This is a genomic window from Agarivorans sp. (assembly GCF_050295395.1).
Taxonomy (GTDB): domain Bacteria; phylum Pseudomonadota; class Gammaproteobacteria; order Enterobacterales; family Celerinatantimonadaceae; genus Agarivorans.
The window spans coordinates 1-47,745 of record NZ_JBNKPP010000080.1; the positions used below are offsets into that span (position 1 = coordinate 1).

A 47,745-nucleotide genomic window follows, 5' to 3' on the forward strand; every position below is an offset into this window, starting at 1 on the left:
TGCAGGTCTACTTGCACCGGTTAATTCACCAGTACTGAATGAGGTTGTTCCTTCTCACCTGCGTCATCCGGATAACCTTTGGTTTGCTTTAACCACTCGCGCACGGGTTATTTATGCAGATAAAGATTGCGTTAAAGAAGGCGAACTTAAGTCGCTAAACGATTTGGCCGACCCTAAATGGAAAGGGCGCATTTGTACTCGTTCAGGTAAACATGTGTATAACATTGGTCTGATCGCCTCGGTAATCGCTGAAGACGGTGAAGCTGCGGCCGAGACTTGGCTACGTGGGGTTAAGGCTAACCTAGCGCGTAAACCTCAAGGTAACGATCGCGCTCAAGCTAAAGCTATTTTTGAAGGGCAGTGTGATATTGCCATTGCTAACCGTTACTACATGGGCAAGATGTTTTACAATACTAAGAGCCCAGAGCAGCAGCAATGGGCGGAACAGATCCGAGTGGTTTATTTAGATCAGCAAGTGGGTGGTCGAGGTCAGCACATCAACATTTCTGGTGCGGGTTTATTAAATACTGCCAAGAATAAAGATAACGCCATCAAACTATTAGAATTTTTAGTCGGTGAAACAGCCCAAGGCTTGTACGCTACTGCGAACTTTGAAGAGCCGGTTAGACAAGGCATCGAAACTGACGAATTCATCGAAAGTTTAGGTAGTTTTAAAGCTGACCGTATTTCCTTGCAAGAAGTGGCTGAGCAACGTGCCGCCGCAGCGCGCTTAGTCGACCGAGTTGGCTTTGATTTATAAAGGTTGTTAAACTCAATTTTCACTGCAAGCTGAACTACAAGGGCTGGCCTAGGGGTCAGCTCTTTTCGTTAGTAAAGACCCTTTATTTGGAAACTATGAGCATCACTGCCAAACAAACTACCAATCGTTTTTCTCTCGTGCCGCGAGGATTAGATATCTGGGTATGGCTCGCCTTAGCCATTGCACTATTCGCGTTTATCCCGGTGTTTACGGTGTTCAAGCTTTCTTGGTCGAATAATGCGGAAATTTGGCAACATCTTCTCAGCACCGTATTCTGGGTATATGTAAAGAATACCTTAGTGCTTTGTATTGGCGTTGCGTTATTCACTACCTTGATAGGTACCGGCGCTGCTTGGCTGGTGACACGCTTTAACTTCCCACTAAAGTCCTTGTTAGTGTGGGCCTTACTGCTGCCCTTAGCCGTTCCCAGCTATATTCTAGCCTTTGTGATTACCGACCAACTGGAATATGCCGGCTTTGTGCAAAAAAGCTTGCGGGCCATCTTTGGTTGGCAAACGGCAAGAGATTACTGGTTTCCCGAAATTCGTTCCATTCAGGGGGCCATTGCTGTTCTCAGTTTAGTGCTCTATCCCTATGTTTATTTGCTGGCTAGAGCCGCCTTTGTTGAGCAGGCCGCTCAGCTGTTTGAAATGAGCCGCTGTTTGGGAAAAAGCCAAACTCAAAGTTTTTTTAAAGTAGCCTTGCCATTGGCGAGGCCTGCGATAGTGGTAGGGGTGACGTTGGCGTTAATGGAGACCATTAACGAATATGGCACGGTGGAGTTTTTTGCGGTACCCACTTTAACCGCAGGGATCTTTGATGTATGGCTAAACATGAGCAGCTTATCGGCGGCAGCGCAGATAGCATTGATGTTAGTCAGCTTTTCCATTTTGTTGTTAGGCTTAGAGCGTTATAGCCGCCACGCTGGTAAGTTTTACAAGTTAACTGGCCAATCCCCTGCTATGTTTGCCGAACCGCTCACTGGCGCGAAAGCTTATGCCGCTTGTTTATTGTGCCTATTGCCGATTTGTCTTGGTTTTTTATTGCCTGTCGGGGTATTAAGCCATTACGCCATTCGTAGTCTCGATGCGGGCCTAGAGCAATACCTAGCTAGTGCTTGGAATAGTTTTTCTTTAGCGGTGATGGCGGCGCTGTTAACCAGCTGTTTAGGTCTGCTCTTGGCTTACGGTGTACGTTTGTCTAAAAGTAGCCAAATGCGTAGCATCGCGGAAGCGGCTACCTTAGGCTATGCCTTACCGGGGGCGGTATTAGCGGTGGGTATTTTGTATCCCTTAGGCTTGTTTGATAACTGGGTTGACCGACTCATGCAGGCTTGGTTTGACTATCCCACCGGCTTGCTGTTAACCGGCACCGGAGGCGCCTTGGTGCTAGCTTACTCCTTGCGTTTTATCGCTTTAAGTTACCGCACCCTAGATGCTAGCTTGAGTAAAATTACTCCAGAAATGGATGACGCTTCAAGAATATTGGGTAGCCGTTCAGGTAAAACACTTTGGCGGATCCATCTGCCGTTAATTCGGCCCAGTTTATTAACCGCAATACTATTGGTCTTCGTCGATACCATGAAAGAGTTGCCGATTACCTTAATATTGCGCCCATTTAATTTTAATACGCTGTCTACTCAAGTCTGGGACTTGGCTTCATTGGAGCAATTGGAACAGAGTTCGCTAGCGGCACTAACCATATTGTTAGCGGGGATTATTCCGGTAATTATCATGAGCCGAAATATTAGTTCTTCGCAGAGCCGCACTTAAGGATGTAACAACATAATGAGTATTGTTTTACGACAAGTTAATCACTTTTACGGAAAGCAACAGGCCTTAAGGGATATTAATTTTGAGGTGGAAAGCAATCAAATCGTAGCCTTATTGGGGCCTTCTGGTTGCGGTAAAACCACGCTGTTACGTTTAATTGCGGGTTTAGAGCGCCTACAAAGTGGTGAGTTATATTTGCAGCAACAGCTAGTTGCCGCGCCAGAGCAAGCTATCCATATGGCACCAGAGCAGCGAAGTATTGGCATGATGTTTCAAGACTATGCTTTGTTTCCGCACATGAGCGTGCGTAAGAATATAGAGTACGGCTTACGGAAGCAGCAAAATATCCAACAACGTAAGCAGTGGATTGAAGACAGTTTGGCTTCTATGGGCATGCAAGGTTTGCTAGAGCGTTTTCCTCATACCTTGTCTGGTGGCCAGCAGCAACGAGTTGCTTTAATTCGGGCTTTGGCTCCAGAGCCGAACACGCTATTACTCGATGAACCTTTTTCTGCCTTGGATGAGCATTTACGTCAACAGGTACGCGAAGAAACCCTCGATGTATTGAAGAAAAGCAATACGCCAGCTGTGATGGTTACTCATGATCCCTTGGAGGCAATGTTTATTGCTGATCGCATTGTGGTGATGGAGCAGGGCCGAATTGTGCAAAATGATAGCCCTCAAGAGATTTACCAACGACCTAAAAATGCTTTTGTGGCAGCTTTGTTTGGGCCGAGCAACCGTTTTGAAAGTTGTGTGAAGCAAGGCAGAGTTGATACGCCTTTGGGTTGTTTTTTGACCGAACAGATAGCCGAAACCCAGCCAGTAGAAGTGATTGTACGGGCAAAAGATATCGTGGTGCACCAGCTAGAAAACAGTCAGTACGTTGAAGCGAGGGTGATTTCGGTTCATGCCATGGGTGATGAAACGCACTTTAGATTACAGTTACCTAGTATGCCTGAGCGAGTAATACATGCGCGTATGCGTGATCATTGGCAGGCGAGTGCCGGAACCAAGGTGTGGTTGTCGGTAGCGGCAGAGGCGGCATATATCTTCGCTAAAGCCTAGCTTTAGCGAAGATAGGTAGTTAATCATAATTTGGATTAGGTTAATGCCGTCCTTAAAGCCATCCTCGGCGTTAAGTTTGCGTACAATAGCCTACTATTACTGCGCAAATTTGCCCTGTTCAGGACATTTAAACAGCGTTGAGAGCTAAGCAAATTAAAAATCCTATGACAACGCTCATTAACCCGAGTTGAGGTGAGTTATCCAGCTTCAAATAGTTCTTTTACTGACTGGTAAACGTCGGCAATAGCCACATCACGGGTTGGCGTGATAAAGATGGTGTCGTCACCGGCGATGGTGCCTAAAATGCCTTCGGCTTTACCCAGTGAATCAAGTAGTCGAGCGATCAATTGTGCCGCGCCGGGGCTAGTATGGATAACTATTAACGCATCGTTATAGTCCATTTCTAATACTAATATTTTTAATTGGCTAGAAACAGTTGGCACCCCCAGTTCTGCTGGTAGGCAATAAACCATTTCCATTTTCGCATTGCGAGTTCGCACCGCGCCAAATTTACTTAGCATGCGGGACACTTTGGATTGGTTAATGTTTTCGAAGCCTTGCTCTTGTAAGGCGGTAACAATTTCAGCTTGTGAGCCAAACCGTTCTTCTTTCAACAGTGACTTAAAGGCTTTAATTAATTGTTCTTGTTTATCGCTATATTTCATCGGTGATCCGAGCTTATAAATCCGTGCTTATTGTCGCCAAGTTTATGGCTTATATCAACTTTATTCGACATTTATGCATATAAATGCACGCTTGGGCACAGATTTGAACAATGGCGAACTTTTAATTAGTTGGGAGGCTTTGCTAAGCTAGATTAGTATAAGCAGTTCATCCCAAACGAGTAGCTAACGATGTGGCTTAAGTTTTTGTTTTTTATTACCCTTCTATTTAGCAATTGGCTAGTCGCCGAAGAGGTGCCATTGCGAGTGGTGACCGAAGCTTCTTATCCCCCTTTCGAGAGCTTTAATGAACATAAACAGATTGTGGGTTTTGATATAGCCCTGACCAAGGCGCTATGCCAGCAAATTAAGCGCCGCTGTGAGTTTTACCATCAGCCGTTTGATAGTTTATTGGATAGCGTGGCCGCGGGTAATTATGACTTAGCCATATCGGCCTTAGATATTACCGATGCTCGCTTAGAGCAAGTGAGTTTTAGCCAGCCTTATTTCGAAAATACGGCGGTATACATTAGTCATGCTGGGTTTGAGTTGGCTGACTTTTCGGTTATTGCGGTACAAAGTGGCTCTAGTTTTCAGCATTTTCTGCGCAGTCAACGCCCCGAATTATTGTCAATTTCCTATCCGAGTTATCAGCTAGCACTGGCTAATTTAAGCCAGGGTAAAATTGATGCAGTCTTTTTAGATGCGGCAGCTGCGCAGTATTGGCTTGCTAGTCATACAGGTTTTGTTACCCAAGTTGAGCCCAAATACCCGGTAGGGGGCTTGGGCATTGCTGTATCTAAACAAAATCCAAGTTTGTTACAACAAATCAATCATGCCCTTACTGTGTTAAAAAACAATGGTCGCTACCAAAGCCTATACAAGCACTATTTTAAACAGTAAAGTCTGTTAGACCAAGGTCTTATATAGTGTTGTTAAAGTGTGATAGAGGCAAGGTTTTACTGTTTTTAACTTGCTTTAAAAATGTTACCAAATTGTATTTTTAGGTGTATTCCGTTATCTTGTCAGAGTCTTTATAGACGTCCCCTCTACTACTACAAAAAAAGCATGGAGAAGTTGGATGAAAGTTGCCGTATTAGGAGCTGCAGGCGGAATTGGCCAAGCCCTTTCATTACTATTAAAAACCCAGTTACCCGCTGGTTCTGAACTTTCGCTATACGATATTGCTCCAGTAACCCCAGGGGTTGCTGTTGACTTAAGCCACATTCCTACGCAAGTGGCGATTAAAGGATTCGCAGGTGAAGACCCCAGCCCTGCCTTAGAAGGAGCCGATATCGTATTAATTTCAGCTGGTGTGGCGCGCAAGCCGGGAATGGATCGTTCAGATCTATTCAACATTAATGCTGGTATTGTTAAAAACCTTATCGAAAAAGTGGCCGCAACCTGCCCTAAAGCTTGCATCGGTATTATTACCAATCCGGTGAATACCACTGTGCCTATCGCCGCAGAGGTACTGAAAAAAGCCGGTGTTTATGATCCCGCTAAGTTATTTGGCGTGACTACTTTAGATGTGATTCGTTCTGAGACTTTTATCGCTGAAGCCAAAGGTTTAAATCCAGCCGACATTAAACTGAATGTGATCGGTGGTCATAGTGGTGTAACTATTTTGCCATTGTTGTCGCAACTAGACGGTATTTCTTTTACCAACGAAGAAATTGCGGCGATGACGACTCGCATCCAAAATGCTGGCACCGAAGTGGTTGAAGCTAAAGCCGGTGGCGGAAGTGCTACGCTTTCTATGGGCCAAGCAGCAGCGCGTTTTTGTTTGTCTTTGGTTAAAGCTGCTCAAGGCGAAGACGTTATTGAGTGTGCTTATGTTGATGGCGGCAGTGAACATGCTCAGTTTTTTGCTCAGCCAGTGCGTCTTGGTGCGCAAGGTGTAGTTGAAATCTTACCTTACGGTGAAGTGAGTGAGTTTGAAAAACAGGCCATTGAAGGCATGTTAGATACCTTACATGGCGATATCGAAAAAGGTATTGAATTTGTGTAAGGCCTCGCGAAGCTAAATGAAAGGAGTGCTTAGCGCTCCTTTTTTTATGCTAAAGCTACTATAGCTTTTTCTATGCCTGCCGATAGCTTAATTGTTAAGAGGATTGGATATGAATAAGCACGTTATTTCATTAGTTTTGTGGGCCGTGTTAGGCCTTGCCCATGCTGAATCGATTGATGCTTTGTCGGTCGACGATGAAGCGGAGCCAGCTAGTTCCGAAATGGTGAATACTGATCCTACAGAATATACTAGCCCTCCTGCTATTGAAGCGGTGCAGTTATACCAACAAGATGAATTGATTGCATGGATCAATAAAAACCAACATCTTGCTCGGGTGAAGGCAGATGATTGCCAGTTGGTCGAAGATATTGAAGCTCGTGCAGAAATTGTTGCTATTCCTAGTTATCAGTTTCTGTGGGGAGATATGTTGGCCTGGGGAGTGTGCGTAGATGCCGATCCAGAGTTGGGCGTGATGTACATGTGGCGAGCAGCTAACCAAGGTTTAGCCGCTGCAATGGAACAATTAGGCCGTTATTACGCTACCGGAACCTTGGTACAACAAGACTACGCAAAGGCGATTCCATTATTAAGAGAAGCCGCGGGGCGTGGCTTTTTGGCCGCACAGCTGCGTTTGGTGCAGCTGTATGTTGACGGTAACGGTAGCCCCTACGATTATGAAGATGCCTACCGCTGGTTGCATCATTCGATTATTGCCGACAAGCAAACCCATAGGCAGGCAAGCCAACTATTGGCTAAATTAGCCCAAAAAATGCCTGAATATGTGGTAGTTAAGGCTAAAGCGAGCAACCAACCCTACTAAAGCTAGGCACAAAGCATTAACATAGAGCTATTCTATTAAGGAGTCCCTTAATGGTTCTAGCTTATAGGTGAGTTAATGCAAAATCAGGCTGTATCAGCCACTCTCAAATCCCACATTCTTGCTGCTGTTAGCGAGGAAATGGCGCCAGTTTCTAAGGACTGGCTGCAAGCGCTGTGTAATGCCGAGCAGCAGGCCCAGTTTGCGGCTACTCTGGCTGAAATGTTTGAAGAAGGCTTATTAGTGACCACGCGCATTGGCGCTTATACCTTGCCGGAACGTTTAGGTTTAGTGACGGGAACTATTATTGGTCACCGAGATGGCTTTGGCTTTTTAAAAACCACCCAAGAAGGTAGTGATTTATTTCTTCCAGCGAAGGAAATGCGCAAGGTCTTTCATAATGATTTTGTGCTGGCAGCACCTTCAAGTATGGATAAGCGAGGGCGTCGTGAAGGCCAAGTGATACGGGTGCTTAAAGCGCGCAAAGTCGAATTGGTGGGGCGCTTTTTTGTTGAAGGTAATCACCGCTATGTGGTGCCTGATGATACTCGAATTAATCAAGACATTATCATTGGTAAAAACGATACCGCGGGTGCCCGCCAAGGGCAAGTGGTGGTGGTTGAGGTGGTTAGTCGTCCCTCAGCACCCAAGTTGGCCGTTGGTAAAGTGATTGATATTCTTGGCGAAAAAATGGCACCGGGTATGGAAGTGCAAGTCGCCTTACGCAATCACGATATCCCTCACGAATGGCCCAAGGCGGTAAGCAAAGCGGTAGAGAAACTCGCCGAAGAGGTGGATGACGAGGCTAAAGTCAATCGTGTTGATTTACGCGATTTACCTCTGGTTACCATTGATGGTGAAGATGCCCGCGACTTCGATGATGCGGTTTACTGTGAGGCTAAAAAATCAGGTGGCTGGCGTTTATGGGTGGCGATTGCTGATGTGTCCTATTATGTGCGTCCCGACTCGGCCTTAGATAAAGAAGCTTTAAATCGCGGCAACTCGGTGTACTTCCCTGACCAAGTTATTCCCATGTTACCGGAACAACTGTCTAATGGTTTGTGTTCGCTAAATCCCAACGTTGACCGTTTGTGTATGGTGGCCGAAATGACGATTTCGGCAGCTGGGCGCTTATCGGGTTATAAATTCTACGAAGCAGTGATGCATTCTCATGCTCGCTTTACTTACAATAAAGTGGCTGCGATTTTGGAGGGTGATGAAGCCTTAAGTCAGCGTTATGCTGAACAAGTTCCTCATTTACAAGAGTTACATCGTTTGTACTTAGCTTTAAAACAAGCCCGCTCCGAACGAGGGGGGATTGAGCTAGAAACCCAGGAAACTCGCTTCATCTTTAATGCCCAGCGAAAAATTGAACAAATTATTCCGCTCACCCGTAATGATGCGCACAAGATGATTGAAGAGTGCATGATTCAAGCAAACGTGGCTGCGGCCAAGTTTGTAGAGAAGCATCGCCAGCCGATTTTATTCCGAGTGCACGATCGCCCAGGAAAAGAGCGTCTCACTAATTTTAGGGGGTTTTTAAATGAATTGGGCTTACCGTTAGGTGGCGGTGAAGAGCCGCAGCCGAGTGACTATTTCAACTTAGTTGAGGCTATCCAGCAGCGCCCTGATATTGAGCTGATTCAAACCATGTTGTTACGTTCAATGATGCAGGCGGTGTATCAGCCAGACAATATTGGTCACTTCGGCCTGGCGTTAAAATCCTATGCCCATTTCACCTCGCCAATTCGTCGCTACCCCGATTTATTATTGCATCGGGTGATTAAGTACTTGGTGAGTAAACTTGAGGCCGACGCAGCGGGTAAAAGCTTAAAGCATAAGTGGACCGCCACCGGTGGTTTTGCCTACCAAGATGAGGAGATGGACAAGTTTGGCGAGCAGTGCTCGATGACTGAACGTCGTGCCGATGATGCCACTAGAGAAGTCGCGGACAGTCTTAAGTGTGAGTACATGCAGGATCATGTTGGTGAAGTCTTACCCGCCACCATTGCTGCGGTAACCGGTTTTGGCTTTTTTGCTCGTTTGGATGAGTTTCATATCGATGGTTTAGTGCACATCAACTCTTTACGCGGTGATTATTATCATTATGATGCCGCTCGTCAGCTGCTGGTGGGGGAAAATACCGGTAAGCGCTTTAGGATTGGCGATGCCTTACGGGTTAAGGTGGCTGCGGTGAACATGGCCGACCGTAAGATGGAATTTGTGGTGGTCAATAAAGACGGTCAAGCCGATGAGTTTGAGCGTCCAGCTCGCAGCGGTAAAGACGGTGGGCGGGGGCAACGGTTTATTAAACCTGAGCCAACCGAAGAAGGACGTAACAAAGGGCGCAATAAACAGCGCCACCGTGATAGTAAAAATAAGGGTAAGCGTCGCGCAGCTAAGTCAGAGAGTAGCTCGGCGGGAGAAAATAAAGGTGGCTTTAGCCCGTGGCAGCAACGTGATCCTGCAGCTAAAAAAGCCAAATCCAACAGTGATAGCCAGCCGAAGCAGCGTAAGAAACCCAGTAAAAAACGCAAGCAACGGCCGGGTAAAAAAGAGCGCAGCGTCGCTAAACAACAGAAGAATTAAATATGAGCCAACAAGTTATTTATGGTCTGCATGCGGTGCAGGCCTTACTCGAACGTAGCCCCGAGCGAATTATAGAAGTCTTCGCCCTTAAAGGCCGTCAAGATGAGCGCTTATTACCCTTGTTGAATGAGTTACGTCGTTTAGGCGCATCGGTTCAGTTTATGCCGCGTAAGGCGCTAGACGATAAAGCAGAGAGTACCCAACATCAGGGGATCGTTGCTCGGGTTAAGGCGGGGCGTGGCTATAATGAACACGATTTAAAGCAGTTAGTTGAAGCTACTACTGCACCGCTGTTTTTAGTCTTGGACGGCGTGACCGATCCGCATAATTTAGGTGCGTGTTTACGTAATGCCGACGCCGCTGGAGTGGCGGGAGTGATTGTGCCTAAAGATAAATCGGTGCAATTGAATGCTACGGTACGAAAGGTGGCCTGTGGTGCCGCCGAAACAGTGCCTTTAGTGGTGGTGACAAACCTTGCGAGAACCTTACGTGATTTACAACAGTTAGGGGTGTGGGTTGTCGGCACGGCTGGTGAGGCCGAACAGTTCATTTACGACAGTAAATTACAGGGACCGATGGCCATCGTGATGGGCGCAGAGGGAACCGGGATGCGGCGCTTAACGCGTGAGACCTGTGACGAGTTAGTCAAATTACCGATGTTAGGCGCTGTTTCCAGCTTAAATGTGTCGGTAGCAGCAGGGATTTGTTTGTTTGAGGCGGTGCGTCAACGCCGTTAAATGTGAGCTCTGTTTACGTCTAAAAGGAGGCCGTATTTACGCCTCCTTTTTTATTTGTACAGGGGCGTTAATTTAACTTGATTAAAATCTCACCTTCACATAGAATTTGCGCCCCTAAAACAGTCATTTTATTTTTAGTTCCTTGCCTCTTCGGTTTGACTGTACCATGAACGAGGCTATAACCCGTAGGGAGCAATCATGCGTCATTACGAAATCGTATTCATGGTCCACCCAGACCAGAGCGAACAAGTTCCAGGTATGATCGAGCGTTACTCAGCAGTTATCAATGATAACGGCGGTAGCATCCATCGCTTGGAAGACTGGGGCCGCCGTCAATTGGCTTACCCAATCGAAAAATTGCACAAAGCCCACTATGTTCTTATGAACATCGAAGCTAGCGCAGAAGTTGTTGATGAGTTGGAAACTGCTTTCCGTTTCAACGATGCTGTTATCCGTAACATGATCATGCGCACTAAGTCTGCTATCACAGAAGCATCTGCAATTGCTAAAGCTAAAGATGAGCGTCCAGCTCGTCGTGACGATGAGCGTTCAGCTCGTCGTGAAGACCAAGCAACTGACGAAGCTCCTCAAGTAGAAGCTGAAGAAGAGTCAACTAGCGAAGAATAAGACGAATGTCTGAAAATAGATTGGTTTTGCAAGGGCGGGTTTTACGCGCACCAAAACGCACAATCAGTCCGGCGGGGGTTGCTCATTGCCAGTTTTGGGTAGAGCATCGTTCGCAGCAGCAAGAAGCTGGATTTTCTCGCCAAGCCTATTGCCAAATGGCAGTGGTCGCAAGTGGCGATATTTTAAAGCAAGATTCATCGCATATAAGTATGGGGTGTGAAGTCAGGGTAAGTGGTTTTATACATAGCCACAAAGCCGCCAACGGTAATTATCGATTGGTTCTTCATGCTTCGGAAATTGATTTGTTATCATGAGGATAATGTTATGGCACGTTTTTTCCGTCGTCGTAAATTCTGCCGCTTCTCAGCGGAAGGTGTTGTAGAGATCGATTATAAAGATACTGCAACATTGAAAAACTACATCACTGAAAGTGGTAAAATTGTACCTAGCCGTATTACTGGTACAAGCGCTAAATACCAACGTCAACTTGCACGCGCTATTAAACGTGCTCGTTACCTGGCTCTATTGCCATACACTGATTTACATAAGTAAATCGGCGTTGCAATTGGCCTAACTCAACTTACATTTTCGAGGAAAGGTAATGGAAATTATTCTATTAGACAAAATCGCTAACTTAGGCGGTTTAGGTGATCAGGTTAATGTGAAAGCAGGTTACGCACGTAACTTCTTGATCCCACAAGGTAAAGCAGTACCAGCAACTAAATCTAACGTTGAAGTTTTTGAAGCTCGCCGTGCAGAATTAGAAGCTAAACTTGCAGACGCTCTAAAACAAGCTGAAGCTCGCGCAGAACAACTAAACGCTCTAGAAGCGATTGTTGTTGAAGCTAAAGCTGGTGAAGAAGGTAAACTATTCGGTTCTATCGGTACTCGCGACATCGCTGATGTGGTAACTGCCGCTGGCGTTGCAGTAGTGAAATCTGAAGTTCGCCTACCAAACGGTGTACTACGTAATACTGGTGAAGTGGACGTTGTTATCCAAGTTCATTCAGACGTAAGTGCTACTGTTACTCTACAAGTTGTTGCTGCTGAATAATTTCAGTTTAATAGCTTGCAAAAAACCGCGCCTTGGCGCGGTTTTTTTGTATATTGGCTATGATCTTAGGCATTAATGAAAGAGACTGGTCTTGAAATCGGTTTAATTAAAGGAAGCTTAGAGTGGCAGTTAGCGTCACTTAAACAAGGAGAGCGAGTGTGCGTTTATTATTTATAGTCTTTAGTGCTTTTGTGAGTCTGGTAGTACAGGCTGAGCAAAACTGGCAAACGCTGGAGCAAGCCGCAAAAGGGCAAACCGTTTATTTTAATGCTTGGGCTGGTGACGATAACATTAATGCTTATATTCGTTGGGCTGGCGAACAAGTCGAGCAGCGTTATGCTATTAATTTAGAACATGTAAAAGTGAGCGAAACTGCCAATGTGGTGAGCCGCATTCTGGCAGAGAAAATCAGCGGCAGAACCGAAGGTGGCAGTGTTGATTTAGTCTGGGTGAATGGTGAAAATTTCCGAGCGCTTAAACAGGCTGATTTGCTGTTTGGACCATTTAGCCAGCGCTTACCTAACTTAGCCCTTACCGATCAACAAAGCCCGGCGTTGCTTTACGATTTTACTCTTCCGGTTGAGGGATATGAGTCGCCATGGGGAGGCGCTCAGCTTACTTTCTATTACGATAGCGCCCGCCTGTCAGGGCCACCCAAGTCGATGCTAGAGCTATTAGCTTATTTGGAACAGCATCCTGGTTTATTTAGCTATCCCGCTCCGCCAAGCTTTTATGGCACTACCTTTATTAAACAGGCTCTGTTGGAGTTAATTGAAGATAAGAGCGTGCTCTATCAAGCGGTAGACAAGCCGCAGTTTGAAGTATTAACCGCCGAGTTGTGGCGTTTTTTGGATAAGCTGCATCCCTTAATGTGGCGCCGCGGTTTAAGCTTCCCCAGTGGCAGTGGGCAGATGCAACAGTTGCTAAATGACGGTGAAGTAGCGATAGCCTTTACTTTTAATCCTAATGAGCCTGCAGCTGGCATTCGGCAGGGTTTGTTACCTGAATCTGTCCGTAGTTATGTTCATCAAGCTGGAACCATTGCTAATACCCATTTCTTAGCTATTCCCTTTAATAGTAAAGCTACCGCTGCGGCGATGGTGGTAGCGAACTTTTTATTGTCACCCGAGGCGCAGGCGCGTAAATCGGATCTTAGTTATTGGGGGGATCCTAGTGTTTTGAGTATGGATAAACTTAATACCGAACAACGACAGCTATTTCAGCAACAGTTAAGCCCAGCCAGTTTAAGCGTGCAAGATCGTGCTAACGTGCTGGCTGAACCACATGCCAGCTGGGTGACTTTATTGGAAGCTGAATGGTTGCGCCGTTATAGCCGATGAGGCGTTTATACGATAGGGCAGGGATTGTTTTTCCCGCGATTAGTTTATTGTTGCTATTGCTACCGGTCGGTTTTGGCTTGGTGGCGACCCTGCTGCCAGCCTTTGGCTACTTTCCTATAGCGGGTAAGAATGAATTTAACTTTGCGCCTTGGCAACAGTTGTTCGCTTATCGCCCTTTGTGGCACTCGCTAGCCTTAAGCTTGTTTACCGGCTGGGTTGCGGCGCTGCTTTCCTTAGCTTGCGCCTTGTGGTTGCTAATGCATTGTTACCAAACAAAGTGCTGGCGCTGGTTGGAAAAATCGCTCGCCCCTTTTTTGGCTATTCCTCATGTTGCCATGGCCATCGCCCTATTGTTCTTGCTGGCTCCCAGTGGCTGGTTGATGCGCTGGGTCTCCCCTTGGCTAAGTGGTTTTAACTATCCCCCCTTATGGCAAACCACTCAAGATCCGTGGGGCTTGAGCCTTATTTTGGCTTTATGGCTTAAAGAATTACCTTTTTTACTATTCGTCCTGTTAGCTGCCTGCTCACAGTTACCGGTCAAACGCAGTTTAATGGTGGGACAAAGCTTTGGTTATTCACAACAGCAAGTGTGGACTCAAATCTTATTCCCGCAATTGCTGCGACGAATTCGCTTGGCGTTTTTTTGTGTATTGGCGTTTTCTTTAACAGTAGTGGATGTAGCCCAGATTATTGGCCCTAGTCGACCGGTTACCTTAGCTTTATTGGTTTGGCAGTGGTTTAGTGATAGTGATATTAATCAGCGTTTACCGGGGGCTGCGGGTGCCTTGCTGTTACTGGCATTAGTCGCTTTGAGTTTGGCGCTGGCGCTGCTGTTAGAGAGAGCGTATCTGGCGGCGAGTTTGGCTCGGGCTATGAACGGCCGTCGTAAGCCAGGGAGGCAATCAAGAGCGGCTCCTTTATTACTGGCAGCAATAATGCTCTGCTTGGTATTGAGTTTACTGCTGATGGTGCTTTGGTCTTTTGCTTGGCGTTGGCGTTTCCCAGAAGCCTTGCCCAGTGAGTGGAGCTTGCATTATTGGCGGCAGGCAGGCCATTACTTAGTTGAACCCTTGTTAAACAGTTTAATCATTGCTGTGGCGTCTGCTGCGTTGAGCTTGTTTTTGGTGATAGCTTGTTTGGAGTATCAAGTGAAACAGCAGCTTAGCAATGGCTGGTGGTCGGTGGTGATCTACTTGCCTTTGCTATTGCCGCAAGTGGCTTTCTTATTTGGTATGCAGGTCGAACTGTTTCGTTATCGCTGGGATGGCCTGCTGATTAGCGTGATTTGGGCTCATCTCGTTTTTGTACTGCCTTATGTTTATTTGTCCTTAGTCGATAGCTACCGTAGTTTTGATCAGCGTTATATGCAGGCGGCCGTTAGCCTATCGCATAGTTATTGGCGAAGTTTATTAAAAGTAAAACTGCCGATGTTATCGCGGCCCTTAGGGTTTGCTTTCGCGATCGGCTTTGCGGTTAGTATTGCCCAATATTTGCCAACCTTGTTTGTCGGGGCTGGACGCTTTAGCACCCTCACCACTGAAGCGGTGGCCTTGGCGTCGGGAGGGGATAGACGGATCACTGCAGTCATGGTGCTCTGGCAAACCTTATTGCCCTTGCTCGTGTATAGCATGGTGATTATTTGGCCTAAATGGCGTTATCGTCAGCGACGGGAAATGCAAAATTAATGTTACACATAGAAAACTTCAATTTAAGCTTAGCTCAGCATTGCCTGTTAAAAGATTTGAATCTGCAAGTGGCTGGGGGCGAAATTGTTACACTTATGGGACCTAGCGGTTGTGGTAAGTCGAGTTTTTTGGCGGCGTTAGCAGGCACTCTCGATAGCCAATTTTGCTGCTCTGGTTCGGTTGAATTGGCGGGTAAGTCCATATTAAGTTTGCCTCAAGCGCAGCGAGAGGTGGGAATATTGTTTCAAGACGACTTATTATTCCCGCATTTTAATGTTGCGCAAAACCTGCGTTATGGCTTAGCCCCAAACCAACGCCAGCAAGCAGACTCGCTTATTGCTCAAGCCTTGGAAGATGCCGCCATGGCCGGTTATCAAATGCGCGATATTGCTAGCCTCTCGGGAGGGCAACGAGCTAGGGTTAGCGTATTACGCAGTTTATTGGCCGAACCTAAGTTATTATTGCTGGATGAGCCCTTTAGTAAATTGGATAAACCGCTACGTAAGCAATTCAGGACTTTCGTGAAGGCAAAGATAGAAGCCTTAGCTATTCCTGCCATTTTGGTGACGCATGACGCCGAGGACAGCTTGCAGGGGCCTGCCATCTCAATATTTTAGAGGGCTCATGTTCTAAGGTGTTGATGCTGTTGCTCTTATGTTTTCTTTGCTATGCTCAATTAAACCTGAAGCTGGCTTGTGTGGAGTGATAGCCTCAGGGTGGATGTATTTGCGATCCCAAAACAATAAAGAGGACGAAAATGAATAAATTGATCCTTGCACTAGCACTATCAATTCCATTTGTTGCATCAACGGTTAGTGCAGCGCCAGCTAAAGCCCCGCTATGTGCCGCTTGTCATGGCGCAGATGGAAAAGCCACTATTCCTGGTTACCCTAATTTGGCCGGTCAAAATGAGCAGTATTTAGTGACTTCACTAAAGGCTTATCGGGATAAACAACGCAGTGGTGGTCAAGCTATGGTAATGCAAGCTCAGGCTGCAAGCTTAACTGATGCAGAAATTGCAGAACTTGCTGCTTATTTTGCCGCAATGTAATGACTGTATTTAAACACTGAGCCAGCCGTGGGCTGGCTTTTTTGTTTCGTCGATTTGGCCAAATGCTACTTGGTGTCGTTATGATATTCCCGCATAATAGACAACAGTATTGAACAACCGCAATGACAGATTATGGCAGCCCGCATGCCCTCTCGTGATTTTAAAAGTAAAAAGCCTAGAGACTCACAAATTGATCAACTGAAAGTGCCACCGCACTCGCTTGAAGCAGAGCAAGCCGTGTTGGGTGGATTGATGTTAGATAATAATGCTTGGGACAACGTCTCAGAGTTGGTAGTTGAGCAAGATTTCTATCAGCGTGCCCACCAATATACTTTTGCCGCAATGCACCGCCTAGCTGAAAGCGGACAGCCGATTGACTTGGTGACGGTGTCAGAAGAGCTAGAGCGCCAAGAACAGCTAGATGATATAGGTGGTTTCGCTTATCTTGGCGAGATCGCTAAAAACACCCCCAGTGCGGCGAATATTCGCGCTTACGCTGAAATTGTTCGAGAGCGGGCGGTAACGCGTGAGTTGATCGCAGTGGCCAACGAAATTGCCGATAGTTGTTATGAACCCGCTGGGCGTAAGAGTAGCGACTTACTGGATTTCGCCGAGAGTAAAGTATTTAAAATTGCCGAATCACGCGCCAATGCTAACGAAGGCCCTAAAGAAGTGAAAGGCTTGCTGGCGCAAACCATTGATAAAATTGAAGAGTTATACAAAGCGCCGAACGACGGGGTCACTGGAGTATCAACCGGTTTTGCTGACTTAGATAAGAAAACCAGTGGCTTACAGGGCTCAGACTTGATTATTGTGGCGGCGCGTCCGTCGATGGGTAAAACTACTTTTGCCATGAATCTCTGTGAATATGCAGCGATGACTCAAGATAAGCCAGTGCTTATTTTCAGTTTAGAGATGCCCTCTGAGCAAATCATGATGCGGATGCTGGCTTCATTAGGGCGAATCGATCAAACCAAAATCCGTACCGGTAGTTTGGATGATGATGATTGGGCGCGTTTATCTTCTACTATGGGCCTAATGGCTGAAAAATCGAAAATGTATGTGGATGATTCTTCAGGCTTAACCCCCACGGAAGTGCGCTCTCGAGCGCGCCGGGTTGCGCGTGAAGAAGGCGGCCTTAGTATGATCATGATAGATTATCTGCAATTGATGCAGGTGCCTGGTTTAAGTGAAAACCGAACCTTGGAAATTGCCGAAATTTCTCGCTCGCTTAAATCATTAGCCAAAGAGTTAAATGTGCCTGTGGTGGCCTTATCACAGTTAAACCGTAGTTTGGAGCAGCGTGCCGATAAACGTCCGGTTAACTCGGATTTACGTGAATCGGGCTCTATTGAGCAGGATGCCGATTTAATCATGTTTATCTATCGTGATGAAGTTTATAACGAGGGTACGGATAACAAAGGCTTGGCCGAAATTATTATTGGTAAACAGCGTAATGGTCCTATTGGTCGAGTGCCGTTGACTTTCCAAGGCCACTTTTCACGGTTCGATAATTGGGCCGGTGAGTTCTACGACGACGAATAGGTTCGAATGGACATAGCAAATGCACAGGTTTCACTGGCTGCCTTAAGACATAATCTCGGCTTATTAAAGCAAGCTGCGCCTAATAGTAAAACTTTGGTAGTGGTTAAAGCCAATGCTTACGGCCACGGTATGTTAGAAGTAGCTGAAGCCTTGGCTGACCTTGCTGATGGCTTTGCTGTGGCCCGTACCCCAGAAGCGATGGCGCTGCGCCAAGCGGGGATCCAGTCTTATATATTGGCTTTAGAAGGCTTCTTTGATGCCTCTGAAGCACACGCTTTAGCGCAGCATCAAGTGGCTGCGGTGCTACACAGTGAACAGCAACTGACGCTGATAGAAAACTTAACACTTGAACGGCCGCTTGATACGTGGGTCAAGCTGGACACAGGCATGCACCGTTTGGGTTTTTTGGCCGAACAGTTTCATGCCTTATTGCCCCGAATTAAGCGCAGCCCAAATATTCAGCAACCGCTTAAGTTAATTAGCCACTTTGCTTGTGCTGATGAGCTAGACCACCCGTTAACCTTGCAACAGATTGATTTGTTTAGTTCGCTGAGCAGCGGGTTGGGCGGTGAGTGCTCCTTAGCTAACTCGGCGGGAGTATTGTTATGGCCTCAGTCTCATAGCGATTGGAATCGGCCCGGTATATCGATGTACGGCATATCTCCTCAAGTTGATAATTGTGGTGCCGATTTTGGCCTGATTCCGGCGATGACTCTGCAATCAAACTTGATTGCAGTACGTGAACACCCCAAAGGTGAAAGCGTTGGCTATGGTGCTTCGTGGCAAGCACCTCACGATACCTGCTTAGGTGTAGTGGCCATGGGTTACGGTGATGGTTTCCCGCGCAGCGCGCCTAATGGTACGCCGGTTTGGCTTAACGGTCGTGTGGTGCCTATTGTCGGTAGAGTCTCAATGGATATGCTGTGTGTAGACTTAGGCCGCGATAGCCAAGATAAAGTTGGCGATAGAGTAGTATTGTGGGGACCAGAGCTGCCCGTAGAGCAGGTGGCTAAAGCTGTGGGTACTATTGCTTATGAATTGGTCACCAAGCTCACTTCTCGGGTTAGATTAACTTATACAAAGTAGTATTTACAATTTACCGATTATAGGCTATTAATTGGAACTTAAATTGTTAATCTTAAATTTGATAGTTTAAACCTATCAAATTAATTGATTAGAACAATTCGTATAATTGTGCGAATTCGCGCATCATTATTAGCGAGATTAATAACCTACTTAATTAACTAAAGGAATTCGAAATGAGTGTATTAGTTGGTCGTCCCGCTCCAGATTTTACTGCTGCAGCTGTTCTAGGTAATGGTGAAATTGTTGATAGCTTTACTCTAAGTGAGCACATCAAAGGTAAAACAGCGGTTGTGTTCTTTTACCCATTAGATTTTACTTTTGTTTGTCCTTCAGAGTTGATCGCTTTTGACCACCGCTTCAAAGATTTCCAAGCCAAAGGCGTTGAAGTAGTTGGCGTATCTATTGATTCTCAATTTACTCACAATGCATGGCGTAACACCTCTACTGAAAACGGCGGTATTGGCCAAGTTCAGTACCCATTGGTTGCCGATGTTAAACACGAAATTTGTAAAGCTTACGATGTAGAGCATCCAGAAGCTGGCGTGGCGTTCCGTGGTTCTTTCCTTATCGATAAAGAAGGTGTAGTTCGTCACCAAGTAGTTAACGACCTACCATTAGGCCGTAACATCGACGAAATGTTACGTATGGTTGACGCGCTAAACTTCCACGAGAAAAACGGTGAAGTTTGTCCTGCTCAATGGGAAGAAGGTAAAGAAGGTATGGACGCCAGCCCAGAGGGCGTAGCTAAGTACCTATCAGCAAACGCTGAAGGCCTATAATAGCTTTAAAGCTTAGCCTCCTTAATTAGTCAAAAAGCCCGCATTAGCGGGCTTTTTACTTGGCTAAACTTGTTGATTAGGTATTTTCAAAACAAATTTCTATGGTGGCATTGCCATGTAAAGAGCTAAACGGAATTAAAACCTTAGGCCCTTCGGTTTTATGAGTAATGGTGTGAGAAGGTCCTGAAACCACCACTGGCGTGGCCATATTGAAGTCGTAGCCTTCCTCGGCTAATAGCCGCTTAGCACCACCAGTCACCATATTAGTAATTTCGCCCACCATGTCGGTGACTTCTTCATTTATTGAGTCTGGCGCTTCGCCTAACATGCGGCGCATAATTTCGATGGCGAGCCCCTTGTCAAAACTGATTGAGAGTGAACCTTTAGTTTGTGGGCCAACCATACCAATTAGGCCTGATACATCACCTCGAGCGACCTCGTCTTTTTTTAGGCCTGGCTTACCTGGTTTTAACTCAAGCTGGGCCATAGTGCTGAGTACGTTTAATAACGACTTTAAAAAGGGGTTTACAAAATTTACGTCCATAGTGACAGATTACTTCCAGCTTAGGGTGAATGAAGCTTACGCTTTGGTCTTATTGTTAGTAGCGCTTAGCCGTGATCACATATTTTTTGATAGTGCTATTAAGAATCGCACGAGATCCGATGAGCTGCAACTCCAAGTCCTTTTTTTACGAACTATTTCACTGAAAATGCGACCATTATTGATACTCGAATAAATATTCTCTCGTATTATGGCCTGCGCTTATGGTGGCTCTCTCGTAGAGGCGGCTTGAATTAGCAATTGGTAAGTCTTGGGGTTATCGTTCAGAAATGAATTAGGGTGAGCCTAATTGAAGCACTTAGTTGCAGTCTGTATAATCGCCAGCCCAACGTTTTAGCGTTGAGCTAGCACTGCAAGCGCTGTTTCTGTGTAAATAGCGCCGCAGTAACTTTAGCGCGTTGTGCCGTCATGGAATGTATGGCTAAAATTATCAATCAACAGAGGCTTTAACTATGCATCCATCTTTGCGCTTTTCGGTCGCTCCCATGCTCGATTGGACCGACCGTCACTGCCGTTATTTTCATCGCTTAATGAGTAAAAATACCCTGTTGTATACGGAGATGGTGACAACGGGCGCCATTTTACACGGCAAGGGCGACTATCTTGGTTATTCTGAGCAGGAGCACCCAGTTGCTTTGCAGTTGGGCGGTTCTGAACCGAAGGCTTTAGCTGAATGTGCAAAACGAGCAGAAGACTTGGGTTATGATGAAGTTAATCTTAACGTGGGCTGCCCTTCTGATAGAGTGCAAAATGGTCGCTTCGGTGCTTGTTTGATGGCTGAGCCTAATCTGGTGGCTGAGTGTGTGTTAGAAATGCAGCAGCAAGTGAGCATTCCAGTAACAGTTAAAACACGAATAGGCATAGACGAGCAAGACAGTTACCCGTTTTTACAAGATTTCATTGAGACCGTGGCTGCTACTGGCTGCGAGACTTTCATTATCCATGCGCGTAAAGCTTGGTTATCGGGTTTGAGCCCGAAGCAAAACCGCGATATCCCCCCTTTAAATTATCAACGCGCTTACCAAGTAAAGCAGGATTACCCGCAGCTTAATATTAGCGTTAACGGCGGTATTACTGACCTAGAGCAAGCAGAAACGCATCTACAGCATGTAGATGGAGTGATGGTTGGCAGAGAAGCCTATCAAAATCCGTATATTTTGGCGCAAGTAGATCAACGGATCTTTGACGCTCCCGGCGAGCCTCTTAGTCGCCATCAAGTGGTTGAGTTGATGCTGCCGTATATTGAACAGCACTTAGCCAACGGTGGGCGGCTGCAACATATTAGCCGACACATGTTGGGGCTGTTCCAAGGTTGCGTGGGCGCGCGAGCTTGGCGACGTCACCTTAGCGAAAATGCCCATAAACCTGGTGTCGGTATTGAACTAATGCATGAGGCTTTAGCTAAAGTTCCCTTAGCACAGCCTGCTTAGTTAATATAAAGAGCTAGCTGAGAATGATTACGCTCCATTACTTGGCATAGGCTTTGCTATCTCCTTACCGAAGAGTCAGCTTTTTGTCAGGAGTAGAGAATAATGGAGTTTATAGGTCGTTTATTGGCCCGCTGGGGCATCTTAGACATTTTCATGGCGTGGTTATTGATTGCCAGTGCGATGGTATTAGTGCTACCTCAGCAATGGTTACCTGAGGGCGGCTTAAGTGCTGAGTTAAATGTAGCCCTGGTGCTGAGTTGTATAGCTGGCTTGGCGTTTTTTCTTAGCCGTTGCTTGTTATTGCTGGTGGCTATGATTAGCGCAGGCATACAGCAGCGCCGTGAATTACAGCGCCTCTCAGCGATGATCGCTTGTTTGGACCATTCTGAGCGAGCAATACTTCGCGAATTTATTATTACTCGCCGTAGTGTGTTGAGTCTGCCATTGAATGAGCCAGCAGTGCTGAACCTGTTAAACAACGGGGTGCTGAAGCCGATGAACCAACAACACGTTCAAGAGCAGCGTAGTAATGTTGATATGATGATTAATCTAGCCGCTCGACCGCTGTTAAGTTACAAGGCTTTGGGCTTGCCGGTAGGTAAGTTAAACGAAGAGCAAATTGAGCATCTAAAGTCAATTCGCCCTCGCTTCTTACAACCCGACTATAAGGCTAACCGCACTCATTCTGGAAAACTATTTAGGATCCGAGCGGGGAGCTCAGAGGGCCAGAGCGCAGCTTAGTATTACTGGGTTCGTTTCTTTAAATAGCCTGCGTAATCAGGCACATCGACTGAAAATTGCTGATTAAAATGACGGCTGGCTAAAATAAAGTCAGCCGTTGCTTGGTTGGTCGCCATCGGAATGTTCCATACCGCCGCTAAGCGTAATAGTGCTTTCACATCTGGATCATGAGGAACCGCATCTAGTGGATCCCAAAAGAAGATCATTAAATCGATTTTCCCTTCGGCTATCATTGCCCCCAACTGCTGGTCACCGCCCATGGGGCCACTCAATAGCGCCGTAACTTCAAAGCCTTGTTGGGCTAATAAAGTACCGGTTGTACCAGTGCCATAAAGTTGGTGTTGTGTTAAAGCCTCGCGATGTTGCTGAGCCCAGTTAATTAACGCGGTCTTTTTATGGTCATGCGCTACTAGTGCGATGCGTTTTACTACATCCATTGTGCGTGTAGTTGTATCCATGTTACCTCTTAAATATGATTAGTTTGAATGCTGTGCTGCCAAGTATGTTAATGTTTGTCCATGTCATTAGCTAGCCGCAGCGGGATAATTCTGCGTGCTGAGTGATAAAAATGTGTGCTGCTAATTAAGCCGAGTGCGCGGCTGTTCTATCGACTGTTAAGTTTTTATTATTACGGCGTTTAAGCATGATATTTGCGGAGCTAAGTCGCGTCATCTATGGTTTTTCAGCTATTCGCGTTATAGCTGCTGTTAAAACAATTTAAAGGAGGAGTAGTGGTTTATATATTTGGTTATGGCAGTTTAATTGATGCAGATTGTCGGCAACGTACTTTCCCAGGTGAGCAGGCCTATGCTGCGCGTTTACATGGCTACCAACGCTATTGGAGTGGCCTTAAAGGTTATAATGACCGTTCTGCTGTGGTAATTAGCCCTGAAGCTAAGGCTAGCGTAAACGGAGTTTTGATCCCTTTCGACGAGGCTTTTTTAGCCCAACTTGATCAGCGCGAAGCGGGCTATGACCGAGTATTATTAAAAGCCGAGCAAGTTGAATTACTGAGTGAGCTTCCTCAGCCAGCGATAAAAATTTATGTCTATGTGGCACAAGAGTATTGGCATCCGCAAAGCGATAGCCCCATTTTACAGTCGTATTTAGATGTTTGCTTACGTGGCTGTTTAGCGATAAGCGAGCAATATGCGAGAGAGTTTTTGTTATCAACCAATTATTGGGTTAGCCATTGGTTAGATGACCGCCAGCAGCCGCTTTATCCTCGTGCTGAAAATATTGACGCGTTAGCCTTAGAGCAAATTGATTCTATATTGAATGATATGGCGCACTTGGCCGAATTAAAACCCAAGCCCTAGCTAATAAAAAAGGCGCCTTAGGCGCCTCTTTCTCTTCTACTGCTGTAACTTATAGTACGTGTACAGAAGAAGTATTAGTCGTGCCAGATGGTACTAAGGCACCAGATACCATTACTACGATATCACCTTTGTTAGCCAAACCTGATTCGATGGCTAGTTCTTTACCTAGAGCATAGAAAGAATCTGTGCTTTCGATAGCGTCAACCACGTGAGGAACCACACCTTTGCTTAAGCAAAGTTGAGCCGCTGTTTTAGTGTTGGTGGTGATAGCTAGAATGTTAGCTTGAGGGAAGTATTTACGAACAGACTTCGCTGATTTACCACCTTCAGTAGCAACAACAATAAGTGGTGCGCTCAATTTTTCTGAAGTTTCTACAGCGCCTTTACATACTGCTTCAGTGATGCGAAGTTTTCCGCTGTCACGAGCTGGATCTAAGTTAGAAGGCATTACTGCGTCAGTACGCTCACAGATAGTTGCCATGATAGATACCGCTTCAATTGGGTATTTACCTTTAGCTGATTCACCAGAAAGCATTACTGCGTCAGTACCATCTAAGATAGCGTTGGCTACGTCACCGGCTTCTGCGCGAGTAGGACGTGGGTTTTTGATCATTGAATCAAGCATTTGAGTGGCGGTGATAACCAATTTACGAGCGCGGTTACACTTCTCAATCATCATTTTCTGAGCGAAGATTACTTCTTCAACAGGAATTTCCACACCTAAGTCACCACGAGCAACCATGATGCCGTCAGATACTTCTAAGATCTCATCAAAGTTATCTACACCTTCTTGGTTTTCGATTTTAGAGATGATTTGGATCTTCTCTCCGCCGTTTTCTTTTAGAAGTTGGCGAATTTCTAGAACGTCTTCTTTCTTACGAATGAATGAAGCAGCAATGAAGTCAACGCCTTGCTCACAACCAAAGATTAAGTCGCCTTTATCTTTCGCAGATAGTGCTGGAAGCTGAACAATTACACCAGGAAGGTTAACACCTTTGTTTTCACCTAGATCACCGTTGTTAAGTACGGTACATTTCACTTCGTCGTCAGAAACCGCGATAACTTCCATTTCAATTAGGCCGTCATCAACTAGGATCATGTTGCCCACTTTCAAGTCTGCAGCGAATCCTGGGTAAGTTACAGCAACGCGAGTGGCATCACCGATAACAGTTTGGTCAGTAGTGAAAGTGAATTCTTGACCAGCTACTAGGCTAACATCTTCACCGCCAGCAAGTTTGATGGTGCGGATTTCTGGACCTTTGGTATCTAATAAAACGGCAGCAGTTTTACCTGTGTTTTTAACAACTTCACGCAGGTTGTTGATGCGAGTGCCATGTTCTGCAAAGTCGCCGTGAGAAAAGTTAAGACGCATTACGTTCATGCCAGACTCAACTAATTTAGTGAGCATTTCTACCGATTCTGTTTTTGGACCAATGGTACAAACGATTTTGGTTTTCTTCATTGAGATAATTCTCCGTTGAGGATGCTAGTAAAAAAATCTGCGCACATTATACAAGATAGAACTCAAAAGGATATGTAGAAAAATAACTACAAATCCGAACATTGATCAAAAACAAAGGTGATTTATAACTTGAATATATGGCTGCATATTTGTTCAATTTTCTGAAAACATTTGCAAGACTCTGCGATAGAGCTTTAAGCAAGTATAAAAAAACCTCGCTAAACTGCGAGGTTTTTTAAATGAATTAATTTATTCGATTTCACCGCAAAAACGGTAGCCTTCACCGTGGATGGTGGCGATGATTTCAGGTGTTTCTGGGATCGATTCAAAATGTTTTCTGATGCGACGGATAGTCACATCAACAGTTCGGTCATGCGGTTTAAGCTCTCTGCCTGTCATTTTTTTCAATAGATCCGCTCTAGTCTGAATTTGACCGGGGTTCTCGACAAAGTGCAACATGGCGCGAAACTCGCTGCGTGGCAACTTGTAGGTTTCTTGGTTAGGGCTAATTAAAGAGCGACTATTAATGTCTAAAGTCCAGCCATTAAAACGGTATTCTTCAACCGAACCTTTTTCTTCGCTAGTGGTTTGTCCGTTCACGGTACGATTTAGCAAGTTGCGAGCGCGAATCGTGAGTTCTCGAGGATTAAATGGCTTGGTAATGTAATCGTCGGCGCCAATTTCTAGGCCTAAAATTTTATCAACTTCGTTGTCTCTGCCAGTTAAGAACATCAAGGCAATTTGTTCACGATCACGAAGTTCACGTGCGAGTAATAGGCCGTTTTTACCAGGAAGGTTAATATCCATGATAATAAGGTGGACAGAGTGTGCTTCTAACACGCTGTTCATTTCATTGCCGTCTGTCGCTTCAAACACATTATAGCCTTCTGCCTCGAAAGTGCTTTTTAGCGTATTACGAGTGACCAGTTCGTCCTCGACAATTAAAATATTTGGTGTCATGGTCTTCCCCAATGCTGTTAAAAATTAGTTGGCTTGCGAACAGGTAGCTGTATATGGAAGCGTGAAAAGTGGCTACTTATTCTTCCATGTTGAGTTTGTGTTAAAACTCGCTGAATGGCAAAAAAATAGACTAATAGTTTGTCAAAAACGCGTGATAAATCAGCGAACCAGACCTTCCATTTGCATTGTTCGTTACAAGCAGTAAACATATTCTATTGGCTTAACAGTGATATAACAACTTGAGTATGAAAAAAGCTTACGTTTTCTGCGGTGCTTTTGATTCAAATCAATCGAATTTGGCCAATTATACGAATTTTGCTAAACAATAATGAAAATAAACTACATGATGAATTTGTATGAAAGCACCTTATTTCTGGCAAATACTGACCTTAAATATCAAGAGTTTGCGATTATCACCGCCAATAATCCTAATGGAGTGAAAAGATCCGCGGCTTTTAACCATTGGCTAGACTGTCATTTTATTTCATATTTGCATTCGCAGGGGCTTGCACATTATTGGGTATTCGCTGGGTCAATTGATCTAAATCATTACGAATTTAGTGCAATTGTTGACTGCTCGTTAAATGAGGCTCAACATATTGCAAGGCTTTTTAGGCAACGTGCCTTCTATTGGCATAGTCAGCAATGTTATCTTTATGATACTAATAATTTGCTCTTGCCTTATTCCAGCTTAGGTAACATCGAGCAGCGTTGGTATAACTATGCAGCGGCTTACGACTACATGATAAAGGATTATCACTATGCAAGATTTACTTCCCGAACTCTGTGATCTTTACCCCGAACAAGTAAAGCTATTGGATCCTATTTTTCAATCTTATGGTGCTAAAGCGGTTTTTTTTGGTGAAGTGGTTACAGTAAGGTGTTTTCAGGACAATAGCCGAGTCAAAGAGTTATTAGCTGAACCGGGTGAGGGCAAGGTGTTGGTGGTTGACGGCGGGGGGAGTATTGAGCGTGCTTTAATGGGCGATTTGATTGCAGATTCGGCCTATGTAAACGGCTGGGCTGGAGTAATAATTAATGGCGCTATTCGAGATGTTGCCACCATTAATACCATGGATATAGGAGTGCGAGCTTTAGCGCCTTGTCCTATGAAAACCGAACGTAAAGGCTTGGGGGAGGTGGATACGGTAATTCAATTTGCCGGTCAGATTATTAAGCCGGGCATGTACTTATATGCAGATGATAACGGTATTTTACTGAGCGACGAGGGGTTAGATCTGCCCGATGAGTTCAGCTAAAAGCGATAGCCTAAGCCAAATTGAACTTGCTGCTGAGTCTGTTTGTCAGCTGGAGCCTCGAGTTGGTATACCGCTTTTACATCGATATTATCTAGTATGTGGTAGGTACTTGATACTTCTAAGCTGTGTTCCGTATTGTCGTATTTGGGCTGGTGGATCTGTACCAACTTACTTTGAATCGACAAGCTTTTTAAGGGTTGATAGTTGACCCCAGTGGACAAATTGAAACCCCTGCGAGTGGCGATATCGTCATACTGGTTGTTTACCCCTGCTTCGACAAACAAGGATAATTCGTTGCGCAATTGATGTTGGTACCCGCCATTGAAAAACCAAGTGTCATTGGCGTTGTCTGTGCCATCACTAACAAATTGACTATTGTTGTAACCCGTAATATACCAATTATCACTTAGCTGGCTGCGCGAAGACAACTGTAGGTGTTCACCGTCGCCGTAACTAAAGCTTACTTCGTTTTCTACTGGCGCCGCGAGTAGTGCGCCTGAGAATGCCATAAGTAGTGCAGCAACATAATGCTGATAATGAAACTTTGCCACTGCTCCTCCTTATTATTGTATTTCACTACAGCCTTAGTATGGTCGATTGGCTTAATAAGATCACCGAGGATCTTCAAATTATTTTATAAAGTCGATGAAAAGAGTGTGAAACTAAAATTATTAGAATAATCCTCTAACGATTAATGAAGCGCTGTCGTCTTCGATAGGGATAGACATCTTCAAATTGACCATTTTTGATGTTTTGTTGTAGTTGCTGCCAGAAGCTGGCTTGAAAGAGTTCGGCATGTAACTCCTTAAAGATCTGTTTAACAATGGGTTTTCCTAATAGGAACGTGGCAAATTCTTCAGGAAAAATATCATTCGGACCAACAGAATAGCTGGGATGTGCGGCCCATTGGTCCTCGGGGTAGGGCGACTTAGGAAACTCCCGAAAGTTACATTCGGTCATGTAGGAAATTTCGTCATAGTCATAAAACACCACACGACCATGCCGAGTGACACCGAAGTTTTTAAATAGCATATCTCCAGGAAAGATATTGGCCGCAGCTAGTTGCTTAATAGCATTGCCATATTCATCAATGACTTGTCGGATTTGCGTTTCATTCGCCTGCTCCAAGTACATATTTAGCGGCACCATTTTTCGTTCTATATACAAATGTCGAATGGTGAGGCAATCGCCTTCAATTTTTAGCATAGAGGGTGCAACAGCCTTTAGTTCATCTAATAAGCTTTGGCTAAAGCGGTGTAGCGGGAACTCGACATTAGAGAACTCCTGGGTATCGGCCATGCGACCGACTCGATCGTGCTGTTTTACCAAGCGGTATTTTTCTTTTACTAGGGCGTGACTTACGTCCTTAGGTGGAGTGAAGCGGTCCTTAATGATCTTAAATACCACATCATAAGAAGGTAGGGTAAATACGGTCATCACCATACCTTTGATACCCGGTGCCAATTCAAATAAGTCGCTGGAGTGTTGCAGGTGGTTAAGATAATGGCGATAGAGTTCGGTTTTTCCATGCTTTTGGCAGCCAATAGCGGTAAATAGTTCGTAATCGGTTTTGTTGGGAAGTAATTGCTTAAGAAAGTTTACGATTCGTCGTGGTGCTGGTGCATCAACCATAAAGTAGGAGCGCGCAAAACCAAAAATGATGCTCACTTCATTGCTGTCTATCAGCACACTATCTACCGCGACCTTGCCTTGTTGGTTGAGCAATGGCAGCACTAAGGGAAAGCTTAATTGCTCACTACTATATTGACCAATCAAATAAGCCCCTTTATTGCGATAAAACACCGGTTTTAGGATGGTGATTTTATGCAGCGGCTGTTGGTTTAGCTGTGGCACTTGTTGTAAGCGTTGAGTGATAAATCCTATGTCGCGGTTTAAGTCTTCATAATCGATGTTGAAGCGATAATCTTCAAAAAGCTGAGTAAATAGCTTATTTAGTTCGGTGTCTTGATAGCGGTGGGTCAGCAATTGGTAGTCAAATAACTTACTACAACGACTTGGTTTAATAAAAAGCTGGCTTTCTTCTATATAGCGGTGATGAAATAAGCGCTGATAAACGGAGTTAAAAAACGATTCGGCTACCTCAAAATTTTCATGTTGCTTTAATAACTCTGAGTAATGTTGTTTTACCGCGGCGCTGAACTCATCGCTGCGTTGCAGATGGCCTGTGAGCTCCTTAATTGCTGCCCTCGCTTCGGTGACATGATGATCGTAAAGTCTTATGCGCTCACGCGAAGCCAGTTGAACAGAGATCCAATCGGCGTCTTCAAACCGTTTTTGGGCTCCTCTAGTTACCTTTAAAAAGCACTGATAAAAGCTATTGAAGCGTTGCAGCATCACGCAGGCTGCTTGCAGTTGCATTGGTTGCGTCATAGGGCTTATCTTGTTTTGTTGTTGTTTTTTTATTCACTATGGCAGGATTTAAACACCTGTTCAAATCAAATTGTTACAAATTTGCGCTTATTGTGAAGGATTCGTTTCTGCCAATGGCTTACTGTTGTGAGTCGCGCTGATACTGAATTGATAGAGCTCAAAAGATCACCTATCATTCAAAATAATCTCTATTTATGACCGAATAAGCTTAAGATAGTTGTTTAAAAATGGGCTTTTAGCCTGTTATTTACTTTTATCCTTGGTTTTCCTCAGTTGCTGTATACAAATAAAGCTTGACTATCAATGTCAGCTGGTTATGGTATGAGCATAAACAGGAATTTATTTTTATAACGATGTTAGTACGTATCGCTTACACCATTACCGGAACGATTACCCGCACCACCACATGCGGGTCGGGCTGGTTGTAGTTGTACGCTACATCGAAGAAAGCCCGTATCACACTCGATACGGGTTTTTTTTTGGGAGGAACAATGCGAGTTTTAAAATTTGGTGGTTCATCGCTAGCTGACGCTGAGCGTTTTAATCGCGCGGCTGATATTGTGTTGAGTAATCAACACCAGTCGCAAATGGCGGTAGTGCTGTCGGCTCCTGCTGGGGTGACCAACGACCTAGTTGCGGTGGTTGATAAGGTTAGCCATGGCAATGATGGAGAAGACGAACTTCAGCGTATTGACGGCACCTTCCAACAGCTGCTCAGTCAGTTGAAAAAACAATACCCAGATTTCGCCATAGAGCAAATGCAGTTAATGCTGCATCAAGAATTAGGTGAACTGCGCCAGTTACTTAAAGGGGTGGCGCTACTGCGACAATGTCCTGACAATATTCGCGCTAAAGTATTGGCAACAGGTGAAAAACTCAGCATCCATAGCATGAATATGTTGCTAACGGCTCGTGGGCAAGACTCAGAGATTATCGTTCCGCAACAGAAATTAGTGGCTAACTCGGGCGGCTATTTAGAAGCCGTTGTCGATATTCAGGCCAGTAAACAGCGCTTGAATCGAGCCACCATACAGCAGGGGATTATCTACTTGATGCCTGGCTTTACGGCCGGTAATGAGCACGGTGAAACAGTGGTCTTAGGGCGTAATGGCTCCGACTACAGTGCCGCGGTATTAGCCGCTTGTTTAGATGCCGAATGTTGTGAAATCTGGACCGACGTAGATGGTGTTTACAACTGCGATCCTCGAATCGTGGAAGACGCTAGGTTATTGCGCAGCCTGAGTTATTCAGAAGCCATGGAGCTGAGTTATTTTGGTGCCAAGGTGTTGCACCCAAAAACCATCGCTCCGATTGCCCAATACCATATTCCTTGTTTGATCAAAAATACTTTTAACCCTCAGGGTGAAGGCACCTTAATTGGTGAGCAAAGTGTTGCGCAAGATGATTTACCCGTTAAAGCTTTATCTAGTTTATCTGAGTTAACCATGCTAACTGTATCGGGGCCCGGTATGAAAGGTATGGTGGGAATGGCAGGGCGGATCTTCGAGAGTATTTCTCGACGTAAGATCTCGGTAACCCTTATCACTCAGTCAAGTTGTGAATATAGCATCAGTTTTTGTATTCATAGTATTGATGCAGCGCGCGCTCTCGATGCCCTAAATGAAGAATTTGAGTTGGAGTTGGCTAATCAATTACTAGAGCCGATTGAGGCGATTAACCAATTGGCGATTATTTCGCTAGTGGGTGATGGCATGCGCCGTAGTAAGGGCGTTGCGGCTCGCTTCTTTACTTCGTTGGCCGAAGTCGCCATTAATATTGTGGCGATTGCTCAGGGGTCTTCAGAGCGCTCAATTTCTGCTGTGGTTTCGCAAGAGAAAGTGAATGAAGCGATCCGAGCTTGTCATCAAAACTTTTTCGACAGCATGCACTACATTGATTTATTCCTGATTGGTGCTGGTGGTGTAGGTGGTGCCTTATTAGAGCAAATTCATGCTCAACAAAAGCATCTTAAAGAACAACAAATTGGTATTCGCGTATGTGGCGTAGCAAACAGCCGTAAATTATTGCTAGATGCAAAAGGTCTAGACTTAGACGGTTGGCAGCAGCGACTACAAGATAGCACTGAAAACGGCGGATTTAGTTTGAGCAACGTCGGGGATTTGGTGGATCAAAACCATCTGATTAACCCGGTGATTGTTGACTGTACCAGTAATGATGATATTGCCGCTAAGTACGCAGAATTTTTAGCCAAAGGTTTTCATGTGGTGACAGCCAATAAGAAAGCCAATACCTCTAGCATGGAATACTACCAACAGTTACGTAAAACCGCATTGGCGATGCGTCGTAAATTCCTTTACGACACTAACGTTGGTGCAGGTTTACCGGTAATTGAAAACCTACAAAACCTGCTTAAAGCGGGTGACAAGTTAGAGCGCTTCAACGGTATTTTATCGGGTTCACTTTCGTTTATTTTTGGCAAGTTAGATGAAGGCATGAGTTTTTCTCAGGCTACTACAATCGCGCGTGAAAATGGCTTTACCGAGCCAGATCCTCGGGATGACTTATCTGGCATGGACGTTGCGCGTAAATTGCTAATCCTAGCCCGAGAAGCGGGGCTGCCGCTGAGTATTGAAGACATCGAAATTGAACAGGCTTTGCCGCCTAACTTCGATGCCAGTGGTGATACTGAAGCCTTTATGCAGCGTTTACCTGAAGCCGATGACTACTTTGTTAATTTGCAACAGCAAGCGGCCGCTGAAGGTAAAGTGTTGCGTTATTTGGGCAGCATTGACCAAGGTGTATGTAAAGTGTCTTTATGTGCTGTGTCGGCCGACGATCCTTTACATCGAGTAAAAGATGGCGAAAATGCGTTGGCATTTTATAGCCGCTATTATCAGCCGATTCCTTTGGTATTACGTGGCTACGGTGCTGGTACTGCAGTAACGGCAGCAGGGGTATTTGCCGATGTACTTCGAACCCTGAATTGGACTCAAGAGGTTTAATATGAGCGTTGTTGTTTATGCCCCAGCTTCTACCGCGAATATTAGCGTGGGATTTGATTGTTTAGGGGCCGCCTTGTCACCGATAAGTGGTGAGCTACTTGGCGACCGAGTAATGGTTGAAGCCGCTGTGGAAGGTGATGCACTGCGCATAGAAACGGTAGGCCCTTATGCTGATAAGTTACCGGCAGATCCTAAGAAAAACATTCTATACGATTGCTATCATTATTTTGCTAAGCAGTATTTTGAGCAGCAGGCTAAGCCGTTTCCTAATGTGCTTATGACCTTGGAAAAAAACCTGCCGATTGGCAGTGGTATGGGTTCCAGTGCCTGTTCAGTGGTCGCTGCACTCGAAGGCTTGAATGCCTTTGTCGATTTCCCTTTCGATAAGCAACAAATGTTATTGATGATGGGAGAGTTAGAAGGGCAAATTAGCGGTAGTGTGCATTATGATAATGTCGCGCCATGTTATCTTGGCGGCATGCAGTTGATGCTGCAAGAAGCTAATGTGACTAGTCAAGCGATTCCACATTTTGACGACTGGTATTGGGTAGTTGCCTATCCTGGTATTAATATTTCTACCGCTGAAGCTCGTTCTATATTACCGGCGCAGTACCGCCGTCAAGATACCTTAGAGTTTGGACGTAACTTGGCTGGCTTTGTGCACGCCAGTTATAGTCAACAGCCAGAACTGGCTGCGGCGCTGCTTAAAGACAATGTTATCGCCGAACCGTACCGCGCTAAGTTGATTCCTGGTTTCGATCAGGTGCGTAGTTATGCTGCGCAGAGTGGTGCCTTGGCCAGTGGGATTTCTGGTTCTGGACCGACGGTCTACATTGTGACCCCGGTACTAGAGCAAGCCGAGCGAACTAAAGCTTGGTTAGAGCAGCACTTTATTCAAAATGAAGACGGATTTTGCCATGTTTGTAAGATTGACGAGCAAGGCACCAGAGTAACAGGACAGTCACTATGAACTTATATAATTTAAAACACAACGAAGAGCAGGTTAGTTTTACTCAGGCGGTTAAGCAGGGTTTAGGTAAACAACAGGGTCTATTTTTTCCCGACAACATTCCGCAGTTTGATGACATTGATGCGCTATTGGATTTAGATTTTCATCCTCGTTGTGCCAAGTTACTAGCTGCGTTGTTGGATAATGAACTTTCCGAAGCCGAGCTGTTAGACATGGTGAGCCAAGCTTTTACCTTTGGCGCACCGGTTGAGAAAGTCACCGAACAAATTAGTGCTTTAGAGTTGTTCCATGGCCCAACCTTAGCCTTTAAAGACTTTGGCGGCCGTTTTATGGCGCAATGTTTAGCCAAATTCTCTGAAGGAAATAAAACTACCATTCTTACCGCCACATCTGGTGATACTGGCGCAGCAGTGGCACATGCTTTCTATGGCATGGATAACATCAATGTGGTGGTGCTGTATCCAAAGGGGAAAATCAGCCCACTTCAGGAAAAACTGTTTTGTACTTTAGGCGGCAATATCACCACCGTTGCGGTGGAATCTGATTTTGATGCTTGCCAAGCCATGGTTAAGCAAGCCTTTGATGATCAAGAGTTGAAACAAGCGATTGGCCTTAACTCGGCTAACTCCATCAACATTAGCCGTTTAGTGGCGCAAGTATGTTATTACTTCGAAGCTGCTGCTCAAATGTCTAAGGCTCAGCGTCAACAGCTGGTGGTTGCCGTGCCTTCTGGTAATTTTGGTAATCTTACAGCGGGTTTAATTGCCAAAGCGATGGGCTTACCGATTAAGCGCTTCATAGCCGCCACCAATGTGAACGATACGGTGCCGCGTTATCTTGCGACTGGAGAGTGGCAGCCTAAACCGACTCAAGCCACTTTATCTAATGCAATGGATGTGAGTCAGCCAAATAACTGGCCGCGCGTGGAAGAGTTGTTTAAAACCCAAGGCTGGCCTTTATCTGATTTAGGTAAAGGGGTGATGGATGATAAGCAAACCGCAGCAGCGGTAAAAGCTTTGGATGGGCTAGGTTACTTGTGTGAGCCGCATGGGGCGATTGCCTACCAACAACTAGCCGAGCAATTAGCCGAAGGCGAGCAAGGCTTGTTCTTATGTACGGCTCACCCGGCTAAGTTTAAAGAAAGTGTGGAAGAGATCTTACAGCGTCAGATTGAATTACCTAAAGAACTGGCCGACCGCGCCGACTTGGCCTTGTTATCTAAAGAAATGCCAGCTGATTTCGCTCAATTACGCGAGCTGCTAATGAGCTTATAATACTCGCTATTGTGTTATTTATAACAGCGCCCTTAGGCGCTGTTTTGTTTTAAATCTTATGCCATCAATCGATATGCTAATGCTAGCAAATCGGCGAGTATCACCTTGTTAGCAAGGGCTCTCTTCGCAAAGGGCTTGGCTGAGCTTAAGTTGACCTTTGTGGTGAAGTCACGCATATTGGGTTGATTGGCATGCAATCAAAATAGTCATTATGAGTAAAGTATTAAAAGATCTGCTCGAGCTACTTAGCTTAGAGCGTATTGAAGAAGGCTTGTTCCGTGGTCACAGCCAAGATTTGGGTTTCGGCTCAGTATTTGGAGGACAAGTGATGGGGCAAGCTTTATCAGCGGCGAAGGAGACGGTGAGTGAAAATCGGCAAGTGCACTCCTTTCATTCTTACTTTCTACGCCCCGGTGATACTGACCATCGTATTGTTTATGATATTGAAAGCATTCGTGACGGTAAAACGGTCTCTACCCGCCGGGTGAAGGCGATTCAGTTTGGTAAACCCATCTTCTATATGACCGCGTCATTTCAAGAACCTGCTCCTGGTTTTGAGCATCAAGATGAAATGCCCGATGTTCCACCACCTGAAGAGCTTCAGTCTGAGCAAGAGTACGCGTTTCAATTACGCGAGTTATTACCCGATGCCGTGCGCGATAAGTTTATAAGCGATAAACCCTTAGAAATGCGTCCAGTTGAGTTTATTAACCCACTGCAGCCAGAGGTTGCTCCTGCCAAACGTTGTGTTTGGTTTAAGGCAAACGGACAAATGCCAGATGATGCTCGAGTACACCGTTACTTGCTGGCTTACTCTTCAGACTTTAACTTTTTGCCTACCGCTCTATTGCCTCACGGTCGTTCATTTATCGAGCCAAACATTCAAACTGCCACCATTGATCATAGCATGTGGTTCCATCATGATTTTCGCTTAGATGATTGGTTGCTGTACGTGATTGATAGCCCTTCAGCATCGCAGGGGAGAGGTTTGGTTCGTGGACAGTTCTTTACGCGAGAAGGAAAATTGGTGGCGTCGACTATTCAAGAAGGCTTAATTCGCGAGAGAGCACCTCGTTAGTCCCTTTAGAAACTAAAAAAGCATGCCAAGGCATGCTTTTTTTATTGCACTGAAGATTATAGAGATTCAGTGAAAGTACGAGTAATTACGTCTTGTTGCTGCTCAGTTGTTAGCGAGTTGAAGCGCACTGCATAACCAGAAACACGAATAGTTAACTGAGGGTATTTTTCAGGATGCTTAACGGCATCTTCAAGAGTTTCACGGCGTAGTACGTTTACGTTTAAGTGCTGGCCGCCTTCTTCGATAGGTTGAGCTTTAAGGGGTACTTCACGGTACTCAATTTGGCCCAATGTATCGATAGATACTACTTCATCTTCGGCATAAAGCTCATCTTTAACACAAAGACAGCGAGCTTGGTTTTGCTCATTATCTAGAAGCCAAAAAGAACCCAATAGTGCGTCGTTGTCTGCTTTAGTAATTTGTATACCTGTGGTCATAACATACCTCATTAGCTAAAAATTGTAATTTTATTACATAATATAGCGAGCCTTGAGCCACTTATTGAATCATTGTCGCCACTAAGTGTAACTATACTACAATTGACCTTAATCAAAAAAGGGTTTTTTTTGAATTTTATTGTTTATTTTGTTGTTTAACCGCAAGGTGGCACAATATGGCTTGTGCTAGCCCTTGGGGCTGTGCTTGAATAAGAATTGAACTAAAATCTATAAAAATCATTCAAATATCTGTTTTTTATATGTGAACGCTGTAGCAATCAAACTGGCACTAGAGATTGTTGGCTTAGCTAAAAAGTGTGAACTGGGGCTAGAGTAAATATGTCTAATAAACGATCTAGCGCAATAATAGTAAGAGCTTGAGTCCTTTATACTGATTAAAAAGTGCTGAATAGCCAAGGAGAAGCAATGTTACAAAGTCTTCAAGAAGATCATAAAAATATCGCTAAATTGCTTAAGGTTTTAGAGCAGAAGTTGGCTCATATTCGCAATGAGAAAGCGGTGAAGTACAAATTAATTGCCCACATTATTAGTTATATGCAAGAGTATGCTGACCGCTTTCATCATCCTAAAGAAGATTTAATTTATGACTACTATGTCAAGTATCGTGTAGTAGAGGACGACTTGTCTGATCAACTCAAGCAGCAGCACCAACGCTTGTTGGAAATGACTGATGAACTGAGTGATATTCTCGATATTATTCTGTTAGATGCAGTAGTACCTTTGGACCAGTTTAGTGACAAGTTAGAAGCTTTTATTAAGGCTCAATGGGATCATCTTAACTATGAAGAAGACGTGGTGTTCCCCGCTTTGAAACGTCATTTAACCGAGGATGATTGGCGAGCTATAGAACAAAGCTGGCAGCACGGTAACTATGAAGACCCCTTGTTTGGTCATCGAGTACAAGAGCAATATCAAGCGCTTTCTGAACGAATCAAACTATCCGAGCCGCTTGACGATTAGGCATTAGACGTTGAATTAAAAAACCCGGCTTTCACCGGGTTTTTTTTAATATTCGAATTCTGATTGTAAATCAAAGCTGTAGTCGATTGACTGTAGCTCTTTTTGTAAGCGTATTTTGTCCTTAATTGCTTCTATTTCACGCCATTTGCGTTTCTTATTAGAACCGCGAGAAGATTTGTTGGTTTCAACAGTATCCAAGTCCAGCCTATCCATGGTTATCTCCTTGTATGTTGTTGCAATTTAATAAGTACCACACGTTTATAGAAAGTAAAATACTATTGTTGCAAAAAGGTTACCAACAGCGAGCTTTTACAGTGATTTTTTCGATATTTTGTCATTAGAAATGTTTCGTCTTTGGTTTTTTATTGGTTATTTATTCTTATTATTTATTTGTATATAATTTTTTATATTGTTTTTGTTATATATCAAAGCATGCTAATGGGGTGACACCTAAACTCCGCTCAAATTAAGATTAAAAATTGGGTTTTCGAATAACCATAGATATAGGGTAAAACAGCACTATGAATGAAATTGTAAACTGGTTAAATGGTGTGCTTTGGGGCAACCTGCTGATCTATCTGCTATTGGGAACCGGCATCCTTTTCACCTTACGTACTCGCTTTATTCAGGTGCGTCACTTTGGTCATATGTTTTCAGTCATGAAGTCTAGCCGTAAGGGCGATGCTAGTGGCATTTCTTCTTTTCAAGCTTTGTGCACCAGCTTAGCGGCTAGAGTGGGCACGGGAAACCTTGCGGGGGTTGCGGTAGCCGTAACGTTAGGTGGCCCAGGTGCGGTCTTCTGGATGTGGTTGATTGCCGTGTTGGGCATGGCGACCAGCTTTGCCGAAAGCAGCTTGGCGCAATTATATAAAGTGAAAGATGACGACGGCAACTTCCGCGGTGGTCCTTCTTATTATATGGAAAAGGGCTTAGGTAAGCGCTGGATGGGCGTTATCTTCGCTATTTGTTTGATCATTGCCTTTGGTTTGGTTTTTAACGCGGTTCAAGCTAATTCTATCGCTTCAGCGATGCATGAAGCATTTGGCTTTAACAAGGTGTTGGTAGGAGCGGTATTGGCAGCTGCCGCGGCATTGATTATTTTCGGTGGTATTCGCAGTATTGCTCGATTTGCCGAGCTGGTGGTACCGGTAATGGCCTTGGCTTATGTATTAGTGGCTATTGCGGTGGTGTTGATGAATATTCAGCACATGCCAGAAGTATTTGGTTTGATTTTCCGTTCCGCTTTTGGCTTTGAAGAAGCGGGCGCGGGTGCCTTAGGCGCCGCCATGATGAACGGCATCAAGCGCGGTCTGTTTTCTAATGAAGCAGGTATGGGTAGTGCGCCTAATGCGGCGGCTACCGCAAGCCCTTATCCTGTTCATCCCGCTTCTCAGGGGTATGTGCAGATGCTGGGGGTATTTGTTGATACCATTGTGATCTGTACTGCTACGGCAGCGATTATTTTGCTCAGTCATGATGCCAATTTAAGCGGTGATGGCATTGCTTTGACACAACAGGCCTTAAGTGGCCAAGTTGGGGCATGGGGCAGTTATTTTGTGGGTGTGGCGATTATCTTTTTTGCTTTCACTTCCATCGTAGGTAACTATTCTTACGCCGAGACCAACTTGATTTTCCTTGAGCATAATCATAAGGCGGGTTTGTGGATTTTCCGCATCTTAGTGTTGGCTATGGTGATGTTTGGAGCGGTAGTGAAAATCGACATCATCTGGAATTTGGCCGATGTATCGATGGGCTTAATGGCTTTGGTAAATCTTGTGGCTATTTTGATGCTGTCTGGCGTGGTGGTTAAGTTAGCGCTTGATTACAATCGTCAGCTGGAAGCGGGTAAAGTGCCCACCTTTAACAGCGATGATTACCCTGAATTAAAATCACAGATTGATACCGAGATTTGGTCAGGCTCTAGGCAGAAATAGTTATTTTAGCTTAAATACAAAAAGGCCTCGAATTTATCGAGGCCTTTTATTTTCTACTATCTATAGGCTCTGTTCTGCACACCAGCTTTCAAAAATTAGCGCGGCTGCTAGGCTATCAACAGCGCCCTTTTCAAGCGCTTTATAGCCGCCTAGCTCAAATAGTTTTTCTTTGGCATCAACGGTAGTTAGACGCTCATCTTGCATGACTATGGGGTAACCAAAACGTCCATGCAGACGATTGGCGAACTTTTTGGCCCGTTGCGTCAGCTCCTGCTCGCTACCATCCATATTTAGAGGTAAGCCAATGATCAGTAAGTCGGGTTGCCATTGTTGTAGTAGCGTTTCAATAAGCTGCCATTGAGGGACGCCATCTTGAGCTTTGATTGCTGCCAAGGGCCTGGCGCTGGCGGTGAGCTCTTGGCCAATAGCAACCCCAATGCTTTTAGTGCCGAAATCGAAAGCCAGCGCAGAGCGCTCTCCTTGACGCGGCATCAGGCGTGACCTACTTCGCTAGACAGTTGCCAGATATCTATGCCCAAGCTTTTGGCTGCCGCTTCCCAGCGTTTATGGCTGGGCGTATCAAAGATAATCTCGGTGCTAGCCGGTAGGGTAAGCCAAGAGTTATCGGCAATTTCTTGTTCTAATTGGCCGGCTTCCCAGCTCGCATAGCCCAAAGTGACAATATAATCGTGAGGTTGGGCGTCGGTGCCTAAGGTATCCAATACATCTTTAGAGGTGGTTACCATTAACTCCTCACTCACTCGCAGGCTGCTATTAAAGCCTTTCATTGGTGAATGCAGAACAAAGCCGCGTTCTTGTGCCACAGGACCACCTTGATAAACCGGGCGATTGAGATTTTCCCGGATCATTTCACTATCTTCGTTTAGCTCAACTTGTTGAAGTAAGGATTCAACAGACAGGTCTACCGGCACGTTAATAACCAAGCCCATGGCGCCGTCTTCATTATGCTCGCAAAGATAAACCACCGAGCGCTTGAAGAAAGGGTCGTTCAAGCTGGGCATGGCGATTAAAAACTGATTTTGCAAAGTATTGATTGCGTCCAAAATAACCCTTCTTACTTATTAAACAGCCGTTGCTTTTAGTCTAGCTTCAATTGCGTCCATTAATTTGCCGGTAATTGAAATATCAAAAGCCGCTTCAATTTCTTTGATACAGGTAGGGCTGGTGACATTAATCTCAGTAACTTTGTCACCAATCACATCTAAGCCCACAAATACTAAGCCTTTTTCCTTTAGTACCGGCCCTATTGCACGAGCAATATGCCAGTCACTATCGGATAGCGGCTGTGCCACTCCACGGCCACCTGCCGCTAAATTACCTCGGGTTTCACCTTGCGAGGGAATACGCGCTAAGCAGTAAGGCATTGGTTCGCCATCTACAATCAGAATTCGCTTATCACCGTCAACAATTTCGGGGATGAATTTTTGCGCCATGCAGTATTCTTGACCGTGCTTGCTCAGCGTTTCTAACACCACACCAACGTTAGGGTCGTCTTGTTTTAAGCGGAAAATCGACGCGCCACCCATGCCATCGAGGGGCTTCATGATCACGTCTTGGTGCTGCTGGTGGAAGGCTTTTAAACGCTTCATGTCCCGGCTTACTAAGGTGGTGGGGGTGAACTCTGAAAACCACGCGGTGAATAGTTTTTCGTTAGCATCACGCAGGCTCTGCGGCTTATTAATGATTAAGCAACCTTCGGCTTCAGCCCGCTCTAACATATAGGTGGCGTAGATGAATTCGGTGTCAAAGGGCGGATCTTTACGCATGAGAATAACGTCTAGTTCACTGAGGCTTTGGTCGACAGTGTCACCGAGTTGGTACCAGCTTTGGGCATCGTGTTGTACGCTTAATGGGCGCATATTGGCCGCGGCTCTGCCCCCATCTAAGTACAGATCCTGCATTTCCATGTAGTAGAGCTCATAGCCGCGTCGTTGAGCTTCAAGCAACATCGCGAAGCTTGAGTCTTTTTTGATGTTAATATTGGCGATGGGATCCATCACGATACCAAGTTTTATACTCATTTAAGCTAAGTCTCCAAATTGACATTGCAACGCGGCGATAGCCGTTAATGCGGCGGTTTCGGTGCGTAATACGCGGGGGCCTAATAGCGTTTCTTGAAATTGATGCTGATTACATAAATCAATTTCTTGGTCGCTCAAACCACCTTCGGGTCCAATTAATAGCCGAACACCATGTTGCGGTGTTGGCAGGGTCTTAATGCTATATGGGGCCTTTGGATGCAAATTCAACTTTAAGGCTTCGCTGTTTTCACTGGCCCATTGTTCTAAGCTTTGCAGGGGCGCGATTTCTGGTACTACGCTGCGACCAGATTGTTCACAGGCGGCTATCGCAATTTTTTGCCACTGTTGGCGCTTCTTTTCAAAACGCTCTTGGTTTAATTTCACCCCGCAGCGCTCACTGGTGAGAGGGGTGATTTTATTCACCCCCAGTTCTACTGACTTTTGAATGGTAAATTCCATGCGGTCACCTCGTGAGATGACTTGGCCAAGGTGAATACGCAACGGCGACTCACTGGGATTATCGGTCACGGCAGTAATTTTTACCGTTACTTGTTTTTTATTGGCTTGCTCAATAGTAGCCGCATAATTGTTGCCATCACTGTTAAACAGCTCCAGTGCTTGGCCCACCTCCATTCTAAGAACTCGACCAACGTGGTTGGCTGCATCGGCTTCTAGTTCGACGACTTGCTGGTGTGACAACGCTTGAGAGTGATAAATACGGGGAATTCGCATGGCGGAAAGTCGACTCCATTGTGAGACTGTAAGAGCGGTCAAATAGACAGGCAAAGAATAAACCTATTATCTTCGTATTCCTAGCGTTTGGCCAGCCAAGGCGGTCAACGATATTGTTTATATCGGTGCTAAAAGCCTACTAGTTTTGATTGAAAACCAGTATTTCTCGACATCGTTTACAGCAATACTGAGTTCCCTTTAGTACCTTGTTATGACGACGCACGCCAAGCTGGTGTTGCTGACAGGCACAGCGATAACTAAAGCTTTTTATCGGCATTTCAGAAAGGGAATAGTGATGAGTGGTTTGTGGAGGGCAATTGAAGACCTTAAGCATAATGCTTTGCCATTCTTTGCCGTGAGGTTTAACTCGGCCGTAGAGTGCATGACAGATTAAATGCGCCACTTCATGGGGCACGGTATGGCGTAAAAAATCTTCACAATCTTGCGCATAAAAGTGAGCATTAAAGCGCAAGCGCCATTGGCTGAGGTTGGCACTGCCGGCTACTTTACTAATGCGTTGAGAGAGTATGACCTGAGGACGGGCAAAAGGCCGCTGGTAATACTGTTCTGCCAGCACGAAACATTGTTCTACTGTTTGCTGGAGTTGCTGCATTAGCCGACCTGCTGCTTGGAAAATAAAAAGCCGAAAGGAACTATACGCTTTCGGCTTGGTTGTATCGGTGCGCTTAGGGCTTAGATGCCAGCATCACTTTTAAGTTGCTCTGCTTTATCGGTTTTCTCCCAAGGGAATTCCTCACGGCCGAAGTGACCATAGGCAGCAGTGGCTTGATAAATGGGTCGTTCCAAATCCAGCATCTTAAGGATGCCATAAGGGCGAAGATCGAAGTGTTTGCGCACTAGAGCGATCAACTTGTCTTCTGGCAATTTGCCGGTGCCAAAAGTTTCGATGCTAATTGAGGTAGGCTCTGCTACACCAATCGCGTAAGACACTTGGATTTCACAGCGGTCTGCTAGGCCCGCTGCAACGATGTTTTTGGCTACGTAACGACCAGCGTAAGCCGCACTGCGGTCTACTTTTGATGGATCTTTACCAGAGAAGGCACCGCCGCCGTGACGAGCCATACCACCGTAGGTATCTACAATGATTTTTCTGCCGGTTAGGCCACAGTCGCCCATTGGTCCACCAATCACAAAGCGACCAGTTGGGTTGATATGGAACTGAGTGTTCTTGGTTAGCCATTGTTCTGGCAATACCGGTTTGATGATTTCTTCCATTACCGCTTCACGTAAATCCGCGGTTGAAATGCTGTCACAGTGTTGGGTTGATAATACTACAGCGTCTACACCGGTAATTATGCCGTTCTCGTAGGCAAAGGTAACCTGTGATTTTGCGTCTGGGCGCAACCAATCAAGAGTACCATTTTTACGTACCTCGGCTTGGCGTTTTACCAAGAGGTGAGAATAAGTAATGGGGGCTGGCATTAATACTTCAGTTTCGTTGGTTGCATAACCAAACATTAAACCTTGGTCGCCAGCGCCTTGGTCTTCAGGGCGAGAGCGGTCAACACCTTGATTAATATCGGGGCTTTGCTTACCCACTACGTTAAGTACTGCACAAGAGTCGGCATCGAAACCCATATCTGAATGGGTATAACCGATTTCGCGCACGGTGCTACGCGCTAATTCTTCAATATCAACCCAAGCAGAGGTAGTAATTTCTCCGCCCACCATCACCATGCCAGTTTTGACGTAGGTCTCACAGGCTACACGGGCCTTGGGATCCTGCGTTAAAATTGCGTCCAGCACTGCATCTGAAATTTGGTCAGCAATTTTGTCGGGATGTCCTTCAGAAACGGATTCTGAAGTAAATAAATGAGTAGCCATGTTTCGATCTCGTCAATTAAATTATATACGTATGGATGTATTACCATCTGGACGTCTATTTTAGTTCGCAATTATTTTTTTTCAAATTTATTTACACAGTCAGAGTGTTTGCTCTGACTGCGGAGGAGGCGAGGATTTGCTCAGAGAAACACTCAGCTCTCTTCTTTGGCTTCGTTGACTTGCCGTTTAATTTCAGGATTATTTCTTAGAGATTGCTTAAGTAGTTCAGAATAAAGCGGTTTTCCTTTTAGGATCTGAGCAATCAAGGTGGCGCCCATACAGGTGACTAACAGCGGTAAAATAAGTTGATAGTTGTCGGTCATCTCTACCACCAAAATAATACCCGTTACCGGTGCCCTTACCGTTGCGGCAAATAAGGCCCCCATGCCTGCTATGGCGAAAATTCCGGGTTGGGGAATTAAATCTGGAAAATACATTGCCATGAAGTTGCCATAGGCCAATCCCAATAAGGTGCCTAAGGCCAACATTGGCGCAAATACGCCACCAGGAGCTGCTGAAGCGAAACAGGCGATGGTGGCAAATAAACGCAGGGCAAAAATAAGTAGTAAGATGCCCCAAGTGGTGGGGTGTAAAAATAGCTCGGTAATTAATTCAATGCCGCCGCCAGTAAGTGAAGGGGTGAACTGTTGTAGCAGGGCGAACACTGCGCCAAACAGCGCGCCGGTGATGACCACCCGGCTTACCTTGCTCGCTTGCAGCTGGCTGACTTTATCAGTGGTATATAAAATCCACTTATTGAAATACACCCCAACGATGCCAAAGATAATTCCTAGGAAGAGGAAAAAACTTAAAGAGACTAAAGAGGGAACATCGAAGTGGGGAACATCCATCACTGCTTCTTGGCCATGCAAGGTTCGCATTACGATGGTCGCCACGGCACTGGCAACGGTGACGCATTTAAATGAGGTAATGTTGTAACGAAACTGGGGGCGCATTTCCTCAATAACAAACAGTATTCCGGCTAAGGGAGCATTAAATGCGGCGGCTAAGCCTGCGGCGGCGCCCGAAGCGGTAAGAATATGAGTAGCATGTTGGTAACGTTTAGCGCTGCCGGCAAACATATGGCCCACAGAGCCGCCAATTTGTATTGAGGGTCCTTCACGGCCCAAGATCATGCCTGAGCTAATGGTGAATGCACCGGCAATGAATTTAATCGGCAGTACTCTTCGCCAGCGAATGGTGTGCAAGCCATCCAAAGCGCCTTCTAAGTGCGGAATACCACTGCCCGAGGCTTCTGGAGCAAAACGGGCGGTGAGCCAGAAACCAAAAGCGGTCATAGCTGCACCCACCAAGGCGGCACCAAGTACCACTAGGGCTGGACTGAGCTCACTACCACTAAATAAATCTAATCGAAATGCACCAATAACTTGAATCGCTTGCTCAAATAAAGAAATAACCAAGCCGACTACGCCGCCAATAATCCCTGATAGCCCAATTAGAATCATGTAGTCATAGCGAGTGGTATAAAACAGTGGTGTAGCGCGGTGTTTCAGTAATCCACCTTGAAAAAAGCGAAAATTGGGTGATTTAGGCATTTATTCTTTAAAACCTTAATATTTTTAGCGCATTCGATGTTCGATTGTTGATGAGTTGGCGTGCTACTCATCTTCTCTTGTGTCCCCTGACCACAGCAAGGTTGTGGTTTATTCACTATGCGAGGAGCTGGATAGTGCGTGAACCAGCAAGGAAAAGAATAGCTGAGCTAAGGGCTGGTAAGTTGTTTGCCTTTGGCTTACCGATATTAAGCTAATCCTTTAGTTGCGAGTACTGGTATCGCTCCTTTTACACCTAGCTAAGAGGTCTAAATAGGGTACGGAATTTTAAATTCGGCACACATGATTGTAATCAAAGAAATGTGATCACTGTCAATTAATTCATTTGATAAAGATGTACTTAGATGATTATTTGCTATATGGGTTCCCATTTAGCTGAATATGCTAACTTGTTTCATCTGCCTCGCTCATATGCAGATTTATGCCAGCATATCTTCCATTGAAAGGGTAACTGTTGAAATTAAGCAGGCTGATTTGGTCATTTTCATTGTTTTTTTAGCTTTTCTGTGAAAAAGCCTCAAGAATGGGTTGCAGTTTTAGTCCTCTCTTTGTGACAATGTGCCGATTATTTTTAGACCCCCTTCAACAACGATTATTCAGGAGCAACACATGTCTTCTCGTCAAGAGCTGGCTAATGCGATTCGCGCATTAAGCATGGACGCCGTTCAACAGGCTAATTCTGGCCACCCAGGAGCGCCTATGGGAATGGCGGATATTGCTGAAGTGTTATGGCGTGACTTTTTAAAGCATAACCCCAATGACCCAAATTGGGCAGACCGTGACCGTTTCATTTTGTCTAATGGCCATGGCTCCATGTTGCTTTATTCTTTGTTGCACCTTTCTGGATATCAGCTTCCTATTGAAGAGCTAAAAAACTTCCGCCAATTGCATTCTAAAACTCCTGGCCATCCTGAATATGGTTACGCCCCTGGCGTAGAAACCACCACCGGACCTTTAGGACAGGGTATTACCAACGCAGTAGGTATGGCTTTAGCAGAGAAAATTTTAGCGGCTCAGTTTAACCGCGAAGGCTTCCCTGTGGTGGATCATTACACCTACGCGTTCATGGGCGACGGTTGTTTGATGGAAGGCATTTCTCACGAAGCCTGTTCTTTTGCCGGTACCCAAGGTCTTGGTAAGTTAGTGGCGTTCTGGGATGACAACGGCATCTCAATTGATGGTGAAGTTGAAGGTTGGTTTACCGATGATACGGTAAAACGTTTTGAAGCTTACGGCTGGCATGTTATTGCCGGTGTAGACGGCCACGACAGTGAGGCGATTGCTGCAGCGATTAAGGCGGCTAAAGCTGAAACCACAAAACCTAGCTTAATTTGCTGTAAAACCATTATTGGTTTTGGTTCACCTAATAAGTCAGGCTCTCACGACTGTCACGGTGCTCCACTAGGCGCGGACGAAATTGCTGCGGCTCGCGAGTTCTTAAACTGGCCTCATGCCGCCTTTGAAATTCCTCAAGATGTGTATCAAGCTTGGGATGCCAAACCGAATGGTGAAAAATCTCAATCTCAATGGAATCAATTGTTTGCTGGTTATGAAGCTGCCCACCCTGAGTTAGCGGCTGAGTTTAAGCGTCGTGTTGAAGGTCAACTACCTAGCGATTGGCAAGAGTTTGCTGATAACTACATTAGCGAATTGCAACAAAGCCAAGCTAAGATTGCGACTCGCCAGTCTTCGCAAAAAACCTTAGAAGCGTTTGGCCCTAAACTACCAGAACTATTGGGCGGTAGCGCCGACTTAGCGCCATCTAACCTTACTATGTGGTCTGGTTCTACTGCGGTAAGCGCCGAAGATGCTTCAGGTAACTACCTGCATTACGGCGTACGTGAGTTTGGTATGTCGGCGATTATGAACGGTATCACGCTACATGGTGGCTTTAAGCCTTATGGCGCGACGTTCTTAATGTTTATGGAGTATGCCCGTAACGCACTACGTATGGCCGCTTTAATGAAGCAGCCCGCTATTTTTGTTTACACTCACGACTCTATTGGTTTGGGTGAAGACGGTCCAACTCACCAAGCTGTAGAACAAATTGCTAGCTTGCGTATGACGCCGAACATGAGCACTTGGCGCCCTTGTGACTCTGTAGAATCTGCGGTTGCGTGGCGTCATGCGGTAGAAAGTACTGAAGGCCCTACGTCGTTGATTTTCTCGCGCCAAGGTTTGGCTCCTCAAGCGCGTGATGCTCAGCAG

General features: G+C 45.3%; 47 protein-coding genes. 31 read left to right on the forward strand and 16 right to left on the reverse strand.

What is annotated here, in order from left to right; genetic code table 11:
* The 3 genes from ACQY6Q_RS04545 to ACQY6Q_RS04555 all read left to right on the forward strand — a co-directional run.
* A partial coding sequence (locus ACQY6Q_RS04545; protein WP_427978386.1) for an extracellular solute-binding protein occupies nucleotides 1-760 on the forward strand: 760 nt, incomplete at its 5' end.
* Nucleotides 761-855: 95 nt separating this feature from the next.
* On the forward strand, nucleotides 856-2,532 hold the full coding sequence (locus ACQY6Q_RS04550) for an ABC transporter permease (protein WP_427978388.1): 1,677 nt from the start codon (nucleotides 856-858) through the stop codon (nucleotides 2,530-2,532).
* Nucleotides 2,533-2,547: 15 nt separating this feature from the next.
* Complete coding sequence (locus ACQY6Q_RS04555; RefSeq protein ID WP_427978390.1) at nucleotides 2,548-3,600, forward strand: ABC transporter ATP-binding protein; 1,053 nt, start codon at nucleotides 2,548-2,550, stop codon at nucleotides 3,598-3,600.
* 197 nt (nucleotides 3,601-3,797) lie between these two features.
* Here ACQY6Q_RS04555 and argR read toward each other — a convergent pair whose 3' ends face one another.
* Complete coding sequence (gene argR, locus ACQY6Q_RS04560; protein ID WP_055732769.1) at nucleotides 3,798-4,265, reverse strand: transcriptional regulator ArgR; 468 nt, start codon at nucleotides 4,263-4,265, stop codon at nucleotides 3,798-3,800.
* Between the two features lie 189 nt (nucleotides 4,266-4,454).
* Here argR and ACQY6Q_RS04565 point away from each other — a divergent pair, with 189 nt between their 5' ends.
* The 16 genes from ACQY6Q_RS04565 (at nucleotide 4,455) to ACQY6Q_RS04640 (ending at nucleotide 19,583) form a co-directional block, all read left to right on the forward strand.
* A complete protein-coding gene (locus ACQY6Q_RS04565; protein WP_427978392.1) occupies nucleotides 4,455-5,165 on the forward strand; it encodes a transporter substrate-binding domain-containing protein in 711 nt (236 codons plus the stop codon).
* Between the two features lie 178 nt (nucleotides 5,166-5,343).
* On the forward strand, nucleotides 5,344-6,273 hold the full coding sequence (gene mdh, locus ACQY6Q_RS04570; RefSeq protein WP_427978394.1) for a malate dehydrogenase: 930 nt from the start codon (nucleotides 5,344-5,346) through the stop codon (nucleotides 6,271-6,273).
* 220 nt (nucleotides 6,274-6,493) lie between these two features.
* Entirely contained in the window at nucleotides 6,494-7,093 is a 600-nt protein-coding gene (locus ACQY6Q_RS04575) for a tetratricopeptide repeat protein (RefSeq protein ID WP_427978487.1), read from the forward strand.
* A gap of 75 nt (nucleotides 7,094-7,168) precedes the next feature.
* Nucleotides 7,169-9,679 carry a ribonuclease R gene (gene rnr, locus ACQY6Q_RS04580; RefSeq protein WP_427978397.1) on the forward strand — a complete coding sequence of 837 codons (2,511 nt, stop codon included), beginning with the start codon at nucleotides 7,169-7,171 and terminating at the stop codon, nucleotides 9,677-9,679.
* Nucleotides 9,680-9,681: 2 nt separating this feature from the next.
* Complete coding sequence (gene rlmB / locus ACQY6Q_RS04585) at nucleotides 9,682-10,416, forward strand: 23S rRNA (guanosine(2251)-2'-O)-methyltransferase RlmB (protein ID WP_055732764.1); 735 nt, start codon at nucleotides 9,682-9,684, stop codon at nucleotides 10,414-10,416.
* 198 nt (nucleotides 10,417-10,614) lie between these two features.
* Complete coding sequence (gene rpsF, locus ACQY6Q_RS04590) at nucleotides 10,615-11,043, forward strand: 30S ribosomal protein S6 (protein WP_427978400.1); 429 nt, start codon at nucleotides 10,615-10,617, stop codon at nucleotides 11,041-11,043.
* Nucleotides 11,044-11,048: 5 nt separating this feature from the next.
* Nucleotides 11,049-11,357: a primosomal replication protein N gene (gene priB, locus ACQY6Q_RS04595; RefSeq protein WP_427978403.1), complete on the forward strand. Its 309-nt coding sequence runs from the start codon at nucleotides 11,049-11,051 to the stop codon at nucleotides 11,355-11,357.
* A 10-nt stretch (nucleotides 11,358-11,367) separates the two neighbouring features.
* Nucleotides 11,368-11,595 (forward strand): 30S ribosomal protein S18, encoded by a 228-nt coding sequence (gene rpsR / locus ACQY6Q_RS04600; RefSeq protein ID WP_016400825.1) that lies wholly within the window; start codon nucleotides 11,368-11,370, stop codon nucleotides 11,593-11,595.
* Between the two features lie 49 nt (nucleotides 11,596-11,644).
* Nucleotides 11,645-12,097: a 50S ribosomal protein L9 gene (rplI, locus tag ACQY6Q_RS04605; protein WP_427978406.1), complete on the forward strand. Its 453-nt coding sequence runs from the start codon at nucleotides 11,645-11,647 to the stop codon at nucleotides 12,095-12,097.
* A 158-nt stretch (nucleotides 12,098-12,255) separates the two neighbouring features.
* Nucleotides 12,256-13,437: an ABC transporter substrate-binding protein gene (locus ACQY6Q_RS04610; protein WP_427978408.1), complete on the forward strand. Its 1,182-nt coding sequence runs from the start codon at nucleotides 12,256-12,258 to the stop codon at nucleotides 13,435-13,437.
* A complete protein-coding gene (locus ACQY6Q_RS04615) occupies nucleotides 13,434-15,122 on the forward strand; it encodes an ABC transporter permease (protein WP_427978410.1) in 1,689 nt (562 codons plus the stop codon). Before ACQY6Q_RS04610 ends, ACQY6Q_RS04615 begins: the two co-directional genes overlap by 4 nt.
* Nucleotides 15,122-15,739, forward strand: a complete 618-nt coding sequence (locus ACQY6Q_RS04620) for an ATP-binding cassette domain-containing protein (RefSeq protein ID WP_427978413.1) — start codon at nucleotides 15,122-15,124, stop codon at nucleotides 15,737-15,739. Before ACQY6Q_RS04615 ends, ACQY6Q_RS04620 begins: the two co-directional genes overlap by 1 nt.
* Before the next feature lie 140 nt (nucleotides 15,740-15,879).
* Complete coding sequence (locus ACQY6Q_RS04625; RefSeq protein ID WP_427978416.1) at nucleotides 15,880-16,173, forward strand: c-type cytochrome; 294 nt, start codon at nucleotides 15,880-15,882, stop codon at nucleotides 16,171-16,173.
* A 144-nt stretch (nucleotides 16,174-16,317) separates the two neighbouring features.
* The gene (gene dnaB, locus ACQY6Q_RS04630; RefSeq protein ID WP_427978490.1) at nucleotides 16,318-17,718 is read left to right on the forward strand and encodes a replicative DNA helicase; all 1,401 of its coding nucleotides are present in this window, start codon (nucleotides 16,318-16,320) and stop codon (nucleotides 17,716-17,718) included.
* 6 nt (nucleotides 17,719-17,724) lie between these two features.
* A complete protein-coding gene (gene alr / locus ACQY6Q_RS04635) occupies nucleotides 17,725-18,804 on the forward strand; it encodes an alanine racemase (RefSeq protein WP_427978418.1) in 1,080 nt (359 codons plus the stop codon).
* Between the two features lie 173 nt (nucleotides 18,805-18,977).
* Nucleotides 18,978-19,583 carry a peroxiredoxin gene (locus tag ACQY6Q_RS04640; protein ID WP_427978421.1) on the forward strand — a complete coding sequence of 202 codons (606 nt, stop codon included), beginning with the start codon at nucleotides 18,978-18,980 and terminating at the stop codon, nucleotides 19,581-19,583.
* A gap of 76 nt (nucleotides 19,584-19,659) precedes the next feature.
* Here ACQY6Q_RS04640 and ACQY6Q_RS04645 read toward each other — a convergent pair whose 3' ends face one another.
* Complete coding sequence (locus ACQY6Q_RS04645; protein WP_427978424.1) at nucleotides 19,660-20,127, reverse strand: chemotaxis protein CheX; 468 nt, start codon at nucleotides 20,125-20,127, stop codon at nucleotides 19,660-19,662.
* Between the two features lie 470 nt (nucleotides 20,128-20,597).
* On the opposite strand from ACQY6Q_RS04645, the gene dusA reads away from it, so the two are divergent.
* Together dusA and ACQY6Q_RS04655 are read left to right on the forward strand one after the other, a co-directional pair.
* Nucleotides 20,598-21,575, forward strand: a complete 978-nt coding sequence (gene dusA / locus ACQY6Q_RS04650; protein WP_427978427.1) for a tRNA dihydrouridine(20/20a) synthase DusA — start codon at nucleotides 20,598-20,600, stop codon at nucleotides 21,573-21,575.
* A 102-nt stretch (nucleotides 21,576-21,677) separates the two neighbouring features.
* Complete coding sequence (locus ACQY6Q_RS04655) at nucleotides 21,678-22,316, forward strand: super-infection exclusion protein B (protein ID WP_427978430.1); 639 nt, start codon at nucleotides 21,678-21,680, stop codon at nucleotides 22,314-22,316.
* Nucleotides 22,317-22,318: 2 nt separating this feature from the next.
* Here ACQY6Q_RS04655 and ACQY6Q_RS04660 read toward each other — a convergent pair whose 3' ends face one another.
* Complete coding sequence (locus ACQY6Q_RS04660) at nucleotides 22,319-22,774, reverse strand: methylglyoxal synthase (protein WP_427978433.1); 456 nt, start codon at nucleotides 22,772-22,774, stop codon at nucleotides 22,319-22,321.
* A gap of 273 nt (nucleotides 22,775-23,047) precedes the next feature.
* On the opposite strand from ACQY6Q_RS04660, the gene ACQY6Q_RS04665 reads away from it, so the two are divergent.
* Complete coding sequence (locus ACQY6Q_RS04665; RefSeq protein WP_427978435.1) at nucleotides 23,048-23,635, forward strand: gamma-glutamylcyclotransferase family protein; 588 nt, start codon at nucleotides 23,048-23,050, stop codon at nucleotides 23,633-23,635.
* Nucleotides 23,636-23,684: 49 nt separating this feature from the next.
* Here ACQY6Q_RS04665 and pykF read toward each other — a convergent pair whose 3' ends face one another.
* Both pykF and arcA read right to left on the reverse strand, forming a co-directional pair.
* Nucleotides 23,685-25,097, reverse strand: a complete 1,413-nt coding sequence (gene pykF / locus ACQY6Q_RS04670; protein WP_427978437.1) for a pyruvate kinase PykF — start codon at nucleotides 25,095-25,097, stop codon at nucleotides 23,685-23,687.
* Between the two features lie 249 nt (nucleotides 25,098-25,346).
* Nucleotides 25,347-26,057, reverse strand: a complete 711-nt coding sequence (arcA, locus tag ACQY6Q_RS04675) for a two-component system response regulator ArcA (RefSeq protein ID WP_427978440.1) — start codon at nucleotides 26,055-26,057, stop codon at nucleotides 25,347-25,349.
* A gap of 343 nt (nucleotides 26,058-26,400) precedes the next feature.
* Between arcA and ACQY6Q_RS04680 the strand changes: the two genes are divergently transcribed.
* Both ACQY6Q_RS04680 and ACQY6Q_RS04685 read left to right on the forward strand, forming a co-directional pair.
* Nucleotides 26,401-26,847 (forward strand): DUF3293 domain-containing protein, encoded by a 447-nt coding sequence (locus ACQY6Q_RS04680; RefSeq protein WP_427978442.1) that lies wholly within the window; start codon nucleotides 26,401-26,403, stop codon nucleotides 26,845-26,847.
* Nucleotides 26,819-27,316, forward strand: a complete 498-nt coding sequence (locus ACQY6Q_RS04685; protein ID WP_427978445.1) for a putative 4-hydroxy-4-methyl-2-oxoglutarate aldolase — start codon at nucleotides 26,819-26,821, stop codon at nucleotides 27,314-27,316. Before ACQY6Q_RS04680 ends, ACQY6Q_RS04685 begins: the two co-directional genes overlap by 29 nt.
* Here the strand turns inward: ACQY6Q_RS04685 and ACQY6Q_RS04690 are convergent.
* Entirely contained in the window at nucleotides 27,313-27,867 is a 555-nt protein-coding gene (locus ACQY6Q_RS04690; RefSeq protein ID WP_427978448.1) for a hypothetical protein, read from the reverse strand. The two genes, ACQY6Q_RS04685 and ACQY6Q_RS04690, sit on opposite strands and share 4 nt — an antisense overlap.
* A gap of 133 nt (nucleotides 27,868-28,000) precedes the next feature.
* Entirely contained in the window at nucleotides 28,001-29,707 is a 1,707-nt protein-coding gene (gene aceK, locus ACQY6Q_RS04695) for a bifunctional isocitrate dehydrogenase kinase/phosphatase (protein ID WP_427978451.1), read from the reverse strand.
* A 491-nt stretch (nucleotides 29,708-30,198) separates the two neighbouring features.
* On the opposite strand from aceK, the gene thrA reads away from it, so the two are divergent.
* From thrA to tesB, 4 genes are all read left to right on the forward strand, one after another.
* Complete coding sequence (gene thrA / locus ACQY6Q_RS04700) at nucleotides 30,199-32,670, forward strand: bifunctional aspartate kinase/homoserine dehydrogenase I (protein WP_427978453.1); 2,472 nt, start codon at nucleotides 30,199-30,201, stop codon at nucleotides 32,668-32,670.
* Nucleotide 32,671: 1 nt separating this feature from the next.
* Nucleotides 32,672-33,640, forward strand: a complete 969-nt coding sequence (thrB, locus tag ACQY6Q_RS04705; protein WP_427978456.1) for a homoserine kinase — start codon at nucleotides 32,672-32,674, stop codon at nucleotides 33,638-33,640.
* Nucleotides 33,637-34,914 (forward strand): threonine synthase, encoded by a 1,278-nt coding sequence (thrC, locus tag ACQY6Q_RS04710; protein ID WP_427978459.1) that lies wholly within the window; start codon nucleotides 33,637-33,639, stop codon nucleotides 34,912-34,914. Before thrB ends, thrC begins: the two co-directional genes overlap by 4 nt.
* Nucleotides 34,915-35,125: 211 nt before the next feature.
* A complete protein-coding gene (gene tesB, locus ACQY6Q_RS04715; RefSeq protein ID WP_427978462.1) occupies nucleotides 35,126-35,992 on the forward strand; it encodes an acyl-CoA thioesterase II in 867 nt (288 codons plus the stop codon).
* 56 nt (nucleotides 35,993-36,048) lie between these two features.
* Here tesB and grcA read toward each other — a convergent pair whose 3' ends face one another.
* Nucleotides 36,049-36,441 carry an autonomous glycyl radical cofactor GrcA gene (gene grcA / locus ACQY6Q_RS04720; RefSeq protein ID WP_427978464.1) on the reverse strand — a complete coding sequence of 131 codons (393 nt, stop codon included), beginning with the start codon at nucleotides 36,439-36,441 and terminating at the stop codon, nucleotides 36,049-36,051.
* 414 nt (nucleotides 36,442-36,855) lie between these two features.
* Between grcA and ACQY6Q_RS04725 the strand changes: the two genes are divergently transcribed.
* Nucleotides 36,856-37,410: a hemerythrin domain-containing protein gene (locus ACQY6Q_RS04725; RefSeq protein ID WP_427978466.1), complete on the forward strand. Its 555-nt coding sequence runs from the start codon at nucleotides 36,856-36,858 to the stop codon at nucleotides 37,408-37,410.
* Nucleotides 37,411-37,455: 45 nt separating this feature from the next.
* Here ACQY6Q_RS04725 and ACQY6Q_RS04730 read toward each other — a convergent pair whose 3' ends face one another.
* The gene (locus tag ACQY6Q_RS04730; RefSeq protein WP_427978468.1) at nucleotides 37,456-37,623 is read right to left on the reverse strand and encodes a DUF3545 family protein; all 168 of its coding nucleotides are present in this window, start codon (nucleotides 37,621-37,623) and stop codon (nucleotides 37,456-37,458) included.
* A 308-nt stretch (nucleotides 37,624-37,931) separates the two neighbouring features.
* Between ACQY6Q_RS04730 and ACQY6Q_RS04735 the strand changes: the two genes are divergently transcribed.
* Nucleotides 37,932-39,344, forward strand: coding sequence for an alanine/glycine:cation symporter family protein (locus ACQY6Q_RS04735; protein WP_427978470.1), 1,413 nt, complete (start codon nucleotides 37,932-37,934; stop codon nucleotides 39,342-39,344).
* A 60-nt stretch (nucleotides 39,345-39,404) separates the two neighbouring features.
* Here the strand turns inward: ACQY6Q_RS04735 and ruvX are convergent, their stop codons facing one another.
* The 7 genes from ruvX to clcA form a co-directional block, all read right to left on the reverse strand.
* Entirely contained in the window at nucleotides 39,405-39,836 is a 432-nt protein-coding gene (ruvX, locus tag ACQY6Q_RS04740) for a Holliday junction resolvase RuvX (RefSeq protein ID WP_427978472.1), read from the reverse strand.
* A complete protein-coding gene (locus tag ACQY6Q_RS04745) occupies nucleotides 39,836-40,399 on the reverse strand; it encodes a YqgE/AlgH family protein (protein ID WP_427978493.1) in 564 nt (187 codons plus the stop codon). The genes ruvX and ACQY6Q_RS04745 overlap by 1 nt, the downstream gene beginning before the upstream one ends.
* Before the next feature lie 27 nt (nucleotides 40,400-40,426).
* The gene (gene gshB / locus ACQY6Q_RS04750) at nucleotides 40,427-41,386 is read right to left on the reverse strand and encodes a glutathione synthase (protein ID WP_427978474.1); all 960 of its coding nucleotides are present in this window, start codon (nucleotides 41,384-41,386) and stop codon (nucleotides 40,427-40,429) included.
* Complete coding sequence (rsmE, locus tag ACQY6Q_RS04755; RefSeq protein ID WP_427978476.1) at nucleotides 41,387-42,118, reverse strand: 16S rRNA (uracil(1498)-N(3))-methyltransferase; 732 nt, start codon at nucleotides 42,116-42,118, stop codon at nucleotides 41,387-41,389.
* A gap of 139 nt (nucleotides 42,119-42,257) precedes the next feature.
* A complete protein-coding gene (locus tag ACQY6Q_RS04760; protein ID WP_427978478.1) occupies nucleotides 42,258-42,731 on the reverse strand; it encodes a SprT family zinc-dependent metalloprotease in 474 nt (157 codons plus the stop codon).
* Between the two features lie 80 nt (nucleotides 42,732-42,811).
* Nucleotides 42,812-43,963, reverse strand: coding sequence for a methionine adenosyltransferase (gene metK, locus ACQY6Q_RS04765; protein WP_427978481.1), 1,152 nt, complete (start codon nucleotides 43,961-43,963; stop codon nucleotides 42,812-42,814).
* Nucleotides 43,964-44,115: 152 nt separating this feature from the next.
* Nucleotides 44,116-45,519, reverse strand: a complete 1,404-nt coding sequence (gene clcA / locus ACQY6Q_RS04770) for a H(+)/Cl(-) exchange transporter ClcA (protein ID WP_427978483.1) — start codon at nucleotides 45,517-45,519, stop codon at nucleotides 44,116-44,118.
* A gap of 627 nt (nucleotides 45,520-46,146) precedes the next feature.
* Between clcA and tkt the strand changes: the two genes are divergently transcribed.
* A partial coding sequence (gene tkt, locus ACQY6Q_RS04775) for a transketolase (RefSeq protein WP_427978485.1) occupies nucleotides 46,147-47,745 on the forward strand: 1,599 nt, incomplete at its 3' end.

What these genes read in the sequence shown, in the direction of transcription:
- ACQY6Q_RS04550 (WP_427978388.1), top strand. Translation starts at nt 856, where the DNA reads ATGAGCATCACTGCCAAACAAACTACCAATCGTTTTTCTCTCGTGCCG.
- ACQY6Q_RS04555 (WP_427978390.1), top strand. Translation starts at nt 2,548, where the DNA reads ATGAGTATTGTTTTACGACAAGTTAATCACTTTTACGGAAAGCAACAG.
- argR (WP_055732769.1), bottom strand. Translation starts at nt 4,265, where the DNA reads ATGAAATATAGCGATAAACAAGAACAATTAATTAAAGCCTTTAAGTCA.
- ACQY6Q_RS04565 (WP_427978392.1), top strand. Translation starts at nt 4,455, where the DNA reads ATGTGGCTTAAGTTTTTGTTTTTTATTACCCTTCTATTTAGCAATTGG.
- mdh (WP_427978394.1), top strand. Translation starts at nt 5,344, where the DNA reads ATGAAAGTTGCCGTATTAGGAGCTGCAGGCGGAATTGGCCAAGCCCTT.
- ACQY6Q_RS04575 (WP_427978487.1), top strand. Translation starts at nt 6,494, where the DNA reads ATGGTGAATACTGATCCTACAGAATATACTAGCCCTCCTGCTATTGAA.
- rnr (WP_427978397.1), top strand. Translation starts at nt 7,169, where the DNA reads ATGCAAAATCAGGCTGTATCAGCCACTCTCAAATCCCACATTCTTGCT.
- rlmB (WP_055732764.1), top strand. Translation starts at nt 9,682, where the DNA reads ATGAGCCAACAAGTTATTTATGGTCTGCATGCGGTGCAGGCCTTACTC.
- rpsF (WP_427978400.1), top strand. Translation starts at nt 10,615, where the DNA reads ATGCGTCATTACGAAATCGTATTCATGGTCCACCCAGACCAGAGCGAA.
- priB (WP_427978403.1), top strand. Translation starts at nt 11,049, where the DNA reads ATGTCTGAAAATAGATTGGTTTTGCAAGGGCGGGTTTTACGCGCACCA.
- rpsR (WP_016400825.1), top strand. Translation starts at nt 11,368, where the DNA reads ATGGCACGTTTTTTCCGTCGTCGTAAATTCTGCCGCTTCTCAGCGGAA.
- rplI (WP_427978406.1), top strand. Translation starts at nt 11,645, where the DNA reads ATGGAAATTATTCTATTAGACAAAATCGCTAACTTAGGCGGTTTAGGT.
- ACQY6Q_RS04615 (WP_427978410.1), top strand. Translation starts at nt 13,434, where the DNA reads ATGAGGCGTTTATACGATAGGGCAGGGATTGTTTTTCCCGCGATTAGT.
- ACQY6Q_RS04620 (WP_427978413.1), top strand. Translation starts at nt 15,122, where the DNA reads ATGTTACACATAGAAAACTTCAATTTAAGCTTAGCTCAGCATTGCCTG.
- ACQY6Q_RS04625 (WP_427978416.1), top strand. Translation starts at nt 15,880, where the DNA reads ATGAATAAATTGATCCTTGCACTAGCACTATCAATTCCATTTGTTGCA.
- dnaB (WP_427978490.1), top strand. Translation starts at nt 16,318, where the DNA reads ATGCCCTCTCGTGATTTTAAAAGTAAAAAGCCTAGAGACTCACAAATT.
- alr (WP_427978418.1), top strand. Translation starts at nt 17,725, where the DNA reads ATGGACATAGCAAATGCACAGGTTTCACTGGCTGCCTTAAGACATAAT.
- ACQY6Q_RS04640 (WP_427978421.1), top strand. Translation starts at nt 18,978, where the DNA reads ATGAGTGTATTAGTTGGTCGTCCCGCTCCAGATTTTACTGCTGCAGCT.
- ACQY6Q_RS04645 (WP_427978424.1), bottom strand. Translation starts at nt 20,127, where the DNA reads ATGGACGTAAATTTTGTAAACCCCTTTTTAAAGTCGTTATTAAACGTA.
- dusA (WP_427978427.1), top strand. Translation starts at nt 20,598, where the DNA reads ATGCATCCATCTTTGCGCTTTTCGGTCGCTCCCATGCTCGATTGGACC.
- ACQY6Q_RS04655 (WP_427978430.1), top strand. Translation starts at nt 21,678, where the DNA reads ATGGAGTTTATAGGTCGTTTATTGGCCCGCTGGGGCATCTTAGACATT.
- ACQY6Q_RS04660 (WP_427978433.1), bottom strand. Translation starts at nt 22,774, where the DNA reads ATGGATACAACTACACGCACAATGGATGTAGTAAAACGCATCGCACTA.
- pykF (WP_427978437.1), bottom strand. Translation starts at nt 25,097, where the DNA reads ATGAAGAAAACCAAAATCGTTTGTACCATTGGTCCAAAAACAGAATCG.
- arcA (WP_427978440.1), bottom strand. Translation starts at nt 26,057, where the DNA reads ATGACACCAAATATTTTAATTGTCGAGGACGAACTGGTCACTCGTAAT.
- ACQY6Q_RS04680 (WP_427978442.1), top strand. Translation starts at nt 26,401, where the DNA reads ATGATGAATTTGTATGAAAGCACCTTATTTCTGGCAAATACTGACCTT.
- ACQY6Q_RS04685 (WP_427978445.1), top strand. Translation starts at nt 26,819, where the DNA reads ATGCAAGATTTACTTCCCGAACTCTGTGATCTTTACCCCGAACAAGTA.
- aceK (WP_427978451.1), bottom strand. Translation starts at nt 29,707, where the DNA reads ATGACGCAACCAATGCAACTGCAAGCAGCCTGCGTGATGCTGCAACGC.
- thrA (WP_427978453.1), top strand. Translation starts at nt 30,199, where the DNA reads ATGCGAGTTTTAAAATTTGGTGGTTCATCGCTAGCTGACGCTGAGCGT.
- thrB (WP_427978456.1), top strand. Translation starts at nt 32,672, where the DNA reads ATGAGCGTTGTTGTTTATGCCCCAGCTTCTACCGCGAATATTAGCGTG.
- thrC (WP_427978459.1), top strand. Translation starts at nt 33,637, where the DNA reads ATGAACTTATATAATTTAAAACACAACGAAGAGCAGGTTAGTTTTACT.
- tesB (WP_427978462.1), top strand. Translation starts at nt 35,126, where the DNA reads ATGAGTAAAGTATTAAAAGATCTGCTCGAGCTACTTAGCTTAGAGCGT.
- grcA (WP_427978464.1), bottom strand. Translation starts at nt 36,441, where the DNA reads ATGAGGTATGTTATGACCACAGGTATACAAATTACTAAAGCAGACAAC.
- ACQY6Q_RS04725 (WP_427978466.1), top strand. Translation starts at nt 36,856, where the DNA reads ATGTTACAAAGTCTTCAAGAAGATCATAAAAATATCGCTAAATTGCTT.
- ACQY6Q_RS04730 (WP_427978468.1), bottom strand. Translation starts at nt 37,623, where the DNA reads ATGGATAGGCTGGACTTGGATACTGTTGAAACCAACAAATCTTCTCGC.
- ACQY6Q_RS04735 (WP_427978470.1), top strand. Translation starts at nt 37,932, where the DNA reads ATGAATGAAATTGTAAACTGGTTAAATGGTGTGCTTTGGGGCAACCTG.
- ruvX (WP_427978472.1), bottom strand. Translation starts at nt 39,836, where the DNA reads ATGCCGCGTCAAGGAGAGCGCTCTGCGCTGGCTTTCGATTTCGGCACT.
- gshB (WP_427978474.1), bottom strand. Translation starts at nt 41,386, where the DNA reads ATGAGTATAAAACTTGGTATCGTGATGGATCCCATCGCCAATATTAAC.
- rsmE (WP_427978476.1), bottom strand. Translation starts at nt 42,118, where the DNA reads ATGCGAATTCCCCGTATTTATCACTCTCAAGCGTTGTCACACCAGCAA.
- ACQY6Q_RS04760 (WP_427978478.1), bottom strand. Translation starts at nt 42,731, where the DNA reads ATGCAGCAACTCCAGCAAACAGTAGAACAATGTTTCGTGCTGGCAGAA.
- metK (WP_427978481.1), bottom strand. Translation starts at nt 43,963, where the DNA reads ATGGCTACTCATTTATTTACTTCAGAATCCGTTTCTGAAGGACATCCC.
- clcA (WP_427978483.1), bottom strand. Translation starts at nt 45,519, where the DNA reads ATGCCTAAATCACCCAATTTTCGCTTTTTTCAAGGTGGATTACTGAAA.